This is a genomic window from Pseudomonas sp. FBCC-B35, from assembly GCF_059133755.1.
On record NZ_CP101439.1, the window covers coordinates 173,015 to 228,977 of the forward strand.

Consider the following 55,963-nt stretch of genomic DNA (forward strand, 5'->3'; position numbering starts at 1 on the left):
TGAGGTCGCGCTCCACGGTGCGCTTGCTGACGGTAAAGCCCAGGTCTCGTAGCCGACAAGCCAGTTCGGAACTGGTGAGCCCTGGAGAACGGCCCGGTAGCTGGCGCAGCAGCGCCCACTGACGGCTGAGGGTGGCGCGAGTGGTGGCGAACGGCAAAAGGTAACGTCCTTGTCTAGGCTTGCCGCTCTAGGATGGCGGCACGCGAGGGGCATGGCAATTGGCCACGGACCGCTCAGATCAAGTAAGTGACGGTTGGTTGCCTGCCACCGAATCGTTCGCGACAGGTTTTGACGTCCTGTTGCGCAGAATCACGCCTCATCACAGCCGAAGGTTGAGGTTGTGCATCGTTCAATGAGGATGAACATGTCTGCTGTCGGCAATATCCATTCGCTGCTCGCCCGCCTGCTTCCGGCACAGGTGATCGTTCCTCCCGCCGTTGCCCGACGCCAGCGGCTGTTTGCAGGTGTCGGCATGCCCAGTCAACGGACGATGCTGGTCAGCCGTCTGGACGAAGCCAGTGACCTGCAAGCGGTCTACCAGGATCTGCGCCTGCAAGCCCTGCAAGGGAACGTCGCGGCGCTGAACGACCTTGGTTGGATCTGGCTCAATGGCAAGTACTGGCGTGCTGATACCGTGCTGGCCGGGCACCTGCTGCGCATGGCGGCGTTGCAGGGCAATGCCGTGGCCTGGTTCAACCTGGGGCAGCAGCACTACTTCGGCAAAGGTGTCGACCGTTCCTACACCCAGGCCGCCGAATGCTACCGCCAGGCGTTCGAGCGGGGCATGTCGCATGCGGCCGCTGCGCTGGGAGACTTGTACGAAGAAGAAGTGTGTGATGCCCGGATTCAATGGCAAGTCGATCCACAGCTTGCCTACCGATGGTTCCTGCAAGGTGCCGAGCAGGGTGAGGCACGCTGTCGCTTTGAGGTTGGCTACCGGCTGATTCACGGTCTGCATGTGCAACCGGAGCTCAAGCCGGCGTTGTACTGGCTCGAACTGGCGGCCGCTGCGGGTGTGGTGCAGGCAGCGGAAGAACTGGCCGTGCACTTCAGTCGACGCGATCAGGAGCGGTATCAGCAATGGCGCGACCGCGCCGTGCAGATGGGCAGTACCTTGGCCCTGACCATGAAGCTGGAAGACCAGGTTCAGCCCTGAAGCGTTGGCAGTTAGCTGCGAGCTTTGCACTGTAAACAAGATTTCATGCAGGCGCTTCGTCGCCCCCTGTTGACGGAAGGGGGAGCACCCGGCGTATATTGATAGTTAGCAAACTATGAATATATGTGGTTTTCATGTCCCTTGATCTTCTGCGTCTACAGGTCAGCAGCGGCCTGGTCGTTGCCGCTCGCCACTGGCGCCGCATCTGTCACGTGGCGCTGACCGGCTACGGCATCTCCGAAGCCTGTGCCGCGCCACTGCTGATGATCGTGCGCCTGGGCGATGGCGTGCACCAGGTGGCCGTCGCCCAGGCGGCTGGGCTGGAAAGCCCGTCCCTGGTGCGCTTGCTCGACCAGCTGTGCAAGGCCGGGTTGGTGTTGCGTAGCGAGGATCCACTGGACAGGCGCGCCAAGGCCCTGAGCCTCACAGTTGAAGGGCGCGCGCTGGCCGAGGCCATCGAGGCGGAGCTGGTAAGGGTGCGGGGTGATGTGCTGAGTCGTCTCGATCCAGAGGACCTGCAGGCCACCCTGCGTGTACTGCGCGCATTCGAAGCAGCCGGGCTGGGCAGCACGGGCGGGGTCGCATGAACGGCTTCTTCAGCTCGGTACCTCCGGCTCGCGATTGGTTCTACGGCGTGCGCACCTTCGCCGCCTCGATGATCGCGCTGTATATCGCCCTGCTCATGCAGTTGCCGCGTCCGTACTGGGCCATGGCGACCGTCTACATCGTTTCCAGCCCCTTCCTGGGGCCTACCAGCTCCAAAGCGTTGTACCGCGCCCTGGGTACCTTGCTGGGTGCCGCTGGGGCAGTGCTGTTGGTGCCGCCCCTGGTGCAGTCGCCGCTGCTGCTGAGCATCGCCGTGGCCCTGTGGACGGGGACGTTGCTGTTCCTTTCTCTGAACGTGCGTACGGCCAACAACTACGTGTTCATGCTGGCCGGGTATACCTTGCCGATGATCGCCCTGGCAGTGGTCGACAACCCGTTGGCCGTGTTCGACGTGGCTTCCTCGCGGGCTCAGGAAATTTGCCTGGGGATCGTCTGCGCAGCCGTGGTCGGGGCCATTTTCTGGCCGCGGCGGCTGGCGCCCGTGGTAGTGGGGGCAACCGGTAACTGGTTCAACGAGGCCATTCGCTATAGCGACAGCTATCTGGTCCGGCAGCAGAGCACGGTCGATGTCGGAGGTATGCGCGGGGCGATGGTGGCGACCTTCAACTCACTGGAGTTGATGATCGGCCAGCTCGGCCATGAAGGGACCGGCCCTCATACCTTGAAAAACGCCCGTGAGCTGCGTGGGCGCATGATTCACCTACTGCCGGTCATTGATGCGCTGGACGACGCATTGACGGCCTTGCAAGGGCGCGCTGCGCAGCAATTCGAACAGATCCTGCCTGTGCTCGATGCAGCCCGTGAATGGCTCAAGGGCACGGCAGAAAGCCCTTCTGTCCAGCAGTGGGCAGCCTTGCACCAAAGGATCGACGAGCTGCGGCCGGATGCGGCTGCACTGGACCAGCGTGCCGAGCTGTTGCTGTCCAACGCGCTCTACCGGCTCACCGAATGGGTAGATCTGTGGCAGGACTGCTGTACCTTGCAGCATGCCCTGCGCACCGATGACGCCACACCCTGGCGCGCCGTTTACCGCCACTGGCGCCTGGCGCGCTTGCGGCCATTCTTCGACCGGGGCCTGATGCTCTACTCGGTCACCTCCACCGTCCTGGCCATCATCGTTGCCTGCGGCCTGTGGATCGGCCTGGGCTGGAATGACGGCGCCAGTGCGGTGATCCTGGCGGCTGTGTCGTGCAGCTTCTTCGCCGCGATGGACGACCCGGCCCCACAGATCTACCGCTTCTTCTTCTGGACCCTGCTGTCGGTCATTTTCTCGAGCCTGTACCTGTTCCTCGTGCTGCCCAACCTGCATGACTTCCCGATGCTGGTACTGGCCTTCGCCGTGCCTTTCATCTGCATCGGTACGTTGACGGTACAGCCGCGCTTCTACCTGGGGACATTGCTAACTATCGTCAACACCTCGACCTTCATCAGCATCCAGGGTGCTTACGACGCCGATTTCTTCACCTTCCTCAATTCCAACCTCGCCGGCCCGGTTGGCCTGCTCTTCGCGTTCATCTGGACCCTGGTGATGCGCCCCTTTGGTGTGGAGCTGGCTGCCAAACGCATGACCCGTTTCGCCTGGCGCGACATCGTCGAGGTGACCGAGTACGCGACCTTGGCCGAGCATCGCAAGGTGGGTGTAAAAATGCTCGATCGCTTGATGCAGCATTTGCCGCGTCTGTCGCAAACCGGCCAGGACAGCAGCGTGGCGCTACGGGACTTGCGTGTGGGGCTGAACCTGCTCGACTTGCTGGCGTACATGCCGCGCGCCGGTCAGGTTGCCCGTGAGCGACTGACCCTGGTGATCGCTGAAGTGGGTGCCCATTACGCGGCCTGCCTGCGCGCCGGTGAGCGGCTGCACGCGCCACCTGCACTCTTGCGCAACATGGAAAGGGCCCGACTGGCGCTCAGCCTCGATGAACCCTGCGAACGCCTCGACGCCCGCCCGCATTTGTTGCATGCACTGGCTGGTCTGCGCCTGGCACTGCTGCCGGGTGTCGAGGTCATGCTCGAGCCTGCGGAACAACTGCAACTGCCGTCTGGCCTGGATGGAGCGCCCCTGTGATCGGTGAACTGGATATCAGTGGGGTATTCCTGCCCACGCTGCTGGTAATGATGATTGGAACCTACCTGCTGTTTCTGGGTGTCCACGCCGTACTGGTGCGTGTGCACTTCTATCGCCTGGTCTGGCACCGGGCATTGTTCAACGTTGCCCTCTACGCCGTGCTGCTCGGTGCGGTGGACCATTTCTGTCGAAGCCTGATGCTGCCATGAAAAAACCTTTGCTGACCCTGGGCCGTGTGGTCCTTACCCTGTTGGTAGTGACATTTGCCGCCGTACTCGTCTGGCAGATGGTTGTGTACTACCTGTTCGCACCCTGGACGCGCGATGGCCACATTCGCGCCGATGTGATCCAGATCGCCCCGGACGTGTCCGGGTTGATCCAGAAGGTCGAGGTGCGCGACAACCAGACCGTCAAGCGCGGCGATGTGCTGTTCACCATCGACCAGGACCGTTTCAGCCTGGCGCTGCGTCAGGCCAAGGCCACGCTCGGCGAGCGCCAGGAAACCTTGGCCCAGGCCTCGCGGGAGGTGAACCGTAATCGCAAGTTGGGCAACCTGGTGGCGGCCGAACAGCTCGAAGAAAGCCAGTCGCGCCAAGCGCGCGCCCGCTCGGCGGTCAGCGAGGCGCAGGTGGCTGTCGACAGTGCCCAGTTGAACCTTGATCGCTCGGTGGTGCGCAGCCCCGTGGACGGTTACCTCAACGATCGCGCGCCGCGCAACCATGAGTTCGTAACCGCGGGGCGACCGGTGCTGTCGGTGGTCGACAGTGCCTCTTATCACGTCGATGGCTACTTCGAGGAAACCAAGCTGGGGGGCATTCACATCGGGGACGTGGTGGATATTCGTGTGATGGGCGACAACACCCGCCTGCGCGGGCATGTGGAAAGCTTTGCAGCCGGCATCGAGGACCGCGACCGCAGCAGCGGCACCAACCTGCTGCCCAACGTCAACCCTGCCTTCAGCTGGGTGCGGCTGGCCCAGCGGATTCCGGTGCGGATCGCCTTTGACGAAGTCCCGCAGGACTTCCGCATGATTGCCGGGCGAACCGCCACTGTCTCGATCGTCGAGGGCCAGCACCCATGAAACGGCTGATGCTCGCAGGGCTATGCCTGTCGCTTGGCGCGTGCATGACGGTCGGGCCAGACTACGAGCTGCCCAAAGAGGCGGCAATACAGCGCACTGACCTCAACGGCCCCCTGCGCCAGGATGCCGACAGCGTAGTGTCGGCACCGGTGCCGGAGGATTGGTGGCAGCTGTATCACGACCCGCGGTTGAACGCGCTGGTGCGCCAGGCCTTGAGTGCCAATACCGAACTGCGCGTTGCGGCAGCGAACATCGCCAAGGCCCGCGCGCAGGTCGACATCGCTGAGTCTCAAGGGGGCTTCGACGGTGGAGTGAAGCTAGGCGCCCAGCGCCTGCAGGAGTCTGGCGAGGCTTTCTTGCAGCCCGAAAAGGTGCCTGTGGCCAACATCGGCGAGGCGATCATCAGCGCGTCATACCAGTTCGACCTGTGGGGCACCTTCAAGCGCGGCACAGAGGCCGCCAAAGCCAGTGCCGATGCAGTCCAAGCCGCAGCGGACACGGCGCGGATCACGCTGGTGGCAGATGTGGTCAAGGCCTATACCCAGGTATGCTCGGCCAACGAGGAATACCACATTGCCCGTGAGTCGCTCGATTTACAGGCGCAAAGCGTCAAGCTCAGCCAGCGCCTGCGCGATGCGGGGCGTGGCGATGAAACCCAGGTGACGCGGTCGCAAACCCAGTTCAAGTCGTTGGGCGCCGAGCTGCCGCGATTCAAGGCCGAACGTGAGACAGGCCTGTATACCCTGGCCGCATTGCTGGCGGTCCCCGTGCAGAAGTTGCCAGCAGGCGTTGCCGATTGTGCCGAACTGCCGCAGCTGACTCAGCTAGTGCCAGTGGGCGATGGCGCCGCGTTGCTCAAACGTCGCCCCGATGTGCGTCAGGCAGAGCGACAACTGGCTGCTGCTACCGCCAATATCGGTGTGGCGACCGGCGCGCTTTATCCACAGATCAGCATCGGCGCGCAGGTCGGGACCATCGGCATCCTGGACAATTTGGGCGAGCCTTCGACCAACCGTTGGGGCTTCGGCCCGCAGGTCAGCTGGAGTATCCCCACCAATGGCACGCGGGCCCGCATTCGCATGGCCGAAGCGTCCACCCAGGCAGCCTTGGCGAATTTCGATGGCGTAGTGCTCAATGCCATACGCGAAACCCAGACGCGGCTGGCCCAATACAGCGCTTTGCTGGACCGCCGCGATGCACTGGCCGAGGCCGAGAAGTCAGCTCGGGAGGCGGCCGACCAGACGCACCGGTATTATCAGGCTGGGCGGGAGTCGTTCCTGGCGGACTTGCAGGCGACGCGGACCTATACCGACATGCGTGCGCAGTTGGCGGCTGCGAACAGCCAGGTTGCAATGGGGCAGGTTGGCGTGTTCCTGGCGCTTGGAGGCGGTTGGAAGCGACCCGTCGAGCACTGATGGGAAAATAGGGTCTGTGTAAAAAGTCTTGAGAACAGGGTCAGGTGAGGCGAGCGCAGCCCAGGTGGCGGGCTTATGGCTTGTAAATGAGCCTTCCAAGGCCACTGCAAGGCAGGGGCTGCAGCACAGCCCCACGCACTCACAAGGTCAGGCCGGCTGGGGCGCCCTCAGAATATTCTGCAGCAACTGAACACTTTCGACCGCATCGTGACCCAGGCTGGTCAGGTAGCCACCGTCGGGTTGATCGGTCAGGCCTTTTTCGTGCAGCCGCTGCGCGGCGGCGATGAGGGTCGGGGATGCGGTGTTGTGAATCTTGATGCCTTCCTGGCTGCTGTCGAGGTTGAACAGTGCGAGGACTTCCAGTTCAGCGATCAGTTCGGGTGAAAAGGACATGGCGACTCCTGACTTCCAGACGAGGATAGCGGCACCGCGGGGGGTGCCTGAATCTGGAGTGTAGCCGTGTTATTCGTCCTCGCCTTGATCCATCTCAGGAGGCAGTTCAGGCAGCGCGCGCAGGGCGTTTTCATACCACTGGCTATCGAAGGCTCGATCCTGCGCCAGCATGTTGTCGATCTCGAAGGCCAATACGTGGGCCATCAGGTTGAGGATATCCTCGCGCTCATACCCGACCAGTGTCAGCTTGTTGAACGTAGCCTTCGCCGCAGCCGGCTCGCCGCTTTCGATCTGGTTTTCGATGGCCTGCGTCAGCGTGGCTTCGGCAAACGCTTCATCGTCATTGTCGATATCGGTGGGCTCGCTCATGGGGTTACTCCTGTGGTGGGCGCTACAGTTTGCCACGTCCGTGGTGGCAATGCCTGGTCATCGACCGGGTGCATGACGCTGGTCAGCCGACGGCGAACGGGCTATAACAGCCCTGCCATCCCCATACGGCCCGGAGGCTGTCGAACCATGCTCAAGCTCCACGGATTCCCTGTCAGCAACTACTACAACATGGTCAAGTTGGCCTTGTTGGAAAAGGGCGTGCCTTTCGAAGAAGTCCTGTTCTTCAGCGGTCAGACGCCTCAGGTGCTGGAAGTCAGCCCACGTGGCAAGGTGCCGGTACTGCAGACCGAGCACGGCTTTCTCAGCGAAACCACGGTGATCCTCGACTACATCGAGCAGACCCAAGGCGGCAAGGCGCTGCTTCCCGCTGACCCGTACGCGCAGGCGAAAGTGCGTGAACTGGTCAAGGAGATCGAGCTGTACATCGAGCTTCCTGCTCGCACCTGCTATGCCGAAGCCTTCTTCGGTATGCCCGTGGAACCATTGGTCAAGGAAAAGGCACGCACCGAGCTTCTGGCAGGTTTCGCCACGCTCAAGCGCAACGGGCGTTTCGCGCCTTACGTGGCAGGCGAGCAATTGACCCTGGCCGACCTGATGTTCTGCTTCTCGGTCGACCTGGCATGCGCCGTAGGCAAGAAAGTGCTCAACATCGACTTCCTTGAAGATTTCCCTCAGGCCAAGGCACTGCTCGAGCAGATGGGGCAGAACCCCCACATGGCAAAAATCGTGGCAGACAAGGAAGCGGCAATGCCGTCATTCCTTGAAATGATGCGCAACAAGCGCTGAAACAGCGGGCGAGTCCGGCCAGATGGGGGCTTGTTTCAAAGCCCCCTTCAACCTCAGTATTTTGCCCATGCGACGAGGGAGGGTTAGCTCTCAACCCGTCACTCAGCGCCGTTAGCGCGCAGCCAGCAACGCCTTGCCGCGAGCCACCGCTGCGCGTACCTGTGCCGGTGCCGTACCACCGATGTGATCACGGGCATTTACCGAGCCTTCCAGCGTAAGAACGGCGAATACGTCCTGTTCGATCTGGTCACTGAACTGACGCAGCTCTTCCAGGCTCATCTCTGCCAGGTCCTTGCCGCTATCGACCCCGTACTTCACCGCGTGGCCCACGATTTCGTGGCAGTCACGGAACGGCAGGCCACGGCGCACCAGGTAGTCGGCCAGGTCCGTTGCGGTCGAGAACCCGCGCAAGGCGGCCTCGCGCATGATGGCATGCTTGGGTTTGATGGCCGGGATCATGTCGGCGAAGGCACGCAGCGAATCGCGCAGCGTGTCTGCGGCATCGAACAGCGGTTCCTTGTCTTCCTGGTTGTCCTTGTTGTAGGCCAGCGGCTGGCCTTTCATCAGGGTCAGCAGTCCGGTCAGCGCACCGAAGACGCGCCCGCTCTTGCCACGCACCAGCTCTGGCACGTCCGGGTTCTTTTTCTGCGGCATGATCGAGCTGCCGGTGCAGAATCGATCGGGCAGGTCGATGAACTGGAACTGGGCACTGGTCCACAGCACCAGTTCTTCGGAGAAGCGCGAGAGGTGCATCATCGCCACACTGGCGGCGGCGCAGAATTCGATGGCGAAGTCACGGTCCGACACGCCGTCCAGGGAGTTGCCTGCCACGGCTTCGAAGCCCAGCAGCTTGCAGGTCAGCTCACGGTCGATCGGGTAGGTGGTGCCGGCCAGCGCAGCGCTGCCCAATGGCATGCGGTTGGTGCGCTTGCGGCAGTCGACCAGGCGTTCATGATCGCGGCTGAGCATTTCGAACCAGGCCAGCAGGTGGTGGCCGAAGGTGACGGGCTGGGCCGTCTGCAGGTGTGTGAAGCCAGGCATGATGGTTTCGGCTTCGCGTTCGGCCTGTTCCAGCAGCCCTTTTTGCAGGCGGGTGATTTCGGCCAGAATCAGGTCGATTTCGTCGCGCAGCCACAGGCGAATGTCGGTTGCGACCTGGTCGTTGCGGCTACGGCCGGTGTGCAATTTCTTGCCGGTGATACCAATGCGGTCGGTCAGACGCGCTTCGATGTTCATGTGCACGTCTTCCAGGTCGACGCGCCAGTCGAAGGCACCAGCCTCGATTTCGCCCTGGATGGTCTTGAGCCCATCGATGATGGTGTCACGCTCGGCATCGCTGAGCACACCGACTTGCGCCAGCATGGTGGCATGAGCGATGGAGCCCATGATGTCGTGGCGGTACAGGCGCTTGTCGAAATCGACCGAGGCCGTGAAACGGGCGACGAAGGCGTCTACGGGTTCACTGAAGCGGCCGCCCCAGGACTGATTGGTCTTGTCAGTGCTCATGGTTTCACTCATTGCAGGCGTGAACGAAAAATTGCCGTGATGATAACAGGGTTGGGCCCAGTGCCGCAGGGCGCCTGCAGAGTGTGAGGGTGGAAAAGGCGTAGCGCGATGTAGGCCACGGAGATTTCACCGATTGAACGGCAGTGTTCCATGGACCGTCTACAGTTTGACAGAGGCGGGCAGCTAATCTGCCAGCCACAGTGAATCTTTGGCTATCGCACCGGTCTAGAGCGTGACACGCAGCGTCGCTTCACACAGCTGTCTACGCTTTTAACCGTGCGAGACTCACTCAGGAATCCAGCGCAATTATGAATGTCCTGATCGTTGATGACGAACCCCAAGGCCGCGAGCGCCTAAGCCGAATGTTCGGTGAACTCGAGGGTTATACCGTGCTGGAGCCAAGTGCCACCAATGGTGAAGAGGCCCTTGCGCTGATCGAAAGCTTGAAACCCGACATTGTCCTGTTGGATATCGGCATGCCTGGCCTCGATGGTCTGCAGGTCGCTGCCCGACTGTGCGAGCGTGAGGCGCCGCCTGCGCTCGTGTTCTGTACCGGTGATGACGAGTACGGGGAAGATGCCTTCAAGGAAACCCCCCTCAGCTATGTGACCAAGCCTGTGCACGGGCAGGCGCTTCGTGAGGCTCTGCGCAAGGCCGACCGGCCAAACCGCAGCCAGCTGGCCGCGCTCACTCGTCCAGGCCACGAGGGCGGTGGTCCCCGCAGCCACATCAGTGCCAGAACCCGCAAGGGCATCGAGCTGATCCCTATCGCTCAGATCATCTACTTCATCGCCGATCACAAGTACGTGACCCTGCGCCATGAAACGGGCGAAGTGCTGCTCGACGAGCCGCTCAAGGCACTCGAGGATGAATTTGGCGACCGTTTTGTGCGTATCCACCGCAATGCGCTGGTTGCGCGGGAGCGGATCGAACGCCTGCAACGTACACCTCTGGGGCATTTCCAACTGTACCTTCGAGGGCTCGACGGCGATGCCCTGACCGTGAGCCGGCGTCATGTAGCTGGCGTGCGCAAGATGATGCAGACCCTTTGAGCGCTTGACGCCGTGGACGTGCCAGCGCTCATGGCAGTCGCACAGGGGCGCACCGCCGGGCCTGTCATCGGCAGCTTTGGCCCAGGCTGTTGATCCGTATCTGCTAGTGCCGCCGATGATGCTGCTATCATCGGCGGCATTTCTCTGGTTCGGGGCGTTACATGTCCACTCGCGAAATCCGTATTGCCACTCGTAAAAGTGCCCTGGCCCTGTGGCAGGCCGAATACGTCAAGGCGCGCCTGGAACAGGCCCACCCTGGCCTGAAAGTTTCCCTGGTGCCCATGGTCAGCCGGGGCGACAAGCTGCTCGATGCGCCTTTGGCCAAGATCGGCGGCAAAGGGCTGTTCGTCAAGGAACTGGAAACCGCTCTGCTCGAGCACGAAGCCGACATCGCCGTGCACTCGATGAAAGACGTCCCCATGGACTTTCCCGAGGGCCTTGGCCTGTATTGCATCTGCGAGCGTGAAGACCCGCGCGATGCGTTCGTTTCCAACCGGTTCGACAGCCTTCAGTCGTTGCCTGCCGGCAGCATCGTCGGAACTTCCAGCCTGCGTCGACAGACCCAACTGCTGGCCCGCCGTCCCGACCTGCAAATCCGCTTTCTGCGCGGCAACGTCAATACACGCCTGGCCAAGCTCGACGCGGGTGACTACGACGCCATCATCCTGGCGGCAGCCGGGCTCATCCGGTTGGGCTTCGAAGCGCGAATCACCGACAGCATCAGCGTCGACGACAGCCTTCCTGCCGGGGGGCAAGGCGCCGTCGGCATCGAATGCCGCAGCGCCGATGCAGAGATCCACGCGCTCCTCGCGCCTTTGCATCATCTCGATACGGCCGATCGTGTGGTAGCCGAACGCGCCTTGAACAAACGCCTGAACGGCGGTTGTCAGGTGCCCATCGCCTGTTATGCAGTGCTTGAACAAGACCAGCTGTGGCTTCGGGGCCTGGTAGGGCATCCAGATGGCGGTACGCTGTTGGTCGCCCAGGCTCGGGCGCCTCGCCTGCAAGCTGAAGCACTCGGTGTGCAGGTGGCCGAAGATCTGCTCAATCAGGGTGCTGAGGCCATTCTCAAGGAAGTCTACGGCGAGGCAGGGCATTCGTGAGCCCTTGGCGCCTGCTGTTGACCCGACCCGCTGAGGAGTGTGCAGCGCTTGCCCACACACTGGGCCAAGCTGGCATAGCCAGCAGCTGCATGCCTTTGCTTGCGATCGAACCTGTCATGCTGCAGCCGCCGCAATTGGCGTTGCTCAAGGGACTGTCTACTTACCAAGGGTTCATCGTGGTCAGTAAACCGGCTGCCAGGTTATTGCTGGCGGCAGCGGCGCAGCGGCAACTGCCCGTACCGATGCAGGGTTGGTTCACGGTAGGCGCGGCTACGGCTGCGGTGCTGCAGGATGCACAGCTTGATGTCAGCTTCCCCGCATGCGGGGACGACAGTGAAGCCTTGCTCGAATTGCCTGCGCTCCAACAGGTTCTGGCGAACGCAGGGCCGCGCATCTTGATCGTGCGGGGTGTCGGAGGTCGCGAACTGTTGGCAGAGCGTCTTGCTCAGCGAGGTGCTACCGTCGATTATCTGGAACTGTATCGCCGCGACCTGCCGTCGTACCCTGCGGGCTACCTGTTGCATCGCATCGAAGCGGAACGCCTTAATGGCCTGGTGGTCAGCAGTGGACAGGGTTTCGAACACTTGCAGCAACAGGCTGGTAGCCAATGGCCGCAGCTGGCACGCTTGCCGGTGTTCGTACCAAGCCCGCGGGTCGCTGAACAGGCCCGGGCCGCAGGTGCCCAACACGTTGTGGATTGCCGTGGCGCCAGCGCTGCGGCCTTGCTGGCAGCCGTGCAGCGCAGCGCTGCACCTGCCGACCCAGGCGCCAAGCTCTAGGCGGCGCGCCCCCATGCAAAGGATGGATACGTGAGCGAGACTGTCTTGTCCAACAAGGATCAAACGTCGGCCCAGGCGCCGACGGAGCCTGTCACCCCAGTGCCCGCCAAGCGCTCCGGCAATGGCTTAGCCGCGCTGGCCCTGTTGTTGGGCGCTGCCGGCATCGCTGTAGGCGGCTGGGGCGCCTGGCAAGTGCACCAACTGCAAGGCAGCGAGTTCGACCAGGGCCAGCACCTGGAGGCGCTGAACCAGCGAGCCGAGGCGCTTCAGCAGCGTGAACAGAAAATCAGCGCACAGTTGGCCGGTCTGCCGGCAGCCAGTGAGCTTGAAGACCGTCGTCGTCTGGTCGCGCAGCTCCAAGGCGATCAGCAACGCCTGAGTCAGCGGCTTGAGACCGTACTGGGTGAAAGCCGCAAGGAATGGCGCCTGGCCGAAGCCGAGCACTTGTTGCGCCTGGCGACCTTGAGGCTGTCGGCCTTGCAGGACATCACCAGTGCCAAGGCGCTGGTCGAAGGGGCCGACGAGATTTTGCGCGAGCAAAGCGACCCTGGCGCCTTCGCCGCGCGCGAGCAACTGGCCCGCAGCCTCGCCACGCTCAACAATACCCAGCAGCCTGACCGCACCGGTCTGTTCCTGGAGTTGGCGGCCCAGCGTGAGCTCGTCCAGCAACTGAGCGCCCAGTCCCCGGAATTCGACAATGACGCCAATGCCATGGGTGCGCTGACCAGTGACGGCGATGGCGCCAGTCGCCTGTCCAAATGGTGGTCGGAAATATCCAAGTATTTCCAGATTGAATTCAATGCCGACGAGAACGTGAAACCGTTGCTCGCGGGTCAGCAGCTCAATCAGCTGCGCCTGGCGTTGAGTCTTACGCTGGAACAGGCGCAATGGGCAGCGCTCAACGGCGATGCGAAGGTCTATGCCCAGGCATTGGATGATGCACGCAGCGTACTGCTGGCCAACTTCAACGCCGACAATCCGCAGAGCAAAGCCATGCTCGACAGCCTGAACGCACTGGCCGAGCAACCCGTTTCGGTCGTAACCCCTGACCTCAGTGAAAGCCTTGCCTCCGTTCAGGCCTATATCCAGCGCCGGCATCTGCCTGGCGAGGACAAGGGAGACAAGCCATGAAGCGTGTCTACCTGTTGGCGGTACTGGCCATTGTGGTGGCGGCGGCCCTCGGCGTGGCCGTGGCCAAGCACAGCGGCTACGTGATGATTTCCTATGGCAGCTTCCGTTATCAGTCGGGGCTTTGGGCCGCGCTGTTGGGGCTGCTGGCCGTCATCCTGGTGCTGTTGGTGTTGCGTTTTCTGGTCGGCCTGCTCCTGGCGTCCGGCGGGGCGGTCAACCCTTGGTCCCGGCGCAACCGCAGCCGGCGCAACCGCGTTGCGATCGAACAGGGCCAACTGGATCTGGCAGAAGGGCGCTGGGCCAGCGCCCAGCGTCATTTGCACAGGGCTGCAGAAGCCGAACGCCAACCGCTGATGTATTACCTTGGCGCCGCCAAGGCCGCCAACGAGCAGGGCCGTGTCGAGGAAAGCGACGGTCTGTTGGAGCGTGCGCTGGAGCGGCAACCTCAGGCAGAGCTTGCGGTGGCCTTGACCCATGCCCAACTGCAAATGGACCGTGGCGACAACGACGGGGCGCTGGAGACGTTGCTGGCCATGCAGGAGCGCCATCCACAGAACACTCAGGTACTGCGTTTGTTGCAACGCTTGCAGCTTGAGCGCGGCGACTGGTCTGCACTCATTCGCCTGATGCCGGACCTGCGCAAGAACAAGGTATTGCCCGCCACCGAGCTCGCCACGCTCGAACGTCGTGCCTGGGGGCAAAACCTGAGCCTGGCACAGACCCGGGGTGAGGATGCGCAAACGGCCCGCCAAGCCCTGGAGCGTGCCTGGCAGCAATTGACCTCCGCCCAGCGTCAGGAGCCGCAGCTGGTCCTGGCCTATGCCGAGCAACTACGCCAGCTCGGCGCTCAGGGCGAGGCCGAGCAGGTATTGCGCACGGCGCTCAAGCGCAACTACGAAAGCCACCTTGCTCGGCTGTACGGCCTGGTGCGCGGTGAAGACCCTGCCCAGCAGCTGCAGACCGCCGAAGCTTGGCTCAAGGACCATCCTCAGGATGCCAGCCTGCTGCTGACGCTGGGTCGGCTCAGCTTGCAGAATCGGCTGTGGGGCAAGGCCCGTGACTATCTGGAAAGCAGCTTGCGCATGGAGCGCAACCCCGAGGCCTGCGCTGAGCTGGCACGTCTGCTCGCAGGCCTTGGCGAAACGGAGCGCAGCAACCAACTCTTCCAGGAAGGGCTTGGTTTGCTCGATGAGCGACTGCTGGCGCTGCCGTTGCCGGAGACGGTTCGCGCTTGACCTGACCTTGGCCCGCGCAAAGCCGCGGGCTTCAAGGGGAGGTAATCTTTCGGCTCGGGCCAGAGAAATCCTGACGTATTTTCTTAAGGCGCGTCTTACACAGCAGTTGGATATTTCTTAGGTAACGCTGGGAATTGTCTCGACTGTTGTGCCTTGAAACAAAGGATGTGATTCCTCTACCGTTTCAAGCCACGACTACCGATACCGGGACCCTCACTGCCCATGCTGCCGGCCCGCCTGCGTACTTTCTTCTTCCCAACCTGCCTAGTGGCATTCACTGCCCTGGTCACTGCATTCAAGCTGCAAGATGCGCTCGGGCTTTTGCCGTGCCTACTGTGTGTGACACAACGGGCGCTGCTGGCAGGGTATGTACTGGTGTGTCTAAGCGCAGTGCTGCATGGGCCGGCACTCGAAGGCCAACGCCGCTATGCCCAGCTAGCGCTTGGCTTTGCACTGGGTGGCGCTGCAGTAGCCGCAAGGCATGTCTGGCTGCAGGGGGTTGCGGCCGATGACCTGGTCTGCCCCGTCGCCATCGACCACAACGCTGGGCAGTACTGGAACGAGCTTGCCCGGCAACTATTTTCCGGTGCCCCTGATTGCAATGCGCTGACCTGGAGCTTCATGGACTTGACGTTACCCGAATGGAGCCTGATGGCCTTTGTGCTCCTGGCTGCGTTTGCGCTCGGTCATCTACTTGCAGGTCGCCTGCATGCCCTGCTCACCCATGACCTCAAACAACGCTGAGCCGCAGCACGACCAATGGCGGTAAGACGGCGTATTAAACACTTGTACGAAGTTATTACCCTGCGTACCTTGAAGGGCAGCTTGCGTGGGAATAATCTCCGAGCACGCCTACCGAAAATCCAAGGTTTGATGCTGTTCTGCTAATTCAATCTCGTGCCTTAGCAGCGCTACGCGAGGAGCAGCGGCATCTACCCACAGGGGAAGAGATCGCCATGCTCGATAGTTGTCAGAATGCACAGGAACGCTGGGGCGGGGTCAACGCGCTGATCGACCGTTGGCTGAGCGAGCGCGAGCAACTGGTTCATGCCTATCGTTCGTTGCGTGATGCCAAACCGGCCTTTGCAGACAAAGACACCAACGGCGACTTCTGTGCGCTGCTGGTGGACTATGTCTCGGCGTGGCATTTCGAAATCTGTGAACAACTGGTCAGCGAGGCCAAGGCATTTGGAGACACCCGAGCCCTTGATCTTGCAGGCGAGATCAGCCCACGCATTGATGACATTACCCAGATTGCACTGGCGTTCAACGATCACTGCGTCAAGGCTGAATGCAAGGACACCGAACGCTTCGCCGAGAAGCTTGGCAAGCTTGGCAGCTTGTTGCATGAGCGCTTCGAGCTTGAAGATTGCCTGATCGAAGTGCTGCACAACGCGCACAAGGAAGAAGGCCTGGCGCCCGTCTGAGGGTCATTCAGTCCTTGGTTTGCAGCAATTGGATTTCAAAAACCAGCGGCGTGTAGGGTGCAATCAGATCACCCGCGCCGTCGGCGCCGTAGGCCAGTGCAGACGGAATCACCAGTCGCCATTTTGCACCCGCATGCATTTGCGGCAGCGCCATCTGCCAGCCCTCGATAACCGAGTCGAGGCTGAACCACTGCGGCTCACGGCTTTGGTCGAACACTTCTCCACTGGGCAACCGTCCCACGTAATTGACCAGCACCTTGGCGCCCGCCTTGGGCTGCGGTCCATTGCCTGCTTGTAGCTCGCTGTACAGCACACCTTGCATCAACTCATGAACGCCAGCACGGGCCCGCTCATTGGCCATGAAACGTATCTCTGCGGCTTCAGGCGCCTGGGGCGCAGCGTCTTGCTGCGGTTGGTGCTGTTCGAGCAGCGCCTGCATGCGGGCCTGGCTCAACTTCAAGGGCTGTTCCTGGTAAGACTGGCGCAAGCCTTCGACGAGCGCATCGAGCTGTAGCCCTGGCATTTCCTGTCGCAGCCGTTCACCCAGACTGGCACCCAGGCTGTAGGCAAGGTCCTGATCATCGGTGTCGGCCACGGCCAACATCGGCAGTAGGCAAAAACCTAGAACAATGGATCGAAGCATGACCAATTCCTACGGCGGTGGGGGGCGAAGTATGCCAGTGTTCACGACGGTACGGGCTCGCGGCGTGCCGGACCACACGGTGCATTGATCAACGACAGGTCAGCGCTGGCGAAGCGTAGTTAATTGCCGTGCTTGCGGTGCGAGATGTGCTCAGACGTTGATATGCAACAGTGTATGGATATTGCGGTCAAGATGCCCTAGCGGCCTGCGCAGCGGAAGCATAGTATGAGTCGCACTCTCATCAGTCAGGAGGTAAGTCATGTCGGCCAAGAAAAAGCCAGTCAGCACGCCGTTACACCTGCTTCAGCAACTTTCGGGTAGCTTGCTTGAACATTTGGAAGAGGCCTGCTCGCAAGCGCTGGCTGATGCAGAGAAGCTGTTGGCCAAGTTGGAAAAGCAGCGCGGCAAGGCCCAGGAAAAACTGCATAACGGTCGCTTGAAGTTGCAAGACGCAGCAACGGCGGGCAAAGCCAAGTCGCAGAACAAGGCCAAAAAGGCCGTTGCCGAGCTCGAAGAGCTGCTCGACTCGCTCAAGGACCGCCAGACCCAGACCCGCGGCTACATCCAGCAATTAAAGCGCGATGCTCAGGACAGCCTGAAACTGGCCCAGGGCGTTGGCAAGGTGCGTGAAGCCGCCACCAAGGCCCTCGACCAACGTGCAGCCCAGGCTGCCGCCCCAGCTGCTACCAAGCCTGCTACCAAGACCACAGCCGCCAAATCGCCTACCCCAGCCACTGGCAAGGCCAAACCGGCTGCGCGCACCGCAGCTACCAAGCCTGCAGCCAAGGCCGCTGACGCACAATCCGTGGCAGCCAAACCTGCTGCCAGATCGGCCTCGAAGCCTACCGCAACCAAGGCTGCCACAAAGCCGGGCGCAGCCAAGTCCCCTGCGAAAGCGACAGCGGCCAAGGCTTCAGCGGCTGAATCTTCTGCATCCAGCACCCAGGCTGCCAAGGCGACGTCAGCCAAGCCTGCAGCCAAGGCAGCGAGTGCAAAAGCCGCAAGCAAGCCCGCACCTGCGAAACCCTCTACCCGTGGCACCGCCACCCGAACGGCCACTCGCACTGCCAGCAGCCGATCCACAAGTGCCAAGCCGGCGACGGCTGCCGACGACAAAGCCCCAGCGTCCGGCAACTCGGTGAACCCTGCCACACCTGTATCCGACGTAGGAGCTGCTCAGTCGTCGTCCACCGACGCCTGATGCGCCAGCGCCGCCGCGCGCAACTGCTCAAGTGCGCGGTGATCTCGCAGCTGGCTCGGTGCAAGCCAAGCCAGCCAGTCGCCAGTATGTCCCGGTCTGCCGGCGGGCCACTGTGCTGCACAGGCTTGCAAGCGTTCCAACAGCGCTTTTTCAGCTGAAAGCTCCAGTCTTTTGAGTTGCTCTCGCAGCTCAGCCAACGGTGGGTCGCCTTTCGCTGATTCTCGCCATTGTTCGCGCAGGCTTCGCAAGGGTGAGACCACATCCCGTTGCCAGGGCCCTGCACAGCCCTGCAAGGCCTCGACGCGCTGTTGCTGCACCTCGATTGACCTGGCCTGCAGCCAGGTGGCGCACAATAGCAGGCACACGTCGCCCCCTTGCCGTTGCAGGTCGAGGCAAGCCGCTTCCACACCGGGCCTGGCGTACAGGCTCAAGGCGTGATCCCACAAGTCGCATTGCATGGTTCCACTCGCGCTATGGGCCGAGGAAGCTGGTAGACTCCGCGACCATCATGATCAGACTATCCAACCTCACTTTACAGCGTGGTCCGCAGCGCTTGCTAGATGGCGCCGAGATGACCCTGCACACCGGTCACAAGGCCGGCCTCATCGGTGCCAACGGTGCCGGCAAATCCAGCTTGTTCGCTTTGCTGCGCGGTGAGTTGTCGCCCGATGGCGGTGATTGCCACCTGCCGGCAGACTGGCGGATCGCGCACATGCGCCAGGAGGTCGATACCCTCGACCGGGTGGCCGTGGACTATGTGCTCGACGGCGATGTGCGATTGCGCAGGGTGCAGGCTGCGTTGGCAGAGGCCGAGCAGGCCCATGACGGTACGGCACTGGCCCGGCTGCACAGTGAGTTGGACAGTGCGGACGGTTATACCGCCGATGCGCGAGCGCGCAAGCTGCTGGCGGGGCTAGGCTTTACCAACGAGCAGATGGACCGCCGCGTCGGCGACTTCTCCGGTGGATGGCGGATGCGCCTGAACCTGGCCCAGGCATTGATGTGCCCCTCCGATCTGTTATTGCTCGACGAACCGACCAACCACTTGGACCTGGACGCCATCCTCTGGCTGGAAGACTGGCTCAAGGGCTACCCGGGCACGCTGTTGCTGATCTCCCACGACAGGGATTTTCTCGATGCCGTGGTCGATCACGTGCTGCATGTCGAACAGCGCAAGCTGAACCTGTACAAGGGCGGCTACAGTGCATTCGAACGCACCCGTGCCGAACGCCTGGCACAACAGCAGCAAGCATACGAGAAGCAGCAGGCGCAGCGTGCGCACATGGAAAAATACATTGCGCGCTTCAAGGCCCAGGCCACCAAGGCGCGTCAGGCACAGAGCCGCATAAAGGCCCTGGAGCGCATGGAGGAGCTGTCGGCCGCTCACGTGGATTCGCCGTTCGATTTCGTGTTCCGCGAGTCGCAGAAAATCTCCAGCCCCTTGTTGAGCCTGTCCGAAGGGCGGTTGGGTTACGGCGACAAGGCCATTCTCGAGAAGGTCAAGCTGCAGCTGGTGCCGGGTGCACGCATCGGCCTGCTAGGCCCCAACGGCGCCGGCAAGTCCACCTTGATCAAGAACCTTGCCGGTGAGCTTGAGCCATTGTCCGGGCGCCTGGTGCGGGGTGAAAACCTCGCCGTCGGCTATTTTGCCCAGCATCAGCTCGACTCGTTGGACGACAAGGCCAGCCCCTTGCTGCACCTGCAGCGCATTGCCCCAACCGAGCGCGAGCAGACGCTGCGCGACTTCCTCGGTGGTTTCGATTTTCATGGCGATCGCGTAGACGAGCCGGTCGTGAACTTCTCGGGTGGCGAAAAGGCACGGCTTGCGCTGTCGCTTATCGCCTGGGAGCGGCCAAACCTGCTGCTGCTCGACGAACCCACCAACCACCTGGACCTGGAAATGCGCCTGGCCCTGACCATGGCATTGCAGGAGTTTGCAGGTGCAGTGGTGGTGGTGTCCCACGACCGGCATCTGCTCAAAAGCACAACCGATGACTTCTTGCTGGTCGCCGACGGTAAGGTCGAGCCCTTCGACGGGGACCTCGATGACTATAGCCGCTGGCTCGTGGAATATCGCCAGCGCAACGCGCCGGTCAGTAGCGCGGTAACCAACCCCGACAAGACCGACAAGAAGGCCATGCGCCAGGCTGCGGCAGCATTGCGCCAACAACTGGCGCCGCACAAGAAGACCGCTGACAAGCTTGAAGCTGAACTCAACCAGGTGCATGCGCAGTTGGCCGAGATCGAGACTGCGTTGGGTGATGGTGGTCTTTACGAAGCCGCCCGCAAGGACGAGCTGCGTGAATTGCTGGCCCGGCAAACCGCGCTCAAGCAGCGTGAAGGCGACCTCGAAGACGCTTGGATGCAGGCACTGGAAACGCTCGAAACCATGCAGGCCGAACTCGAAGCGCTCAGCTGACGCGCTTTTTGCGAGCGCTGCTACCGACCCTTCGCAAGCAGCGCTGCAAAATCGCTCAAATTGCGCTGGTCATTTTTTCATCGGCACCTTAGCTTAATGCTTTGAAACATGTGCATGAGCGAGGTGTGGGATGTCGATGGAAGTGTGGTTGGGCTTTTTTGCCGCCTGCTGGGTTATCAGCCTGTCTCCGGGTGCGGGCGCTATCGCCTCGATGTCTAGTGGGCTGCAATATGGGTTCTGGCGCGGCTACTGGAATGCGCTGGGCTTGCAGATCGGCCTGGTGATGCAGATCGCCATCATTGCGGCAGGCGTCGGGGCCATCCTGGCTGCTTCGGCCACCGCATTCCATGTGATCAAATGGTTCGGCGTCGCCTACCTGGTGTACCTGGCCTATAAGCAATGGCGCGCCCTGCCCATGGACATGAGCGATGAATCCGGTATGCGACCCATCGGCAAACCGCTGAGCCTGGTGTTCCGGGGTTTTCTTGTGAACGTCAGCAACCCCAAGGCCCTGGTGTTCATGCTGGCGGTGCTGCCGCAGTTCATCAATCCTCATGCGCCTTTGTTACCACAGTACATCGCCATCGCCGCTACCATGGTTGCCGTCGATCTGCTGGTGATGGCGGGTTATACGGGGCTTGCAGCACGCGTGCTTAGGGTGCTGCGCACACCCAAGCAGCAAAAGCGCCTCAACCGTACCTTTGCCGGGCTGTTCATCGGTGCGGCCACGTTCCTGGCCACCTTGCGCCGCGCGCCGCTGTAAATCCAGGGCAGAGGTGGCTGCGCCTTCTGGCTCAGAGCTTTCTGCTCAAGGCATTACGGTGATTTATCGAGTCTTCTGCTGTGGCGCGCTGTCTATTCCCAGGCAGGATGATTGCGGTCGTCCTGCCTGGGGCGCTGATGCCCACCCTTGAGCGCAAGCTCTCAAACAGGACTGGCGCTTACACCAAAGCGCATGCCGGCACTGCGGAGGAATCATGGACAAACCGACTCACCACTTTTCCGAATTGTTCAAGCAGCTTGGACTGGACGACGACCCGGTCGAGATCGAGCGCTTCATCACCACCCATTCGCCACTCGATGATGATGTGAAATTGGTCGATGCACCGTTCTGGAGTGAGGGCCAGCGTGCCTTTCTCAAGGAAAGCTACGCCGCCGATGCCGACTGGGTTCCCATGGCCGATCAGTTGAACGAAGCGCTGCATCCGGCCAAGAAATAAGTTACCTGCAGCGTGAAGCGTGAGGGGCCGTGAGCCGTTCCGGTCAACGCGTCGATACTGCCATTCAAGGTATAGACAGTTCCGGAACCGGCTGACGGCCAGTCTTACCTGTAGCGCATGCAGGTGGCCGAGCCCTGAAATGCCTCACTCGCCGCGGATGTACTGCTCGAGCTGCAAGATCAACCCTGCCTGCTCCGCGATGGTCTCCTTGACCAGGTCGCCAATCGACAACAGCCCCAACAGCTCACCGTTGCTCACCACCGGCAGATGGCGCAAATGTCGATTGGTCATCAGGTTCATGCAGTATTCAAGGTTGTGCTTCGGCTCCACGGTAACCACCGGTGCGCTCATGATGTCGCGCACCGGCGTGGCGGCCGACGAGCGTCCCTTGAGCACCAGCTTGCGCGCATAATCGCGCTCACTGACGATACCTACCACCTCGTTGCCTTCAACGACAGGCAACGCGCCGATGTTCATCTCGGCCAACAGTCTGAGGGCGTCGAGCACTGAGTCGTCCGGACCGATGGTGTACACGGTCTGGTGTTCGGACTTGCTCTTGAGGATTTGTTCGACGTTTTTCATGGTGGCCTCTGCAGGTGGAGGAAAACACTGGCGACGGTCCTGCAAGCATCGACCACCCGGCGCCGTCCGGCAATGCAGGAAACGGCATCGAGGTGATTGAAAAACGTCATGAGCATGCAGGGGCGTTTGCCTCAACCCCCTCGGGTGATCAGTCGTCGGTGACAATCCTCCGGGCTCAACTGCTGGCCTGTACGGGATCGAACGGTGATCGTCTCAAGGGGCTGGTCTGTCATGTTGTCCAGCATGATCGAGTGGCATTCACCTGAACCGTACAAAAAACGCTCTCCCCACTGGCGCATGCTGATGACGATGGGGAAGGCGGCCCGGCCCATTTCGGTCAGCACATACTCCTTGTAAGCACTCCCATCGGAAGCAGGCCGGACCTCGAACACGCCCAATTCGACCATTGCCTTGAGCTTTACGGTGAGGATGTTCTTGGCGACACCAAGGCGCTTCTGAAAATCACTGAACCGCCGTACGTCGTCGAACGCTTCGCGGATGATCATCAATACCCATCGGTCCCCAATCGCTTCTAGGGTGCGCGCCACTGGGCATTCACTGCGCGCTAACTGTTCCTGTTTGGCCATGTTTGTCCATGAGCAGATGATGAAAAGCGCTAACCATATGAGAAAACGTTCATGGTCAGTAGTTGCATTTAAAAACCTGATTTGTTAAAAATCGCTACAAGTGGTTTCCTTTTGAAACCTATTCCAAGGATGGAAGTGCATGCCGTACAGGCCAGATAGCCCGGTCAAGCGGGCGGCGACAGCCGAAGCGTCTGCCAACCGTGACGACACGGCGCGCTGCGACACACCGCGTAGTACCACACTCAGCCCTTCCCAAACCTTCCTCTTTGCCATTACCTGCGCAATGGCCGTGGCGAATGTGTACTTCGCCCAGCCGCTGCTCGAGTCCATGGCCAGCAGTTTGGCGGTGCCTGCCAGCACCATCGGGATCGTCGTCACGGCCACCCAGGCAGGTTATGCGGTCGGTTTGCTGTTCATTGTGCCGCTGGGCGACTTGGTCAACCGGAAGAAGCTCATTCTCTGCCAAATGCTCCTCAGCGCCTTGGCCCTCTGCGCCGTAGGGCTGGCGCAGGCCTGGGTCGTGCTGCTCGGTGCCATGGTCCTGGTGGGGTTGATGGCCGTACTGGTGCAGGTGGTGGTGGCCTACGCTGCGGCACTGGCAAGCCCCGAGCAACGTGGCCAGACCGTGGGGACTGTGACCAGCGGCGTGGTCCTGGGGATTCTGCTTGCACGTTTCGTGTCTGGCGCGATGGCCGATCTGGCCGGGTGGCGCAGCGTGTATTTCGTGTCGGCCGCGCTGATGGCGGGGATGGCCTTCGTGTTGTGGCGCACGCTGCCCGCCTCTCCCCGCGCTGCGGTCAGCGGCGGCTACTTTGCCCTGCTGCGTTCGGTGCTGCAGCTGTTTCTGCGCGAACGTACCCTGCGCGTGCGCGGAGTCTTTGCGTTGCTTATCTTCGCTGCCTTCAGCGTGCTCTGGACATCCATGGTCCTGCCGCTCAGTGAACCAGATCTTGCGCTTTCGCATACCCAAATCGGGCTCTTTGGCCTTGCCGGGGTAGCAGGGGCTCTCGCAGCGGCGAGGGCCGGGCGACTGGCAGACCGTGGCCTGGCCAATCGCACCACAGGCATTGCGCTGGTCTTGCTGACCCTTTCCTGGCTTCCGACGGCGTTCGTCCATAGCTCGCTGCTGGCAATGGTCCTGGGCGTGGTGATGCTCGACTTCGCCGTGCAGGCCGTGCACGTCACCAACCAAAGCCTGATCTTCGCTGCACGACCGGATGCGCAAAGCAGGCTCGTTGGCGCCTACATGTGCTTCTACTCGCTGGGCAGCGGGCTCGGCGCCATCGCGGCGACCTACACCTATGCCCAGGCGGGTTGGGTAGCCGTGTGCATGCTGGGCGCATCGATCAGTGCCGTCGCCTTGATCTACTGGCTGTGGTTGAACTTCAACGACCGATAAGTACTTGCGATTCAACAGCTGCGCTCATTGTTTCGACACAGCAACGTGATGCCGTGCGCGCGACACAGCAACTTCAACTTAGGCGAGGCACGTATGGCGCTGCACAAACTGACCGTTTCTTCCCACGGCGTCGACTTTGAACTGCCCTCCAACTCACCCCTTACAGACATCGAATGGGAGGCCGGTGGCAAGAATGTCATCCCGCTCGGCTGCCGCGTCGGGGCGTGCGGGGCGTGCCTGATCAAAGTCAAGCAAGGGCTGGACGCGTTGAATCCACGCAACGATGAGGAAACAGCATTCATAGAACTGTTGGGCTATAGCGGGGCGGACTACCGTCTGGCCTGCCAGTGCCTGATCAGAGGTGAATTGGCCATTGAAGTCATTGGCTAGGCAGTGCGTTGTTCACGTCGACTCATGATGAGTGGCGTCTTGTATCAGAACCCAAGAAGAGGCTCGAATATGCTGAACCGTGTAAAGAATGTGGGCTATGGCGATCGCACTCCGTTCCTCAATGCTGCTGCATCGGTCAACCTGCGTGGGGAAATCGACAGCATCATCGATGAACAGGTCGATCAGTGGTACAAGACGGTGCCGCAAGCCGCGCACCTGGAAGGCAAGGATGTCAACAGCGCCTACTACAAGCGTCACCTGATCGAGACGGCGTGGCGTATCCGCCTGCTGCGCGTTGCCGAGGCCAAGGCCTTGGTCGAGGTGGCGAAAGTCAGCCCGGAAGCTGCGCAGATCTGGGCCCACTACGAACAGGAAGAAATGCTGCATGACGACTTGTTCATCCAGGATCTCCAGCGTGTAGGCGTCAGCCGCGAAGAGTTCCTTGCCACCGAACCCTACCTGTCCACCAAGCTGCTGGCAGGCTTCTTCTCCTACCTGCTCGACCATGAAGGCCCCCTGGGCGTCATCGCCTACTCGTACCTGGTCGAATACGTCAACGTCAAGCTCGAGCCGCGCAAGCTCGAAGCGCTCAAGGGTTCGGTCGGCGAATCCAAGATCGTGGGTCAGATCTCCCACTCCCACACCGACATCAACGATGACCATCCAGGCGAGGTATGGGCGGCATTGCGCTTCTTGATCAAAGGTGAGCAGGACATCGCTGCGCTCAAGCGCTACCTGGCCGAGCATCAGAAAGTGTTGGCCATGTACTTCAACGAGTTGTACCTGGACACGCTGGCCAGCCCGCAAGCCAAGGTAGCCTAAGCCATGGTGCAGGCAATGAAGACGACGCGACCTGGTGTGCTGATCCTGAGCCATTGCGGCTTTTCATTTCTGGAAGACTTGAAGTTAGAGCTGCATCGTCGACAGCTTCGCTGCTTCGTGCTTTCTTCATTGCCGCTTCCTGAACATGTACCGGCTCGTTTGCAGCAAATCGAGTCTTGGGCAGACCGGCTCTATGTCGGCGACGCTCACCAATTACGCAGCGATGAGGTTACCCAAACCCTCCAGCGTCTGCATGAAGCAGGCGAACAGGTCACCTGCTGCATCAGCGTGTGGGAGGGGTACCGGCACCTGATGGCGCAGGCCAACCTGTCGCTTGGCACCTACGACATTGGCCCTGAGCAAGCGCTTGCCCTGCGCAACAAGCTCGGGGTGCGTAACCAACTGGCGGCAGCCGGGCTTTCACAGGTCCAGGCGCATGCTCTGTCGGCATCGGTCCTGCAGGCATTGCAGATGGATGGCCGGCCTTACTTCATCAAGCCGATCCATGGCATCGCTTCCTATGCCGCCTTCCCAATGCGTCCGGACACCCGTTGGGCCACGTTGGAAGCCTTGAGAGAGGCTTCAGCAAGCGACACCGTGTATGCCTCGGCCTTCAATGAGGGGCTTGAGTTCATGGCCGAGGATTACATCCCCGGTAAAGAATTCAGCTTCGAGACCCTACTGCTCGATGGCCAGGTCCACGTGGTGGCCATTCATGAAAAATACGAAGTCACCGAGACAGCCGAAACGGTGCTGGAAGACAGCTGCACCACACCGCCAGCCAGCCTCGATAAAGCGCAGATCGCAGCCGGCCTGGCATGGCTGAGTGAAGTGCTTGGCTGCCTGGCGCTGAAATGGGGTTGCTACCACATCGAAGCCAGGTTCACCGGCGAGCACTGGGACCTGATCGAAGTCAATCCACGGGTGGGCGGCAGCCTGATTTCCCATAGCGTTGAGGCGGTCGCTGACGGGCACAGCATGCTCTCGCTGTGGCTGGACCTGCTGTTCGCAAGCCAGGACGATGCGCCTCTGCGCGAGGCCTTCGCACAGCGTCTGGACAGGCTTGGCTGGCACGCCGAGGGCACCACCGAGCAGACGACGGCCACGTTCTTTCGCGTCTATTTCGCCAAACCCGGCACCCTGCGTAGCGTCGAGCTGGCTGAGACCCCACTGGCGCCCAGCGTGACGCACATCCTGCTCAAGGCAGGCGATGTGATTCCTGCCCATGCCCGTGAAGTGTTCCTCGGCCAGTTGCTGTGGACATTCCCGCACACCGAACACCCCGCTGAACTCAAGCGCCTGTCTCGTAGCAGCGCAGACGCGCTCGATATCCAGTACGAGACCGAAGGCTTCTGACGTCCGCCAGGCACCGGAGACAATTGACATGTGCTTGCAAAGACCCGTTTTGCTGGTTGTGGATTACAACTTGAGCCGTATCGGCGACCTTCAACACATGCGCAACCATGCCCGTGAGCGCTGGAATGCCGAAACCTGGTTGGTGCGCAGCGCTCCCCAGGCGCACGATCTGCGCATCAGCGATCGGCTTATCGACGCAGACCCGTTGGCGCCGGACTTCATCCAGCGCGTGCTTGAGCAATTAGGCGACGAGGCCGCGCGTGTCAGTGCTGGCATCGTGTTTTCCGACAATGCCGTGGCCAGTGGCGCTGCGCTGCTTGAGCGCCTTGGTTTGCCCGTTGACGACGCCCGCCTGGCACTGGGGGCGTTCGACAAGCTGGCCTATCGGATAAGCGAGCAGCGCATCGGGCCGCTGCTTACACAGCTCGGCGTGATGGTGCCGGATTTCGAACGCATCAGGTGCCTTGAAGACGTACAGAACTTCGCCCGGCGTCAGGCTCACGGCTTCGTCATCAAACCCACGACCGAGGGCAATAACCGGGGCGTAGTCCTGGTCGCCCCGGGTACAGACTGCGACCAGGCGTTTGCCGAAGTAGAGCCGTACCTGGCGAGCGGCGTGCTAGCCGAAGCCTTGATACCCTTTGACCGTGAATACTCCTACGACGGGCTGGGCGAGTTGTGGTTCATCACCGAGAAAGTGAGTGCCACCGGGCGCTACCCGGTAGAAGTGGCGCAGATCCTGCCGGCCCGGCTCGATCATCAGGAACGCATGGCCATCCGTGTGGTGGGCGAGCAGGTCAACCGATTGGTCGGCCAGCGCATCGGGCCGTTCCACAACGAGATCAAGCTCAGCGAGAAAGACTGCAACACGGCCGTGGTCGAACCCAATCGGCGCCCTGCAGGCATGAAAATCTGGACGCTGGCTCAAGCTGTCCACGGGCTTGACTTGTATGCAGCCTGGATCGACTCGGTATTTTCGGCAGCCATACCCAAGGAGCTGCCAGAGCCTAGCTGTAGCGCGGCCACCCTCATGTTCGGCGTGCCTCAGGACATGACCGTCGATGTGGCCCGACTAGGCGACGTTCATGCCCTGGTGGTGGAAACCATTGCCTGCGCAGCACAGCGGCTGGGCATTGCACAGGACGCTGTCGTCTTGCTCGAATGCGCTTGGGTGACCAGTGCGCGCCGTCTCGTCCATGCCACGCCCCGGGATAATGGCGATTTCGTGGCGCAGGCCTGCGTGACGCTGCACGATGCCCAGGCCGATATCCGTGATCTGGTCAGCGCGCTGCGCGAACAGTGGCTGGAGGTCATGGCGCGCAGCCTGGCTGCCGAACCCCTGCTCAAAGCCGCTTGCTGAGCGACGCCATCCACGCTTCGAGAACAATAATATGAAGATTCTGATCCTCCACCGTGTGCCTTACCCCCGAATCGAATACCACCGTGGCATCGATCATGCGCTGCACGAAGTCACCTATTTCGGCAAGCAAGCTGCAATCGACACGCTGCCTGCCGATTTGCAGTGCAAGCGGGTGGTACGAGCGGGTACCGCCAGCGCTAGTGAGGAAGCATTGGCATGGCTGTCTGGTAGCCCCCAGCGCTTTGATCGCATTATTTCAATGTCCGAATACGAACTGCTCGATGCTGCACGCTTGAGAGAAGCATTGGGCGTTGAAGGGGCTTCATTACAGACCGTGACCCTGGCGCGCAACAAGCTGCTGATGAAGCAAGCGGTGCAGGCCAACGGCTTGCGCATACCGCAGTTCATGTCGCTGGCCTGTTACCTGGACGCGCAAGGCCAGGTGCCTTGGGCAGGCAAAACGGTCTTGAAACCCCACAGCGGCGCTTCGAGCGCGGACGTCAGCGTACATTTACCGTCTCAGGCCCACGCCGAAATCCGGCGCAAAATCCATGAACAGTCGTTGCTCATCGATGATTTTCAGGTCGAGGAGTACGTTGCAGGCCCCATCCGCCATTTCGACGGTTTGGTGCTCGACGGTCGAATCGTCACGATGCAGGCCAGTGAATACGTAGGCACCTGCCTGGACTACATGGAGCGGGGTGCGCCGCTGGGTTCCTGGCATGTGGACAGCTGCGCATCCATGCGGGAGTGGGTGGGGCAGGCGCTGAACGCGGTGCGGATCACCCACGGCGCCTTCCACCTGGAAGCCATCATGGACGCCGACGGGCCGGTCTTCCTCGAAGTGGGTAACCGGGTCGGCGGGGCTGACGTGGTGGCGACGTATGAGATGGCCACGGGGATTCATTTGCCTTCGCTGGAACTGCGCATCTATGTCGACGGCGAACTGGACCTTTCGACGCTGAGCGGCCGGCAGGCGGACCTGGGCTACGGATGGTTCGTGTTCCCTGGGCACACTCACCCGCAGCGCACGTTCCTTGGGCTCGAGGGCGCAGGTGAACTGCGCGGCAGCCCTTGTATCGTGCAGTGGAACGAGCTCGAACCGGGTGCACCATTGCCTGGGCACGTGACCTACTCGGCATTCGAAGCGCCGCTGGCGGGCATCGTCAAGACCGCCGAGCCCGAGCGTACCCGCGACTGGATGGTTGATCTGTTCTCGCGGGTATCACTGGCCCGGCACCTGACATCCGTTGCTTAACTTCTTCTTCAAGGCAGCCTGCCAATGAAACCACAGCATGTAGTGCTGGCCGTTCTGATCACGGCCATCTGGGGCATCAATTTCTCTGTCATCAAACTGGGGCTGGCCACTGTCGACCCACTGATCCTCGCCGGGATTCGTTTCAGCCTGTGTGCGCTGCCGGCGATTTTCTTCATCCGCAAACCCGATGTGGCCTGGCGCTACATCATTGGCTACGGCCTGGTGTTCGGCATCGGCTTATGGGGTGTGGTCAACCTCGGGATCAAGGCTGGGCTGTCTGCCGGCATTGCCTCGCTGGTGCTGCAGTTCAGTGCATTCTTCACCATCCTGCTGGGCGGGTTGGTCTTCAAAGAAGCACTGACGCGCTTTCAGGTGCTGGGCATGCTGGTGGCCTTGGCGGGGCTGCTGTGCATCATCACGATCAGCGACGGCTCGGTGACATTGCCTGGTGTGTTGCTGGTACTCCTGGGCGCTGGCGCATGGAGCGTGGCCAACGTCATCAACAAGAAGGCAAAGACCAAGGACGTGTTCGCGTTCCTGGTGTGGTCCAGCGCTTTTGCACCGATCCCGTTGTTCGTGCTCGACTACGCGGTCAATGGCAGTGCCGGCTACACCGCGCTGGTCCATCAGGTGGACAGCACGGCGATTCTGTCGATTCTGTTCCAGGTTTATCCGAACACCTTGTTTGCCTATTGGATCTGGAATTCGCTGCTCAAGACGTACCCGGTATCGACCGTCGCACCGCTTTCGCTGCTGGTGCCGATTTTCGGCATGCTCGGCTCGGTACTGGTGTTCAACGAGAGCGTGCCCACCAGCAAGGTACTGGCCGTTGTCCTGATCGTGCTGGGTCTGGCTGTCGGCCTGTATGGGCAGCGCATCTTCAATGCTTTGTCCGCGCGCACTGCGCGGACCTCACTGTGAATCGATAGGAAGTCGAAATGAGTTTGGGAAGACGTGGATTCATGGGGGGCGCTGTGGGCGCCACCCTGGTTGGCGGCGGCATGATCGCCAGCCTGTCCAGCGCAGGCGCCGTTGCGGCGCCCGAGCCAGAAACCCCGGCATTCGATCCTGCCGACTGGGCATCGGTACGGGCGCAGTTTCAGCTGTCGCCACGGTATGTGCATATCTCCAACTTCTTCCTGGCATCCAACCCCAAGCCGGTGCGCGATGCCATGGCGCGGCACCGGGAGGCCTTCGACCAGAACCCCTATACCTACCTCGAAGACCACATGTTCGCCAAACCCGAAGACATGGTCTGGCGCAAGGTCTGCGAAACCGCGGCCGCCTATACGGGCGGGCGCGCAGAGGACATTGCCCTGACCACCAGCACGACCCAGGGCCTGGCAATGATCTACAACGGCATCAAGCTCAATCCCGATCAGGAAATTCTCACCACCCACCATGAGTGGTACACCCATGACGAAGCGATGCGCCTGGCTGTGGTCAAGTGGGGTGGCAGCATCAGGCGCATCGATCTCTACCAAGGTCCGCAGGACGTCAGCGTCGATGCCATCGTGACGCGTATCGAAGCCGCCATTCGCCCTTCGACCCGCATTCTGGCAATGACTTGGGTCCATTCAGGCACCGGCGTACGGTTGCCGGTCAAGGAGATCGGCGACCTGGTGGCCCGGCTCAACAAAGGCCGTGACGAGGCGCAGAGAATCCTGTACGTGATTGACGGGGTGCATGGTTTCGGCTGCTCCGAGGCGCAGGTCGCCAGCCTGGGATGCGATTTCTTCAGTGCCGGTACGCACAAGTGGATCCTCGGCCCGCACGGAACCGGTCTGGTGTGGGGGCGCCAAGGGCAATGGCGCCACGTCATGCCGACCATTCCCACCATCATGGCGGCCGAGCCTGCCAATGCCTGGCGCCAGGAACGTGCGCCGCAGGGCGATACGCAAGCGGCATGGGTAAGCCCCGGAGGGTTCCTGGCGTTCGAGAATCAGTGGGCGATGATCGAGGCGTTCCGATTCATCGAGCAAATTGGCCGCAAGCGCATTGCCGAGCGCGTTGCCGAACTCAATGGCCAACTCAAGGAAGGGCTGGCCAAACTGCCCAATGTTTCATTACTCACGCCCCAAGACGCGCAGTTTTCGGCGGGTATCGTATGCTGCGACGTTAAGGGTCAGGCGCCCAAGGACGTGGTGGCGAAGTTGAAAGCGCAGAACATCATTGCCAGCGCAACACCTTACCGCCATACCTCGGTTCGCTTCTCTGCCGGGATCACCAACACGCCCCAGGACATTGAAAAGACCCTGCAGGTGATGCACAGCCTGACATGATTCAGGGCTGTGCAGGGATCACCGGGCGCGCTAGCCCGGCCTGCCAGGCCGGGTAGCGATGCCAAAGGCAGAGGCGGATCTCAGAGCTTCGGCATCTGCCCGATCCGCGCCACCATTTCGCTGACCACCTGCAGGTCCAGCATGAACTGGTCCACGGTCTTGAACTCGTTGTCGTTATGCCCGGTGTACTTCACACCGGGCATGGCCAGACCAAACTGCACGCCGTTGGGCAGGTCATGCACTGAGGTGGCTCCGGCGGACGTACCGAACGCGTGCTTCATGCCCAGGTTTTCGCTGGCCACAGCCAGCAGGGCCTTGACCCACTCGCCTTCTGGGTTGCGGTACATCGGCTCGTCCAGGCTGTAGTCGTAGGCGGGCGTGATATGGCTTTGCTGCGACCACTTACCGAGCTTGTCGGCGATTTCATCCTTGATCGTCGCGACCGCCTTGCCCTTGGGGATGCGCAGGTTGATCGCCAGCTTCAAGCCTTTGTCATCCACACCGACGAAGGTTGGCGAGGCGGTAAGCGGCCCCATGAATGCATCGTCATAGGCGATGCCCAGCTTCTTGCCCAGGTAGTCCAGGCCCCAGTTGTCCGCCGCATAGTGGGCAGCATCGGTGAACTGGTTCCGCTTCAACGGCACCGTCTTGCCCACGCCATTGATGAAGTCCAGCATGCGCGCGACAGGGTTCACGCCCGATTCGGGCTCCGAGGAGTGAGCTGACACACCGGTCACGGTGAGCACCACTTGCTTGCCGTCGGGTTTGGCGGCAATGCTGAAGTCGCCACCGTTTTGCTTCACGTACTCGGCACCGGCCGTGTTCAACCGCTGCGCCAGTGCGCTGGCGTCGTCGGTGAGCAAGGTCGCTACCGAGGTGGACGGGATCTGATTGGTAGCAAGCCCACCGGTAAGGTTGACGATTTCGGCACCCTGGCCGCTGGCCGCACGCTTGGCAAAATTCGCCATCACGGTGCCGTAGCCTTTTTCCGCGATGACCACCGGATAGCCGCCATCCAGGGCTAGGTTGTAGTCAGGCGTAGGGTTGCGCTCGAAGTAGTACGGGATGGCATCGCCGCTGGTTTCTTCGGTGGTGTCGATCAGCAGTTTGAATTGCCGCGCCAGGGGCAGGTTTTCATCCTTGGCGACCTTCAGGGCATACAGCGCTACGACGATGCCATTCTTGTCGTCCTCGGTACCACGGCCGTACATGCGATCACCGACCAGGGTGACCTTGAACGGGTCCAGGCGCGTGCCGTCGGCCAGCTTCCAGTTTTCCGGTGTGACAGGGACCACGTCGGCATGGGCATGGATACCGACCACTTCCTTGCCGCTTCCCAGGGAGATTTCGTAGACACGGTTGTCGACGTTGCGAAAAGCCAGGCCAAACCCGTCGGCCAGTGCCTTGATCTTGTCGGCGATCTTCAGGAACTCGGGGTTTTCATGCTGAGGCGTGCCCTCGACGGTGACCGTGGGAATGGCCACCAGTTCGCGCAGGGTCTGGGTGGCAGCCTTGCCGTACTTGATGCGGGTGTAGAGCCCGAGCAGGCGATTGATCTCGTTCTGCTGCTCGGCGCCCAGCGGCTTACCGGCCAGGTAGGTGTCCAAGGTGGTGCCCAGGTCATCGGCCTGGGCCAGTTCGCTGCCTTTGAGCTTGCCGAGAAACTGCTTGAAGTCATGCGGATCGCTGCCGTCGAACGCCTTGACGATCGCCGCAGACTGCTGCTGGGTGAGGTTGGCCTGGGCAGGCAACGCGAACAAGCCGATGCTGGCTGCCAGCAGGGAAACAGAGGTGAGCTTTTTCAGATGCATGAGTGTACGCATTCCTTCGCCAATCATTGATGAGGCCCCGTCGTGCGGGAAGGCCCTCACGCTAACACCAATGACCTGTGGTACGGCAGTACCAGGCGTGTGACATGGCGCACAAACGAAAAAGCCCCAGGCGTTGGCCTGGGGCTTTTCATGTATGGCGCACTCGGCGGGATTCGAACCCACGACCCCTGCCTTCGGAGGGCAGTACTCTATCCAGCTGAGCTACGAGTGCAACGCGCACGCATGATACCTATCTCGTTCGTCTGCGTCCATCGCCTTGATCTGTAGCCCTTTTTACCAGTTGCCATGTTCGCCTCCATGGCGGTTCTGCCTGGGGCTACTCTTTCGGTTCGTGCTCGCCTTGGGTAGCCAGGGCCCATCACGCCCTACCAGCGAGCCGATTTCAGATAAGGTGTTCAACCGCTCGTTCTTTTTTTCGAACAGCCTATTGTCCAACACCCCAGCAGACGCTTAGCATTCGTTTGAGATTTCAAACGCTCGGAGCCCTGCGCTGGGCGCTTTCAACAATCAACAATTCGGGAAGCCGACATGCAGCTCAAAGACGCTCAGTTGTTCCGCCAGCAAGCCTTCATCAACGGTGAATGGCTGGATGCGGACAGCGGCCAGACTATCAATGTGACCAACCCTGCCACGGGCGAAGTCATTGGTACCGTGCCGAAGATGGGTACTGCGGAAACCCGCCGCGCCATCGAGGCAGCCGACAAGGCCCTGCCGGCCTGGCGTGCCCTGACCGCCAAGGAGCGCTCGACCAAGCTGCGTCGCTGGTTCGAACTGATGATCGAAAACCAGGACGACCTCGCTCGCCTGATGACCACCGAACAAGGCAAGCCGCTGGCCGAAGCCAAGGGCGAAATCGCCTATGCCGCCTCCTTCATCGAGTGGTTCGCCGAAGAAGCCAAGCGCGTCTATGGCGACACCATCCCAGGCCACCAGCCTGACAAGCGTCTGATCGTCATCAAGCAGCCGATTGGCGTCACCGCGGCCATCACCCCGTGGAACTTCCCGGCTGCCATGATCACCCGTAAAGCCGGCCCGGCCCTGGCCGCTGGCTGCACCATGGTGCTCAAGCCTGCCTCGCAAACCCCGTACTCCGCCCTGGCGCTGGTCGAACTGGCCAACCGTGCCGGTATTCCGGCAGGCGTGCTGAGCGTGGTTACCGGCAGCGCAGGCGAAGTCGGCGGCGAACTGACCGGCAACGCCCTGGTGCGCAAACTCTCCTTCACCGGCTCTACCGAAATCGGTCGCCAGCTGATGCAGGAATGCGCCAAGGACATCAAGAAAGTATCCCTGGAGCTGGGTGGTAACGCCCCGTTCATCGTGTTCGACGACGCCGACCTGGACAAGGCAGTCGAAGGCGCGATCATCTCCAAGTACCGTAACAACGGCCAGACCTGCGTCTGCGCCAACCGCATCTACGTGCAAGCTGGCGTCTATGACGCGTTCGCGCAGAAGCTGGCCGCCGCTGTGGCCAAGCTCAAGATCGGTAACGGCCTCGAAGACGGCACCACCACTGGCCCGCTGATCGACGGCAAGGCCGTGGCCAAGGTGCAGGAGCACATCGAAGACGCGGTGAGCAAAGGCGCCAAGGTCCTGTCCGGCGGCAAGCTGATCGAAGGCAACTTCTTCGAGCCGACCATTCTGGTCGACGTGCCCAAGACCGCTGCCGTTGCCAAGGAAGAAACCTTTGGCCCGTTGGCGCCGCTGTTCCGCTTCAAAGACGAAGCCGAAGTCATCGCCATGTCCAACGACACCGAGTTCGGCCTGGCGTCCTACTTCTACGCCCGCGACATGAGCCGTGTGTTCCGTGTCGCCGAAGCGCTGGAATACGGCATGGTAGGCATCAACACCGGCCTGATCTCCAACGAAGTGGCGCCATTTGGCGGTATCAAGGCTTCTGGCCTGGGCCGCGAAGGCTCCAAGTACGGTATCGAGGATTACCTCGAAATCAAATACCTGTGCATCAGCGTCTGATCGCACGGTAAAGGCTTTACCTCTGCCAGCGGGGCGCGAGAGCGACGTCCCGCTGGCCTTTTTTACATTGCAGCACCTGGTGGCCAGGGCGTTCGCGGCAGTCGATCAACGAATACTGACTGCGGGCAACCCCAGCTACCCCCGAATAAAAGCGCCATGTTCAACGGCGCAATGAGGGCATTATGAGCAAGACCAACGAATCCTTGATGCAACGCCGTGTCGCCGCTGTCCCACGTGGCGTCGGCCAGATCCACCCGATTTTCGTTGAATCGGCCAAGAACTCCACCGTCATTGACGTCGAAGGCCGCGAACTGATCGACTTCGCTGGTGGTATCGCCGTGCTGAACACCGGCCACCTGCACCCAAAAGTGGTTGCAGCGGTGCAAGAGCAGCTCACCAAGGTCAGCCACACCTGCTTCCAGGTACTGGCGTATGAGCCCTACGTAGAGCTGTGCGAAAAGATCAACAAGCTGGTGCCAGGTGACTTCGACAAGAAGACCCTGCTGGTATCCACTGGCTCCGAAGCGGTCGAGAACGCCGTCAAGATCGCCCGTGCTGCAACCGGCCGCGCCGGCGTGATCGCCTTCACCGGCGGCTACCACGGCCGTACCATGATGACCCTGGGCCTGACTGGTAAAGTCGTGCCGTACTCTGCAGGCATGGGCCTGATGCCAGGTGGTGTCTTCCGTGCACTGTTCCCGAGCGAGCTGCACGGTGTCAGCGTCGACGATGCCATCGCTTCGGTCGAGCGCATCTTCAAGAACGACGCCGAGCCACGTGACATCGCCGCCATCATCCTCGAGCCCGTACAAGGCGAAGGCGGCTTCCTGCCAGCGCCTAAAGAGCTGATGAAGCGTCTGCGTGCCCTGTGTGACCAGCACGGTATCCTGCTGATCGCCGACGAAGTGCAGACCGGTGCAGGCCGTACTGGCACCTTCTTCGCCATGGAGCAGATGGGCGTTGCGCCTGACCTGACGACCTTTGCCAAGTCCATCGCCGGCGGCTTCCCGCTGGCCGGTGTGTGCGGCAAGGCCGAATACATGGATGCCATTGCACCGGGCGGTCTGGGCGGCACCTATGCCGGTTCGCCAATCGCCTGTGCTGCGGCCCTGGCCGTCATCGATGTATTCGAAGAAGAGAACCTGCTGGACCGCAGCAAGGCCGTGGGCGAGCGCCTGACCGCCGGTCTGCGTGAGATCCAGCAGAAGCACCCGATCATCGGTGACGTGCGTGGCCTGGGTTCGATGATTGCCGTCGAAGTTTTCGAGAAAGGCACTCATACCCCTAACGCTGCAGCTGTCGCCCAAGTCGTTGCCAAGGCGCGCGACAAGGGTCTGATCCTGCTGTCCTGCGGTACCTACGGCAACGTCCTGCGTATTCTGGTGCCGCTGACCGCCGAAGACGCTCTGTTGGACAAGGGCCTGGCCATCATCGAAGAGTGCTTCGCTGAACTCGCTTGATGTAGCTGGCTTTAAAAAAACCCGCTTCGGCGGGTTTTTTCATGTCAGCAATTTACCGACGGTGGGCGCCGATGCTCATCCCTGAACGATCTGATTCTTGCCTTGGCGCTTCGCTTGATACATGGCTGCGTCGGCACGGGCATACAAGCTGTTCAGGGTGTCGTCGTCCTCCATCAAACCCGTCAGGCCCTGGCTCACCGTCACGCTGTAGGTCTGGCCCTCCTGGCCGAAACTCAGCCGCTGCACCTCCCGCTGCAACCGTTCGGCGATCTGTTCAGCCACTTTGGCCGTGCAGCCTGGGAATACTGCGGCAAATTCTTCGCCCCCGATGCGGCCGAACAGATCACCTCGACGCAGTACCGTCCTGCCGCTGTGGGCAATGCGCTGCAGCACTTGGTCACCTTCCTGGTGGCCGTAGCTGTCATTGATGTTCTTGAAATCGTCGATGTCCAGAAGCAGGAACGTCAGCGGTGTACCGTCGTCCCGTGCCTTGTCGAAGGCCTGCTTGGCACATTCGAAGAAGTGGCGGCGGTTACTGCTCTGGGTCAGGACATCGGTGGTGGCCAGACGCTGAAGCTCGCCTTCGAGGCGTTTCTTGTCGGTGATGTCTTCGGCGATGCCGACGATGGTCACCCGATCGCTACCTGGCTGCTGGCTGACGTAGCACTTGTCGCTCAGCCAGCGCAGCTCGCCATCGCCGTTGAGGATGCGGTATTCGCGGTGTTCCACGGAGCCTGTGGACAGTACCTGGGCCAGGCTCTGTTCGGCAAATTCAAGATCATCCGGATAGATGCTGTCGCGCCATACGTTGAAATCGGCCATGACCCGGCTGACAGGGCGACCAAAGATGCGCTCGAACGCAGGGCTTACGTACAGCACTTGCCGCGTTTCCCAATCGAAGGCCCACAGTACGGCGTTGACACTTTCAAGCAACGAACTGAATAGCTGCTCACGTTCGCTGAGTCGGGCGACTTCGCCTTGGGCATGCATCAGTGCCAGCAGGGTTTGGGCAGCGTCGGGGGGAGGAGTACCGGTCAGAATCTTGGGATTGTTCTTGGCCATGTGCACAGCGCGCGCTCGACGGGTAAAGGTGCGGCCACCTTCCGGCCGATGTGGGCAGTTCGAGTCGAAACAGAGGGTTGAAGTTCCTGAGCTTACGCCCCAGAACGGGGCGTATCGATCAACGGAGGTCAGGCAGCGGTCGGGCGCAGGGAATAGGTTTTCAACTGCGAAGCGAAGTCGCGCAGGGCGTGGATGCCACTGGTCTCGGCCTCGTGTACCCAATCCTTCATGGCGGCAAGCATGTCGTGGCCATTGGCGCTGGTCCGCGCCCAGATCTGCTGCAGGGCCAGGCGCTTCTCGTAAATGGTCTTCAATGCCTGGCTGTGCGCCAGCATGGACTCGATACGGACATGGTGGCGATCCTCCAGCAAGCTGGTTTCACGGGACAGCAGGCGTTTGGCGCGGCGGAAGTGGTGGCTGACCGAGGTATCGACGCGGTCCAGCTCCTGTTTGACCAGCGGGCCGATCACAAGCTTGCGGTACTGGGCCATGATCTGGAAGCGGTTGTTCAGGATGGCCATGGCGGTGTCCATGTCCAGGCTGGCCTTGCCGGCAACGCGGTGGGCGATGGGGGCCACGCGCTGGACCTTGGCCAGGCGCAGCAGGCAGAACAGGCGAATCCACGCCCAGCCCATGTCGAATTCCCAGCGCCTGACCGAAAGCTTGGCCGAGTTGGGGTAGGTGTGATGATTGTTGTGCAGCTCTTCGCCCCCAATGACGATGCCCCAAGGCACCAGGTTGGTCGCCGCGTCGCGGCATTCGAAATTGCGATAGCCCACGGCGTGGCCCAGGCCATTGACCACCCCGGCTGCCCAAAAGGGAATCCACATCATCTGCACGGCCCAGATCGTGATGCCGGCGGTGCCGAACAGCAGCAGGTCGATAAGCGCCATCAGCACGATACCGCCCAGCTTGTAGCGGGAGTAGAGGTTGCGTTCGACCCAGTCGTCCGGGCAGTTCTTGCCGTAGATGCGCAAGGTCTCGGGGTTGCGCGCCTCTTCGCGATAGAGCTCGGCCCCTTTGCGCAGCACCGTACTCAAGCCCTTGTAGACTGGGCTGTGCGGGTCCTCCGGGGTTTCGCACTTGGCGTGGTGCTTGCGATGGACAGCGGTCCATTCACGGGTGTTCTGCGCCGTGGTGAGCCACAGCCAGAAGCGGAAGAAATGCTTGAGCCCGGTGTTGAGCTCCAGCGCACGATGCGCGGAATAGCGATGCAGGTAGACCGTGACGCTGACAATGGTCACATGGGTCATCAACAAAGTGATGCCGACCAGTTGCCAGGCCGACAAGTCGAGCAGGCCGTTGTACCACATAGGTAGAGATACCCTCGAGATTCAGGGGAAAGGTGCGATTATCCCTGGGTCGGGAAATAAAACCAGTCAAAGCTGACCACGCCATGTTTCAGCCGGGCGTCGGTGCCCGGCATACCTTGACGCGCGGCCTTTGCGAAGCGCTAACCGCACGTCGGGCAGCAGAAGCTTTATAATCCCCCAACATTTTTCATGGGCAATTGCACCCGACATGTCTGTTTCCGTTCGCGACGCTTTGCGCATGGCAGCGCTTTATGTGGTGCTCTCGATCCTCTGGCTGGTGCTGGCCGAGGTGGTGCTGCAGAGCATGACTGATGACTCCCTGGCCCTGACCGTGGGGCGTCAGATCAACATCGTGGTCTGGGTGTTGCTCAGTGCCTTGCTGATCTATGTGTCGCGCGTGCGGCTGTTGAACTTCATCGGCGCCGGTGCGCGCCTGCGCGGGGAGGACCGTGAGCGCCTGCGCATGGCCGCTGCGGTGTTCGACTGCACCCTGGAAGGCGTCCTTGTGACCGACCGGCAGGGGGTGATCGTGCACGTCAACCGCGCGTTCATGCGCATCACCGGCTATCAGCAGGATGAGGTCATTGGCCAGCGCCCCAGCAAATTCAAGTCGGGGCGTCATGGCGCCGCGTTCTACCAGCAAATCTACGCGGCCCTGACCGAGACGGGGGAGTGGAGCGGCGAGATCTGGAACCGCCGTAAAAGCGGTGAAATCTATCCTCAATGGCAAACCATCCGCGCCATTTGCGATGACGAAGGCGAACTGAGCCATTACGTGGCGGTATTCAGTGACATCAGTGCCATCAAGCATTCGGAGCAGGAGCTGGCCTATCTGGCCCACCATGATCCCCTGACCGACCTGCCCAATCGCCTGTTGTTCACCGACCGGGTCCAGCAGGCGTTGGCAGCGGCCCAGGCCAAGAAGCGCGGTTGTGCGCTGCTGCTTCTGGACCTCGATCATTTCCAAAGCATCAACGACGGGCTCGGCCATACGATTGGCGATCAGCTGCTCAAGCTGGTGGGCGTGCGCCTGGGTGAAGTCGTGAGCAGCGGGGTTACCCTGGCGCGCCTGGGCGGCGACGAGTTCGGCGTCCTGGCCGAGCACTGCCAGGCTCTGGGGCAGGCGGCAAAACTGGCCCAGCGCATCATCGAACGCATGCGCGAGCCCTTCCTCTTCGAGGGTCATCGCCTGTTCATCAGTGTCAGCGCAGGCATCAGCCTGTTCCCAAGCGACGCCCTGAGTGCCGAGCAGTTGCTACGCAATGCCGATTCGGCGCTGTACAAGGCCAAGACCAACGGCCGCGCCTGTTATGCCCTGTACACCGAAGAGCTGACCGCGCACGCCCAGTTGCGTGTGGAAACGGCGGGAGAACTGCGCCGCGCCCTCGAGCAGGACGAGCTGCGCGTGTTCTACCAGCCCGTGCATGACCTGGCCTCGGGCAGTCAGGTGGGGGTCGAGGCATTGGTCCGCTGGCAGCATCCCCAGCGGGGCCTGGTGCCCCCCGGTGAGTTCATCCCGATTGCCGAACGCACCGGGCTGATTGCCGAAATCGATGCCTGGGTGCTACGCCAGGCGTGCCTGCAGATGGTGCGCTGGCAGCGAGAAGGCCGCCCCCTGGCATTCGTGGCCGTGAACATCTCGAGCCGGCTGTTTGGCCAGCATGAGCTGTACCGGCAGGTGGCCGATGTGCTGCACGAAACAGGCCTGGCGCCAGCGCTGCTTGAACTGGAGGTGACGGAAAGTGCGGTGATGGAAGACCCGGAAGTGGCCCTGGAGCAGCTTCACCGTCTGCGCGAGCTGGGTGTGACCTTGGCCATCGATGATTTCGGCACCGGCTATTCCTCGCTGCTACGCCTCAAGCGCATGCCCGTGCAAAAGCTCAAGATCGACCAGGGCTTCGTGGCCGGGCTGCCGTGCGATGAAGATGATGTCGCGATCGTGCGGGTAATCATCGCCCTGGCCCGCAGCATGGGCATGCAAGTGCATGCCGAAGGCATCGAGCAGCAGGAGCAGGCCAGCTTCCTGCTGCAGGAGCAGTGCCAGCTGGGGCAGGGCTATTGGTTCGGCCGGCCGGTCGCCGCAGAACACCTGCGCTGGGAATAAGGCCAGGGGCTGGCTTGGCGCCAGCCCGCACCCTGCGCTCATCGCTTGTTCAACCCTCGGGCCAGCCGGTCGCCACCCAGCTGGATCAGTGCCACCAGGGCCACCAGCATGGCGATCACCGTTAGCATGATCTGGCTGTCGAAGCGCTGGTACCCATAGCGGTAGGCGATGTCACCCAACCCTCCGGCACCGATGGCGCCTGCCATGGCGGATGAATTGATCAGCGTCACCAAGGTGATGGTGAAGCCGCCGACGATGCCCGGCAGGGCTTCTGGCAGCAGCACGTGCCAGACGATGTGCCAGCGTCGGCATCCCATGGCTTGGGCTGCCTCCACCAGGCCATGGTCGACCTCACGCAGGCTGACTTCGGCGATGCGAGCGAAAAAGGGCGTAGCTGCGATGGTAAGGGGCACGATGGCCGCCCAGACCCCATAGGTAGTGCCGACCACCCACCGCGTGAAGGGGATCAGGGCAACCATCAGGATCAGAAATGGCACCGAGCGGAACAGGTTGACGAAGGCGGCCAGCACCCGGTTGAGCAGCGGTGCCGCATAGATGCCGCCCCTGTCGCTGGTCACCAGCATGACGGCCATCGGTACGCCCACCAGCAAGGCGATCAGCGAAGAAACGCCGACCATCAACAGCGTGTCGAGCAAACCCTCCAGTAGACGATCAACCCACATGGCCCAGCACCTCCACGTCTTCGGCCCAGCGCCGAGTGCGCTCCAGGAGGCGGCTGGCGTCATGGGGCGAGTGCTGCACCGAAACGATCAGTTGCGCCAGTGTACGCGCGCCGATGGACTGCACACCCCCTTGCAGCAGCCGCACACATCCGCCCAACTCGGCGAACAACGCCGTCAGATCGGGCTCGCCGAACGCTGTCAGCTTCAGCACGATAGCGCTGTCGGGGCTCGATGGGGCAGCCTTGATGTCCGCGGTCAGGGCTTCTGGCAACGTGGGTTGCAGCGGCGCCAGCAACGTGCGCGTAGTAGCGTGCCGCGCCGCGCCGAACACCTGCCAGACCTCTCCCTGCTCGACCAATTGGCCACGCTCCAGTACCGCAACCCGGTGGCAGGTGTCGCGCACCACGGCCATTTCATGGGTGATCAGCACGATGGTCAGGCCCAGGCGTTGGTTGATGTCGCGTAGCAGCGCCAGAATCGAGGCGGTCGTCTCGGGGTCCAGCGCCGAGGTCGCTTCGTCGCACAGCAGGATGCATGGGTCGTGCACCAGGGCGCGGGCAATGCCCACGCGCTGCTTCTGGCCGCCGGACAGCTGCGCAGGATAGACGTGGTGCTTGTCCTCGAGGCCAACCAGTTGCAGCAGCTCGCGTACCTTGCGCTGGCGCTGCGCCTTGGCAACGCCGGCCACTTTCAGGGGCAGTTCGACGTTCTGCCACACGGTCTTGGCTGACATCAGGTTGAAGTGCTGGAAAATCATGCCGATGTTTCGGCGCAACGCCACCAGTGCCTCCTCGTCGTAGCGGGCAATGTCCGCCTGGTCGATCAGCACCCGGCCCTGCGTAGGCTGCTCCAACCGGTTGATGACGCGCAACAGCGAGGACTTACCCGCCCCGCTGCGGCCGATGATGCCGAAGATTTCACCGCGCCGGATGTTCAGGTCGATGCCTTGCAACGCCGGCTGGCTCTGGCCTGGATACGTCTTGCCCAACCCGATGAACCGCACATGGGCTTGGCTGACGTCGGGGCGCAGGTCCACGTGTTCAGCCTGACGCGGTGGGGCAGGGGATTCGAGTGCTCGTGCAGTGGACTGGCTCATCGCTGTCACTCCCAACCGGCCTGGTAGAGCGTGCCATGAGCCTTGTCCAAGGCCGCGCGCACGGCGGGCGAGTGCTGGTAGATGTCGACGAACTTGGCCAGGCGAAGGTCATCCCTGCTCTGTGGGCGAATGACGAACTGAATCACGTATTCCTTGTTCTCCAGACCATCGAAAAGCAGGGCCGAGGTGGCGTCAAAACTGTTGGCCAGCCGAATGTAGGCGGGGTAGCCCTGCACCAGGTCCGCGTCGTCATACGCCCGTACCAACTGGACCGCTTCGACCTGAATGATCTTGAGCTTCTTCGGGTTGGCCGTGATGTCCTGTTCTGTGGCCTTGTAGCCCACGCCAGGTTTTAGCGTGATCAAGCCGGCCTTGGCCAGCAGTTGCAGGCCTCGCCCGCTGTTGATCGGGTCGTTGGCGATTGCGACGCTCGCCCCTTCGGGCAGGTCGGCGAAGCTTTTGTAGCGCTTGGAATACAGGCCCACGTTGTTGATGATGCCTGGGGCGTAGGGCACCAGATCGAAACCGGCAGCAGCCTTGGCGTTTTCCAGAAAGGGAATGTGCTGGAAATAGTTCACGTCGATGTCGCCACTGTTGAGGCTGACATTGGGCGCTATCCAGTCGCTGAATTCGATGAGCTTCACCTCGAGCCCCTGCTTGTGCGCCTCTTCGACGGCGGCTTCCAGCGGGATGGCGAAGGCTGACGTGGTGCCGATCTTCAGCGGCTGATTGGCCAGGGCTGCGCTCGAGAAGCCCAAGGCAATAACGACGGCCGCAACGGGACGAATTAGTTTTTCAAGCATGGTGCAGGGCTCCGGTGAAAGCGGGGGCAGGCGCAAAGCGGTAGGCCGAGCCAGGATGGTCGGCTGGCAGGTAGGGATGGTCGGTTGCGAACAGCTTTTCGCGCAGCGTGCCGCCGGCGTAGGCGGTCTTGTAGCGGCCGCGCGCCTGTAGCTGCGGAATCACCAGGTCGATGAAGTCCTCGAAGCTTTCCGGTGTAACGGTGCGGGTCAGGTTGAAACCGTCCAGGCCGGTTTCGTCAGCCCACGCGATCAGCTCATCAGCCACTTGCGCGGGGTCGCCGATCAAGGTGACGTAGCGGCCACCCAAGGCGTGTTGTTGCAGCAGGCGGCGTCGGGTCCAGGCATTGTCCTGAAGTTGGCGGGTGGCCGACTGGATGGCGTTGCCTTGGCTAAAGGCAATCGGCTCGTCCAGATCGAAGGCCGCAAAGTCGATGCCAGTGGAGGCAGCGAAATGCGCGACGCCGGCTTCGGGGCTGGCATGGCGCAGGTATTCAGCGTGCTTGGCCAGGGCTTGTTGCTCGGTGGGCGCCACGATCACCGTGATGCCCATGAAGACCTTGACTGCCATTGGGTCGCGACCCGCAGCTCTGGCAGCGGCGCGCACCTTGTCCACCTGGGCGCGGGTTGAAGCCTTGTCCTGGCCGCTGATGAACACACACTCGGCATGGTTGCCCGCAAACGTCAGCCCGCGCGGCGAGCTGCCAGCCTGAAACAGCACCGGTGTCCGTTGTGGCGACGGTTCGCACAGGTGGTAGCCCTCGACATGGTAGAACTCCCCGTGGTGGCGAACCTTGCGCACTTTGTCGGGGCGCGCGTAGATGCGCTGGCCGCGGTCAGCCAGCACGGCATCGTCGGCCCAACTGCCCTCAAGCAGCTGGTACAGCACCTTGAGGTATTCATCGGCCTGGTCGTAGCGACGGTCATGCTCGGGCTGCTGGGTCAGGCCCATGGCGCGCGCAGCGCTGTCCAGATAACCGGTGACGATGTTCCAGCCGACTCGCCCATTGCTCAGGTGATCCAGGGTCGAGAGGCGGCGAGCGAAGAGATAAGGCGCTTCATACGTGAGGTTGGCCGTGAGGCCGAAACCGAGGTTGCGGGTAACGGCGGCCATGGCGGACACCAGCAGCAGAGGGTCGTTGACCGGCAACTGGATGGATTCCTTCAACGGCACCTCTAGCGACTGGCCGTAGACATCGTAGGTGCCGACGATGTCGGCAATGAACAATCCGTCGAACAGGCCCCGCTCCAGCAGGCGCGCCAGGTCGGTCCAGTATTCGAGGGTCTTGTACTGGGTCGAAGTATCGCGCGGGTGCGTCCACAGGCCATGGTTGATATGCCCCACGCAGTTCATGTTGAAGGCATTGAGCAGGATCTGCCGGGCCATCAGAGGGTCCCCCGGCGCGGTGGGTTTTGCTCGTTGAGGTAGTAGTTGCCGATGGCGTGGTACTTCCAGCGCACTGGGTCGTGCAATGTGTGCACCCGGGCATTGCGCCAGTGGCGGTCGAGGTTGTGTTCGGCCAGCGTGGCTTGACTGCCACCGAGCTCAAACAGCGTGGTGCCGGCGGACAGGGCGATTTCGGTGCTGATGGCCCGTGCCTCTGCCACGGCAATGGACGCTGCGGCTACGGTTTCGGCCGTGCTGTCGTCACGCGCGCTGTCTAGGTAATGGCCTGCGCGTTCGAGCAAGGCTTCGGCAGCGTGCAGGCGGATGGCGAGTTGGCCGAAGTGCTTGACGGTCAGCGGATCGTCGCTCGCCTGCTCGACGCCTGAATCCACCCATGGCCGGCTGCGGGTCCGCACGAAATGCAAGGCGTCCTCATAGGCTGCACGGGCGATGCCGGTATCGATGGCCGCATGAAGAATTTGCGCCAGCGGGCCTACCGGGGTAGGGCGCTCGAACACGCTCTGAAACGGTACGACGTCCTGTGCGCTGACAGGCACGTTATCGAACACCACCGAGCCGCTGCCGGTGGTGCGCTGGCCGAAGCCACTCCAGTCGTCGATCACTTGCAGGCCGGGGCTGTCGGCAGGCACGAATGCCAGGTGCTGGACGCCTTGGTCATCGACCACCGAGGTGGGTATGCGCTGGGCGTATAGCGCACCCGTGGCGTAGAACTTGCGGCCATTGATGCGAAAGCCTTCGCCTTCGCGGCTCAGCCGTGTGGTGCGGTCATTGGCTGTTTTGGTGCCCAGTTCTGCCAGGGCATTGCCAAACCGCCGACCTGCCAGCACCTCGGCGTACAGACGCTGCTGCTGCTCGGGCGTACCGTTTACTCGTAGCACTTCCAAGGCATAGAAATGGTTTTGCGGAATCTGCCCGAGCGAGCCGTCGGCCTGCGCGATGAGGGCGATGACCTTGGCCAGGGTGACGTTGGATACGCCCGCCCCGCCGTAGGCCTTGGGGACGCTGATACCCCACAGGCCCGAGCGTGTGAACAGCGCCAGCTCAGGGTGTGGCAGACGCCGTTCACGGTCGCGCGCCGCGCTGTCGGGGCGTAGCTGTCGGGCGATGTCCAAGGCAACGGCCAGGGCTTCGCCGTCGCTGGTAATGATGCGTGTGGTCATGGTGTGTCTCCGGTGCCCCGGGCCGCGCAGCGGCCCAGGAGGCTACCAATCAGATCCAGGAATGCCGCGCGGGCAGGGTGCCGTTGAGGTGGTACGCGCCAACCGCGTGGTATTTCCAGCGCACCGGGTCGTGCAGCGTGTGCACGCGTGCGTTGCGCCAGTGGCGGTCGAGGTTGAACTCGGCCAGGGTGGCGCGGCTGCCGGCGAGTTCGAACAGTTTCTCGCTGGCCTGCAGGGCAATCTCGGTGGTCAGTACCTTGGCCTCGGCCACCGCAATCGACGCGCGGGCGGCCGACTCGGCATCCACCGTGCCGGCGTTGACCTCGTCCAGCACCTGCCCGGCCCGGCGCAGCAGCGCCTCGGCGGCATGCAGTTCAAGCTTCAGGCGGCCGATGTCTGCAATGACATAGAGGTCGTCGCTGGCGCGGTCTACCTGGGCTTCGATCCAAGGGCGCGACTTTGTGCGCACGAAAGCAATGGCGTCATCGATGGCGGCCTCGGCAATGCCTGCGTCAATGGCCGCCTGGATGAGCTGCGAGGCGGCGCCCTGGGTATTGGGTACCTCCCGCTGGCGCCAGTTGTCGATGACCAGATCTGCTTCTACCGGAACGTCATCGAGCAGTACCGTGCCGCTGGCCGTGGTGCGCTGACCGAAACCCGACCAATCGTCGACGATGCGTAGCCCGGGTGTGCCGCGGCGCACGAAAGCCAGGCGCTGGCGACCTTCCTCATCCAGCGCCTTGACCGCCACCCAGTGGGCGAACAACGCCCCGGTGGAATAGAACTTCTCACCACTGATGCGATAGCCGTCACCTGCGCGGTCGATGCGTGCCTTGAGGGTAAGGGTGTCCTTGGTTCCGCGCTCCGGGCCCGCATTGCCGATGCGCCAGCCGTCCAACACGCTGCGAAACAGCACCGCCTGTTGCGCCGGCGTGGCTGTCAGACGCAGCAGTTGCAGCATGCCGAACTGGTTCTGCGGGATCTGCCCCAGTGCGGGGTCGGCAGCGCTGATCAGGCGGAACACTTCGGCCACGGTTTCAAACGATACCTCGGGGCCGCCGTAGGCCTTGGGAACGCTGATGCTTCCCAGGCCACTGCGGGTGAACAGTTCGATCTCGGCCCAGGGCAGTTCGCGTTGCTGATCCCGACGGGCAGCGTGTTCGCGCGCGACAGCGGCGACTTCACGCGCAGCCTGCAGCGCTTGGGCATCGCTGCGCAGGACCTTGGCTGGCAGCACGGGCGGTGCGCTGTCGAGCACGCTGCGGGGGGGAATAAGGGCTTGGCTGGACATCAGTGCCGCTCCTTGGCTGCACGCAATGCCCTGGCGTTATGCACTGGGGTGATGGTGATCCTGACCATTGCTGACCTCACATGTGGGTTATGCCGCTACAGCTGATCGCGACAGACGTATGCTGGTCCGGTGGTCCGGTATATATACCGTAAAGGTTTATAAAATATTTATGAACTAACGGTTTGGAATATATATAGAAGCGTGTCGCCTGCCACCAGGCGACATGGATTCAGGCCTGAGCTCAGTGACGGCTGTGCTTTTACAATGCGGGCTGGCTTTGCCGGCTTACTCAGAAGCAGCCGTGCCCAGAAACTTGCGCAGAAACTGCCGCGTGCGCTCCTGTTGCGGCGCCGCGAACAAGGCTTTGGCCTCACCTTGCTCCACGATCACACCCTTGTCGAAGAAGATGACCCGGTTGGCCACGTCGCGAGCGAAGCTCATTTCATGGGTAACGATGATCATGGTGCGTTTTTCTTCCGCCAGGCTGCGAATGGTCGCCAGTACCTCGCCTACCAGCTCTGGGTCCAGGGCCGAGGTGGGTTCATCGAACAGAATCACCTCCGGCTCCATGGCCAAGGCACGGGCAATGGCCACCCGCTGCTGCTGGCCCCCGGACAGGCGACGCGGGTAGGCGTCTTCCTTGCCTGCCAGGCCCACCTTGGCCAATAGACGCCGGCCAAGGTCCACCGCTTGGTCGCGCGGTGTTTTCTTGACGATCACCGGCCCTTCGATGACGTTCTCCAAGGCCGTGCGGTGGGGAAACAGGTTGAAGTTCTGGAACACGAAGCCTGCCTGTTGGCGCAGGCGACGTATCGCGCTGTGTTGCGGGCCGAGGGGCCGGTCGGCATCGATGCTGATGGCGCCGATCTTGATCTGCCCGGCATCGGGCGTTTCCAGCAGGTTCAAGCACCGCAGGAAGGTGGTCTTGCCCGACCCGCTGGGGCCGATGATCGCCACCACTTCACCCGGCTGCACCGTCACATCGATGCCATCGAGCACGGTCAGGCCCTTGAAGCGTTTGGTCAGGCCTTTGACTTCAATCATGCTCAGTGCTCCTGATCATGTTGGTTGACCCGCGCTTCCATGCGGTTCTGGAAGTAGGCCAGGATACTGCACAGCACCCAGTAGACCACGGCCACTGCCACGTACATGGTGAACACCTCGAAGGTACGTGCCGTGATCAACTGGGCCTGACGGAACAGCTCAGGCACCTGGATGGTGGCGGCCAGCGCAGTGTCCTTGACCAGCGAGATGAAGCTGTTGCCCAACGGCGGCAACGCCGTGCGCAGCGCCTGGGGCAGGATCGCCCGGCGCATGGCCTGCACGCGGGTCATGCCGATGCTGGCTGCTGCTTCCCACTGCCCACGGTCGATGGAAGAGATCGCGGCGCGCAGGATCTCGCAGATGTAGGCGGCCATGTTCAATGACAGCCCGATCAGCGAGGCGGGGATCGGGTCGAGCTCGATACCGATCTGGGGCATGCCGAAGTAGATGACGAACAGCTGCACCAGCAGGGGCGTGCCACGGAAGAACGATACGTATATCCGTGCCAGCCAGTTGAGCGGCAGCACTTTGGACAAACGCATCAACGCCAGGGCAAAGCCCAGCACCAATCCGAAGAACATGCCCCCTACGCTGAGCAGCACGGTGTAACCCGCACCCTTGAGCAGAAAGGGTGCGGAGTCGGCGACCAGTTGCAGGCTTTCAGCGATCATCGGGTGACGTCAGCACCGAAGTACTTTTCGGACAGCTTGGTCAGCGTCCCGTCCGCCTTGAGCGTGTCGATGGCCTTGTTGATGGCGTCCAGCAGTTCAGGTTCGCCCTTGCGCATGGCAACCCCGCTCTCCAGTCGCGAGAACGCATCGCCCGCCAGTTGCGTGTCCTTGGCTTTCTGCGCGTATTCAAGTGCAGCCAGGCGATCGATCAGGATGGCATCGATGCGGCCGTTGCGCAGGTCGGCAAACTTGCTGGGGTCGTCTTCATAGGTACGCACTTCGGCCTTGGGCACATCCTGTTTGACCCATTGCTCGTAGTTGGTACCCAGGCCTACACCGACTTTCTTGCCTGCCAGGTCCTGAGCGCCCTTGATGCCGAGCTGGTCAGCCTTCTTCTTCAGCACCAGCGCCTGGATACCCGAGACGGTATAGGGTTCGGAGAAATCGTATTTCTTCTTGCGCTCCTCGGAAATCGTGACCTGGTTGACGACGATGTCCAGCCGCTTGGATTCCAGCGCAGCCAGGATACCGTCCCATTTGGTCGGCTGGATCTTGGCCTTTACGCCGAGCTCCTTGGCCAGCAATTCGGACAGCTCCACTTCGAAGCCGGTCAGCTTGCCGTTTTCATCCTGGAAGCTGAAGGGTGGGTATGTGCCTTCAAGGCCGACGTTGATCACGCCTTTTTCCTGGATGGTCTTCAACTCTTCGCCGGCAAAGGCCTGGCCAAGCAGGCCTGTGCCCAGCAGCAGGGCCAGGCTGGCATTGAGTAGCGGTTTGGCGAACTTCGACATGTCTGAGCCCCGAGCGTGTTGTGAATGAAGTGATGGCGACTATAGGGTTGGATGCGCAGCGCAGGAAATAGTCAAAAATTATCGCACTTTGCCTATTTATGCGTTTGGAAATTGTCCATTGATCTTGAGGGTAGGCGAGGCTGGCATGGCTGTCATTGCTCTGGCGGTCCAATCCAGTGTCAGGAAAGAGGGTGAGGCCTGTTCCAGGGCGCTTGCCCGCAAAATGACGGCATCGACAATAGAACAGATAGCCTAGAAGGCAGGAGAACACACCGTGAGCGAACAACCCGCCTCCGGGCACTGGCAACTGCAGGGGATCGTGGCCGGCTTGCGCGGTGCCCGTGAGCAATGGCGCACCCGCAATGGCCGCAGCAGCGGCGAACAAGGTGGCCGGGAGCTGCCGTCGCGCGAAGCGGTGCGACAGATCCTTGAACAGCTCTGCGGCGCGCTGTTTCCCATGCGCCTCGGGCCAGTGGACCTGCGCGAGGAGAGCGAGGATTTTTATGTCGGCCATACCCTGGACGCCGCGCTCAATGCGTTGTTGGTGCAGGCGCGCCTGGAACTGCGCTACGCCGCCCGGCAAGGCAAGGAGGACCTGGCGGGTGTCGACGCCCATGCCCTGAAGCTGATCCAGGGCTTTGCCGCAGCGCTGCCGGGCATGCGTGTACTGCTCGATACCGACGTGCTGGCGGCCTACCACGGCGACCCGGCGGCACGCAGTGTCGATGAAGTGCTGCTGTGCTATCCCGGCATCCTGGCGATCATCCATCACCGTCTGGCCCATCACCTGTACACGGCCGGGCTGCCACTGTTGGCACGAATCAGTTCGGAGCTGGCCCACTCGGCAACGGGTATCGATATCCATCCTGGAGCCCAGATCGGCCCAAGCTTCTTCATCGACCACGGTACCGGCGTGGTGATCGGCGAAACCGCGATCATCGGCGAGCGCGTGCGGATTTATCAGGCGGTGACCCTTGGCGCCAAGCGCTTCCCGAGCGATGAGTCCGGCACGTTGCACAAGGGCTTGGCCCGTCACCCGATCGTCGAAGATGACGTGGTGATCTATGCCGGCGCTACCGTACTGGGGCGTATCACCATCGGGCAGGGTTCCACCATCGGTGGCAACGTCTGGTTGACGCGCAGTGTGCCGCCGCACAGCAACATTACCCAGGCCAACCTGCAGCTCGATTGTCAGGACAAACAGTGATCGTGGACGGTGCCTTGAGTCGGCACCCGCCCGGTGCATGCCCCTTTGCGGCCAGGGGTCGACAGGGCATGTCAGGCTGGCCAAGAGGTGTTTCCAGGGCATTACCAATCGGCGCTTCAATTCGCAATGAGGCTCAAACCATGTTTAACTTGAACGCTTGTTCAATTAAAAAAACGCTGGTCCGCTGCCGGTGTTCATCAGGAGGATTCCTTTGCTGAACCCGTTAATTATGCGTCTTTCGTCCTTTGACGAGGTGCACACGCCATGAGTGCACCGACCCCTTCGCTTGCCCCTGGCAAGATCCGCATGAACCCCCCGGTGTTCTATTTTGCGGCAAGTTTCATCCTCATCTTTGGCCTTGTGGTCATCATCAACCCGGAGAGTGCAGGCCAGTGGTTGCTGGCGGCGCAGAACTGGGCTGCCAACACGGTAGGCTGGTACTACATGCTGGCGATGACCCTGTATCTGGTCTTCGTGGTGGTCACCGCCGTATCCGGCTACGGCAAGATCAAGCTCGGTGCCGACCACGACGAGCCCGAATTCAGCTACCTGTCATGGGCGGGCATGCTGTTCGCTGCGGGGATCAGCATCACGCTGTTCTTCTTCTGCGTCTCGGAACCGCTTACCCACATGCTGCAGCCGCCCCAGGGTGAGGGGGGTACGGCTGAGGCGGGGCGGCAGGCGATGCAGATCCTGTTCCTGCATTGGGGCCTGCACGGTTGGGGCGTCTTTGCCTTCGTCGGCATGGCGCTGGCTTATTTCGCCTACCGGCACAACCTGCCGCTGGCCTTGCGCTCTGCGCTCTACCCGCTAATCGGCAAGCGCATCAACGGGCCTATCGGCTATGCGGTCGACGGCTTCGGCATCATCGCCACGGTATTCGGCCTGGGGGCCGACATGGGCTTTGGCGTGCTGCACCTCAACGCCGGCCTGGATTACCTGTTCGGCATCAGCCACAGCCAGTGGGTGCAGGTGGTGCTGATCACGCTGATGATGGGCGCGGCGGTAGCCGTGGCAGTAGCCGGTGTGGAAAAAGGCGTACGGGTGATGAGCGACATCAACCTGTTCCTGGCCTGTTCGCTTTTGCTCTTCGTGTTGTTCGCAGGCCCCACCCAGCACCTGTTCAATACCCTTATCCAGAACCTGGGTGACTATTTGGGTGCCTTGCCGCGCAAGAGCTTCGATGTCTATGCCTATGGCGATAACCGTGAGTGGCTGGGTGGCTGGACGGTGTTCTACTGGGCCTGGTGGATCGCGTGGGCGCCGTTCGTGGGCTTGTTCATCGCGCGCATCTCCCGTGGGCGGACCATTCGCGAGTTCGTCTTCGGTGTGCTGCTGATTCCGCTTGGCTTCACCCTGGCGTGGATGTCGATCTTCGGCAACAGCGCACTGGACCAGGTCATCAATCACGGCATGACCGCGCTGGGCCAGGCCGCGTTGGACAACCCGTCCATGAGCCTGTACCTGCTGCTGGAGACCTACCCGTGGAGCAAGGCGGTGATTGCCATGACGGTGTTCGTCAGCTTCGTGTTCTTCGTGACGTCGGCAGACTCCGGTACCGTGGTGCTGTCCACGCTGTCGGCGACCGGCGGCGATGCAGACGAGGACGGCCCGAACTGGCTGCGCATCTTCTGGGGCGCCATGACGGCACTGGTGACCAGTGCCTTGCTGTTCGCCGGCAGCATCGACTCGCTGAAGTCAGCGGTGGTGCTCACCTCGTTGCCCTTCTCGCTGATCCTGTTGTGCATGATGTGGGGGCTGCACAAGGCCTTCTACCTGGAGTCGCAGCGCCAGATCGCGCAGATGCATTCGCTGGCTCCCTTCGCCCAGTCACGCCGAGGCCGTGGGGGTTGGCGCCAGCGCTTGAGCCAGGCGGTGCATTTCCCTTCGCGGGACGAGGTGTACCGGTTCATGGACGATGTGGTGCGCCCGGCCATTGCCGATGTGCGTGAGGTGTTCGAGCAGAAAGGGCTGGTGCTGATCACCCAGGACGACCCGAGCCATGACAACGTCAGCTTGAAAGTCGGCCATGGCGATGAACAGCCGTTCATCTACCAGGTGCAGATGCGCGGTTACTTCACGCCCTCGTTCGCCCGTGGTGGCCTGGGTGCCCATGAGTTGAAGAACCGTCGCTATTACCGGGCGGAGGTCTACCTCAGCGAAGGCAGCCAGAATTACGACCTGGTGGGCTACAGCAAGGAACAGATCATCAACGACATCCTCGACCAGTACGAACGGCACATGCAGTTCCTGCATTTGGTGCGCTGATCGACCCGTCCTGGAAGGGCGAGCCTCATGGCTCGGCCTTCCAGGATCGCCCCGCCTCTCTCCGACTAAGCGCCTTCCGGCTAATAGGGCGCATCGCCCAGAATGGTTGCCCTGTGCATCACCCGCCGGTTCGGCCGGTAGTCGTCCACTGCGTAATGCTGGGTGACGCGGTTGTCCCAGAACGCTACGTCGTTTTCCTGCCAGCGCCAGCGGATCGTGAACTCTGGCCGGGTGGCATGAGCGAAAAGAAGCTTCAGCAGTGCCTCACTTTCCGATTCGCTCAATTCATTGATGCGCGTGGTGAACCCCTCATTGACGAACAGTGCCTGGCGCCCGCTGGCTGGATGCGTGCGTACCACCGGATGAGATAAGGGTGGGTTTTCACGCCGGGTCTGCTCCCAGCGCGCCAGATCCTGCGGAGTTGTGCCAAAGCGCTCCAACGGGAATGACTTGGTGAAGTCGTGGGTCGCCGTCAGCCCGACCAGCATCGCCTGCAGCGGCGCTGACAATCCCTCGAAGGCTGCAATGCCACTGGCCCACAGGGTATCGCCGCCATAGGCCGGCAAGTGCTTGGCACTGAGCACTGCGCCCAGGGCCGGTGTCGGCAGAAAGGTCACGTCGGTGTGCCAAACGGCGTTGTCACGGACGTCAGTGACCGCAGTATCGAGCACCAGCACCTGGGGCGTATCGGGTACGTTGGGGTAGATGGGGTGGATGTGCAGGTCGCCAAAGCGGGCCGCAAAACGCGCCTGCTGGGCGGGGGCGATGGGCTGGTCGCGGAAGAACAGCACCTGGTGGCGAAGCAACGCGTGTTCTATGGCGTCGCGCACCTCGTCGCTGATGTCGCGGGCAAGGTCCACGCCGCCGATCTGTGCGCCCAGCGCCGGGCTGAGTGGGGTAATGGTCAGGCTCATGTCGGTCTCTTCAGGCAGGCGCCCTTGCGGGCGCACGAGCGGTAGGGTTCAGTGGCTTTGCCCGTGCCAGGGCACCAGTCGGCGTTGCAGCGCGCGTAGGCTCATCTCCAGCGCGAACGCGATCAGCGCGATCAGCAGGATGCCCAGCACCACCACATCGGTGACCAGAAATTGCGCGGCCGACTGCACCATGAAGCCAAGGCCGCTGGTGGCGGCGATCAGTTCGGCCGCTACCAGCGTCGACCAACCGACGCCCAGGCCAATCCGAATGCCTGTCAGAATGTCGGGCAGCGCACTGGGCAGGATCACGTGACGAATCAGCTGGGCCCTGGTCGCACCCAGCGATTGCGCGGCTCGCAGCTTGGCCGGGTCGGTGGTGCGCACGCCCGTGGCAGTGGCGATGGCGATGGGCGCGAAGATCGCCAGGTAGATCAGCAGCACCTTCGACAGCTCGCCGATCCCGCACCAGATGACAATCAGCGGCAAGTAGGCGAGCGGGGGGATAGGCCGGTAGAACTCGATCAACGGGTCGAAGATGCCCCGTGCCACGCGGCTATAACCAATGGCGATACCTATCGGGATGGCCGTGAACACCGCGGCCAGCAATGCCGTGCCGATACGCCCGAGACTGGCGCCAAGGTGCTGCCACAGGCTGGCATCCATGTAGCCCTGGGTGAGCAAGACCCAGGCTTTGGCCGTGATGTCAGCAGGCGAGGGCAGAAACAGGGGCTCGACCCACCCGGCAGCCGTGACCAACCACCAGGTCAGCACTAGGCTGGCCAGGGTCAATGCGCTGATCCAACGGGTGGGCAGCAAGCGAGCCCCGCTGGCGGCAGGTGCTGATTGAACAGTGGGCTCACTGGCCGCTGGTATATCAATGCTGCTCATGCGCGCTCCTGGGATTGACGGTGCGAAAAGACCCGGGCCAGCACATGCTCGCGCGCTTCGATGAAGCGCGGGTCGGACTTGATCGCCCGCGCCGGCTCGCCGTTGGCGTAACGCTGGCCGAAGTCCAATTGAAGCCGCTCGACGATGCGCCCTGGGCTGGGTGCGAGCAGCACCAACTCAGTGGCGAGAAACACGGCCTCCTCTATGTCATGGGTGATCAGGAACACAGGTTTGTCGGCGCGCTGCCAGATATCCAGCAGCAGCGTCTGCATGTGCTCGCGGGTGAACGCATCCAGGGCACCGAACGGTTCATCCATCAGCAGTACGCCAGGGTCGGCGGCCAATGCACGGGCCAG

54 protein-coding genes and 1 tRNA gene (2 of these 55 cut by a window edge) are annotated in these 55,963 nt (G+C 61.8%); 31 read left to right on the forward strand and 24 right to left on the reverse strand.

Annotation, left to right across the window (positions count from 1 at the left end; all coding sequences use genetic code 11):
• Positions 1-157 carry the 5' portion of a WYL domain-containing transcriptional regulator gene (locus NMB38_RS00675; RefSeq protein WP_027914179.1) on the reverse strand. 404 nt of this gene lie to the left of the window's left edge, so the window shows 157 of its 561 coding nt (coding positions 1-157); its start codon is at positions 155-157; its stop codon lies beyond the left edge, outside the window.
• 207 nt (positions 158-364) lie between these two features.
• On the opposite strand from NMB38_RS00675, the gene NMB38_RS00680 reads away from it, so the two are divergent.
• The 6 genes from NMB38_RS00680 (at position 365) to NMB38_RS00705 (ending at position 6,323) form a co-directional block, all read left to right on the forward strand.
• Positions 365-1,156 carry a tetratricopeptide repeat protein gene (locus NMB38_RS00680; RefSeq protein ID WP_059183477.1) on the forward strand — a complete coding sequence of 264 codons (792 nt, stop codon included), beginning with the start codon at positions 365-367 and terminating at the stop codon, positions 1,154-1,156.
• A 134-nt stretch (positions 1,157-1,290) separates the two neighbouring features.
• Positions 1,291-1,743 (forward strand): MarR family winged helix-turn-helix transcriptional regulator, encoded by a 453-nt coding sequence (locus NMB38_RS00685; protein WP_027914177.1) that lies wholly within the window; start codon positions 1,291-1,293, stop codon positions 1,741-1,743.
• Positions 1,740-3,827 (forward strand): FUSC family protein, encoded by a 2,088-nt coding sequence (locus NMB38_RS00690; protein ID WP_027914176.1) that lies wholly within the window; start codon positions 1,740-1,742, stop codon positions 3,825-3,827. The genes NMB38_RS00685 and NMB38_RS00690 overlap by 4 nt, the downstream gene beginning before the upstream one ends.
• The gene (locus NMB38_RS00695; protein WP_023535833.1) at positions 3,824-4,036 is read left to right on the forward strand and encodes a DUF1656 domain-containing protein; all 213 of its coding nucleotides are present in this window, start codon (positions 3,824-3,826) and stop codon (positions 4,034-4,036) included. Before NMB38_RS00690 ends, NMB38_RS00695 begins: the two co-directional genes overlap by 4 nt.
• A complete protein-coding gene (locus NMB38_RS00700) occupies positions 4,033-4,908 on the forward strand; it encodes an efflux RND transporter periplasmic adaptor subunit (protein ID WP_027914175.1) in 876 nt (291 codons plus the stop codon). Before NMB38_RS00695 ends, NMB38_RS00700 begins: the two co-directional genes overlap by 4 nt.
• Positions 4,905-6,323, forward strand: a complete 1,419-nt coding sequence (locus NMB38_RS00705; protein WP_059183475.1) for an efflux transporter outer membrane subunit — start codon at positions 4,905-4,907, stop codon at positions 6,321-6,323. Before NMB38_RS00700 ends, NMB38_RS00705 begins: the two co-directional genes overlap by 4 nt.
• A gap of 147 nt (positions 6,324-6,470) precedes the next feature.
• On the opposite strand, the gene NMB38_RS00710 is transcribed toward NMB38_RS00705, so the two are convergent.
• Positions 6,471-6,716, reverse strand: a complete 246-nt coding sequence (locus NMB38_RS00710) for a TIGR02647 family protein (RefSeq protein ID WP_023535777.1) — start codon at positions 6,714-6,716, stop codon at positions 6,471-6,473.
• Positions 6,717-6,785: 69 nt separating this feature from the next.
• Complete coding sequence (locus tag NMB38_RS00715; protein ID WP_023535746.1) at positions 6,786-7,085, reverse strand: hypothetical protein; 300 nt, start codon at positions 7,083-7,085, stop codon at positions 6,786-6,788.
• 147 nt (positions 7,086-7,232) lie between these two features.
• Between NMB38_RS00715 and NMB38_RS00720 the strand changes: the two genes are divergently transcribed.
• Positions 7,233-7,892: a glutathione S-transferase gene (locus NMB38_RS00720; RefSeq protein WP_027914173.1), complete on the forward strand. Its 660-nt coding sequence runs from the start codon at positions 7,233-7,235 to the stop codon at positions 7,890-7,892.
• A 111-nt stretch (positions 7,893-8,003) separates the two neighbouring features.
• Here NMB38_RS00720 and argH read toward each other — a convergent pair whose 3' ends face one another.
• The gene (gene argH / locus NMB38_RS00725) at positions 8,004-9,398 is read right to left on the reverse strand and encodes an argininosuccinate lyase (protein WP_027914172.1); all 1,395 of its coding nucleotides are present in this window, start codon (positions 9,396-9,398) and stop codon (positions 8,004-8,006) included.
• Positions 9,399-9,706: 308 nt separating this feature from the next.
• On the opposite strand from argH, the gene NMB38_RS00730 reads away from it, so the two are divergent.
• The 7 genes from NMB38_RS00730 (at position 9,707) to NMB38_RS00760 (ending at position 16,125) form a co-directional block, all read left to right on the forward strand.
• Positions 9,707-10,450, forward strand: a complete 744-nt coding sequence (locus tag NMB38_RS00730; protein ID WP_027914171.1) for a LytR/AlgR family response regulator transcription factor — start codon at positions 9,707-9,709, stop codon at positions 10,448-10,450.
• Between the two features lie 161 nt (positions 10,451-10,611).
• The gene (gene hemC / locus NMB38_RS00735; RefSeq protein WP_125922448.1) at positions 10,612-11,553 is read left to right on the forward strand and encodes a hydroxymethylbilane synthase; all 942 of its coding nucleotides are present in this window, start codon (positions 10,612-10,614) and stop codon (positions 11,551-11,553) included.
• Entirely contained in the window at positions 11,550-12,332 is a 783-nt protein-coding gene (locus tag NMB38_RS00740; RefSeq protein ID WP_027914169.1) for a uroporphyrinogen-III synthase, read from the forward strand. The genes hemC and NMB38_RS00740 overlap by 4 nt, the downstream gene beginning before the upstream one ends.
• Positions 12,333-12,362: 30 nt before the next feature.
• Positions 12,363-13,463 carry a uroporphyrinogen-III C-methyltransferase gene (locus tag NMB38_RS00745; RefSeq protein ID WP_088523689.1) on the forward strand — a complete coding sequence of 367 codons (1,101 nt, stop codon included), beginning with the start codon at positions 12,363-12,365 and terminating at the stop codon, positions 13,461-13,463.
• The gene (locus tag NMB38_RS00750; protein ID WP_059183470.1) at positions 13,460-14,698 is read left to right on the forward strand and encodes a heme biosynthesis HemY N-terminal domain-containing protein; all 1,239 of its coding nucleotides are present in this window, start codon (positions 13,460-13,462) and stop codon (positions 14,696-14,698) included. Before NMB38_RS00745 ends, NMB38_RS00750 begins: the two co-directional genes overlap by 4 nt.
• A gap of 222 nt (positions 14,699-14,920) precedes the next feature.
• On the forward strand, positions 14,921-15,442 hold the full coding sequence (locus tag NMB38_RS00755) for a disulfide bond formation protein B (RefSeq protein WP_028688203.1): 522 nt from the start codon (positions 14,921-14,923) through the stop codon (positions 15,440-15,442).
• Between the two features lie 212 nt (positions 15,443-15,654).
• A complete protein-coding gene (locus NMB38_RS00760) occupies positions 15,655-16,125 on the forward strand; it encodes an Rsd/AlgQ family anti-sigma factor (protein WP_028688202.1) in 471 nt (156 codons plus the stop codon).
• Positions 16,126-16,132: 7 nt separating this feature from the next.
• On the opposite strand, the gene NMB38_RS00765 is transcribed toward NMB38_RS00760, so the two are convergent.
• Positions 16,133-16,768, reverse strand: coding sequence for an FKBP-type peptidyl-prolyl cis-trans isomerase (locus NMB38_RS00765; protein ID WP_027914165.1), 636 nt, complete (start codon positions 16,766-16,768; stop codon positions 16,133-16,135).
• A 259-nt stretch (positions 16,769-17,027) separates the two neighbouring features.
• Here NMB38_RS00765 and NMB38_RS00770 point away from each other — a divergent pair, with 259 nt between their 5' ends.
• Entirely contained in the window at positions 17,028-17,969 is a 942-nt protein-coding gene (locus tag NMB38_RS00770; protein WP_028688201.1) for an AlgP family protein, read from the forward strand.
• Here NMB38_RS00770 and NMB38_RS00775 read toward each other — a convergent pair.
• Complete coding sequence (locus tag NMB38_RS00775; RefSeq protein ID WP_027914163.1) at positions 17,945-18,427, reverse strand: TIGR02444 family protein; 483 nt, start codon at positions 18,425-18,427, stop codon at positions 17,945-17,947. The two genes, NMB38_RS00770 and NMB38_RS00775, sit on opposite strands and share 25 nt — an antisense overlap.
• 50 nt (positions 18,428-18,477) lie before the next feature.
• Between NMB38_RS00775 and NMB38_RS00780 the strand changes: the two genes are divergently transcribed.
• From NMB38_RS00780 to NMB38_RS00790, 3 genes are all read left to right on the forward strand, one after another.
• A complete protein-coding gene (locus NMB38_RS00780; RefSeq protein ID WP_028688200.1) occupies positions 18,478-20,388 on the forward strand; it encodes an ATP-binding cassette domain-containing protein in 1,911 nt (636 codons plus the stop codon).
• 130 nt (positions 20,389-20,518) lie between these two features.
• The gene (locus NMB38_RS00785) at positions 20,519-21,151 is read left to right on the forward strand and encodes a LysE family transporter (protein WP_345956486.1); all 633 of its coding nucleotides are present in this window, start codon (positions 20,519-20,521) and stop codon (positions 21,149-21,151) included.
• Between the two features lie 214 nt (positions 21,152-21,365).
• Positions 21,366-21,608 carry a DUF2789 domain-containing protein gene (locus tag NMB38_RS00790; protein ID WP_027914160.1) on the forward strand — a complete coding sequence of 81 codons (243 nt, stop codon included), beginning with the start codon at positions 21,366-21,368 and terminating at the stop codon, positions 21,606-21,608.
• Between the two features lie 144 nt (positions 21,609-21,752).
• Here NMB38_RS00790 and NMB38_RS00795 read toward each other — a convergent pair whose 3' ends face one another.
• The gene (locus tag NMB38_RS00795; RefSeq protein WP_023535729.1) at positions 21,753-22,190 is read right to left on the reverse strand and encodes a CBS domain-containing protein; all 438 of its coding nucleotides are present in this window, start codon (positions 22,188-22,190) and stop codon (positions 21,753-21,755) included.
• Positions 22,191-22,321: 131 nt separating this feature from the next.
• Entirely contained in the window at positions 22,322-22,777 is a 456-nt protein-coding gene (locus NMB38_RS00800; RefSeq protein WP_027914158.1) for a winged helix-turn-helix transcriptional regulator, read from the reverse strand.
• A 139-nt stretch (positions 22,778-22,916) separates the two neighbouring features.
• Between NMB38_RS00800 and NMB38_RS00805 the strand changes: the two genes are divergently transcribed.
• The 8 genes from NMB38_RS00805 (at position 22,917) to NMB38_RS00840 (ending at position 31,644) form a co-directional block, all read left to right on the forward strand.
• Complete coding sequence (locus NMB38_RS00805) at positions 22,917-24,176, forward strand: MFS transporter (protein WP_028688199.1); 1,260 nt, start codon at positions 22,917-22,919, stop codon at positions 24,174-24,176.
• Between the two features lie 93 nt (positions 24,177-24,269).
• Entirely contained in the window at positions 24,270-24,566 is a 297-nt protein-coding gene (locus tag NMB38_RS00810; RefSeq protein WP_028688198.1) for a 2Fe-2S iron-sulfur cluster-binding protein, read from the forward strand.
• Positions 24,567-24,635: 69 nt separating this feature from the next.
• Positions 24,636-25,388: a hypothetical protein gene (locus tag NMB38_RS00815; RefSeq protein WP_023535779.1), complete on the forward strand. Its 753-nt coding sequence runs from the start codon at positions 24,636-24,638 to the stop codon at positions 25,386-25,388.
• A 15-nt stretch (positions 25,389-25,403) separates the two neighbouring features.
• A complete protein-coding gene (locus tag NMB38_RS00820) occupies positions 25,404-26,744 on the forward strand; it encodes an ATP-grasp domain-containing protein (RefSeq protein ID WP_028688197.1) in 1,341 nt (446 codons plus the stop codon).
• 70 nt (positions 26,745-26,814) lie between these two features.
• Positions 26,815-28,104, forward strand: coding sequence for an ATP-grasp domain-containing protein (locus NMB38_RS00825; protein ID WP_494354870.1), 1,290 nt, complete (start codon positions 26,815-26,817; stop codon positions 28,102-28,104).
• A 31-nt stretch (positions 28,105-28,135) separates the two neighbouring features.
• Positions 28,136-29,362 (forward strand): ATP-grasp domain-containing protein, encoded by a 1,227-nt coding sequence (locus tag NMB38_RS00830; RefSeq protein WP_028688195.1) that lies wholly within the window; start codon positions 28,136-28,138, stop codon positions 29,360-29,362.
• Between the two features lie 24 nt (positions 29,363-29,386).
• Positions 29,387-30,283 carry an EamA family transporter gene (locus tag NMB38_RS00835; RefSeq protein ID WP_027914153.1) on the forward strand — a complete coding sequence of 299 codons (897 nt, stop codon included), beginning with the start codon at positions 29,387-29,389 and terminating at the stop codon, positions 30,281-30,283.
• 17 nt (positions 30,284-30,300) lie between these two features.
• Positions 30,301-31,644 (forward strand): aminotransferase class V-fold PLP-dependent enzyme, encoded by a 1,344-nt coding sequence (locus NMB38_RS00840; RefSeq protein ID WP_230395997.1) that lies wholly within the window; start codon positions 30,301-30,303, stop codon positions 31,642-31,644.
• An 80-nt stretch (positions 31,645-31,724) separates the two neighbouring features.
• Here NMB38_RS00840 and NMB38_RS00845 read toward each other — a convergent pair whose 3' ends face one another.
• Both NMB38_RS00845 and NMB38_RS00850 read right to left on the reverse strand, forming a co-directional pair.
• On the reverse strand, positions 31,725-33,455 hold the full coding sequence (locus NMB38_RS00845) for a dipeptidase (protein ID WP_027914151.1): 1,731 nt from the start codon (positions 33,453-33,455) through the stop codon (positions 31,725-31,727).
• Positions 33,456-33,610: 155 nt separating this feature from the next.
• Positions 33,611-33,687, reverse strand: a tRNA-Arg gene (locus tag NMB38_RS00850).
• Positions 33,688-34,004: 317 nt separating this feature from the next.
• On the opposite strand from NMB38_RS00850, the gene gabD reads away from it, so the two are divergent.
• Together gabD and gabT are read left to right on the forward strand one after the other, a co-directional pair.
• On the forward strand, positions 34,005-35,447 hold the full coding sequence (gabD, locus tag NMB38_RS00855) for an NADP-dependent succinate-semialdehyde dehydrogenase (RefSeq protein ID WP_028688193.1): 1,443 nt from the start codon (positions 34,005-34,007) through the stop codon (positions 35,445-35,447).
• Between the two features lie 182 nt (positions 35,448-35,629).
• Positions 35,630-36,907 carry a 4-aminobutyrate--2-oxoglutarate transaminase gene (gabT, locus tag NMB38_RS00860; protein ID WP_023535755.1) on the forward strand — a complete coding sequence of 426 codons (1,278 nt, stop codon included), beginning with the start codon at positions 35,630-35,632 and terminating at the stop codon, positions 36,905-36,907.
• A gap of 75 nt (positions 36,908-36,982) precedes the next feature.
• On the opposite strand, the gene NMB38_RS00865 is transcribed toward gabT, so the two are convergent.
• Both NMB38_RS00865 and desA read right to left on the reverse strand, forming a co-directional pair.
• The gene (locus tag NMB38_RS00865) at positions 36,983-37,969 is read right to left on the reverse strand and encodes a GGDEF domain-containing protein (protein ID WP_088523694.1); all 987 of its coding nucleotides are present in this window, start codon (positions 37,967-37,969) and stop codon (positions 36,983-36,985) included.
• A gap of 128 nt (positions 37,970-38,097) precedes the next feature.
• Complete coding sequence (gene desA, locus NMB38_RS00870) at positions 38,098-39,282, reverse strand: delta-9 fatty acid desaturase DesA (protein WP_027914148.1); 1,185 nt, start codon at positions 39,280-39,282, stop codon at positions 38,098-38,100.
• A gap of 208 nt (positions 39,283-39,490) precedes the next feature.
• Here desA and dibA point away from each other — a divergent pair, with 208 nt between their 5' ends.
• The gene (dibA, locus tag NMB38_RS00875) at positions 39,491-41,386 is read left to right on the forward strand and encodes a phosphodiesterase DibA (protein ID WP_494354871.1); all 1,896 of its coding nucleotides are present in this window, start codon (positions 39,491-39,493) and stop codon (positions 41,384-41,386) included.
• A 38-nt stretch (positions 41,387-41,424) separates the two neighbouring features.
• Here the strand turns inward: dibA and NMB38_RS00880 are convergent, their stop codons facing one another.
• The 9 genes from NMB38_RS00880 to tcyJ all read right to left on the reverse strand — a co-directional run bounded on the left by NMB38_RS00880 (position 41,425) and on the right by tcyJ (position 50,330).
• A complete protein-coding gene (locus NMB38_RS00880; RefSeq protein ID WP_027914146.1) occupies positions 41,425-42,069 on the reverse strand; it encodes a methionine ABC transporter permease in 645 nt (214 codons plus the stop codon).
• Positions 42,059-43,165, reverse strand: a complete 1,107-nt coding sequence (locus NMB38_RS00885; protein WP_028688191.1) for a methionine ABC transporter ATP-binding protein — start codon at positions 43,163-43,165, stop codon at positions 42,059-42,061. Before NMB38_RS00885 ends, NMB38_RS00880 begins: the two co-directional genes overlap by 11 nt.
• Positions 43,166-43,170: 5 nt before the next feature.
• Complete coding sequence (locus tag NMB38_RS00890; RefSeq protein ID WP_028688190.1) at positions 43,171-43,968, reverse strand: MetQ/NlpA family ABC transporter substrate-binding protein; 798 nt, start codon at positions 43,966-43,968, stop codon at positions 43,171-43,173.
• Positions 43,961-45,352 carry an LLM class flavin-dependent oxidoreductase gene (locus NMB38_RS00895; protein WP_049696781.1) on the reverse strand — a complete coding sequence of 464 codons (1,392 nt, stop codon included), beginning with the start codon at positions 45,350-45,352 and terminating at the stop codon, positions 43,961-43,963. The genes NMB38_RS00890 and NMB38_RS00895 overlap by 8 nt, the downstream gene beginning before the upstream one ends.
• On the reverse strand, positions 45,352-46,533 hold the full coding sequence (locus tag NMB38_RS00900) for an SfnB family sulfur acquisition oxidoreductase (protein ID WP_049696780.1): 1,182 nt from the start codon (positions 46,531-46,533) through the stop codon (positions 45,352-45,354). Before NMB38_RS00900 ends, NMB38_RS00895 begins: the two co-directional genes overlap by 1 nt.
• Positions 46,534-46,582: 49 nt before the next feature.
• Positions 46,583-47,824 (reverse strand): SfnB family sulfur acquisition oxidoreductase, encoded by a 1,242-nt coding sequence (locus NMB38_RS00905; RefSeq protein ID WP_027914141.1) that lies wholly within the window; start codon positions 47,822-47,824, stop codon positions 46,583-46,585.
• 285 nt (positions 47,825-48,109) lie between these two features.
• Complete coding sequence (tcyN, locus tag NMB38_RS00910) at positions 48,110-48,868, reverse strand: L-cystine ABC transporter ATP-binding protein TcyN (protein WP_027914140.1); 759 nt, start codon at positions 48,866-48,868, stop codon at positions 48,110-48,112.
• A 2-nt stretch (positions 48,869-48,870) separates the two neighbouring features.
• Positions 48,871-49,539: a cystine ABC transporter permease gene (tcyL, locus tag NMB38_RS00915; protein ID WP_023535780.1), complete on the reverse strand. Its 669-nt coding sequence runs from the start codon at positions 49,537-49,539 to the stop codon at positions 48,871-48,873.
• Positions 49,536-50,330: a cystine ABC transporter substrate-binding protein gene (gene tcyJ / locus NMB38_RS00920; RefSeq protein WP_027914138.1), complete on the reverse strand. Its 795-nt coding sequence runs from the start codon at positions 50,328-50,330 to the stop codon at positions 49,536-49,538. Before tcyJ ends, tcyL begins: the two co-directional genes overlap by 4 nt.
• Positions 50,331-50,604: 274 nt before the next feature.
• On the opposite strand from tcyJ, the gene epsC reads away from it, so the two are divergent.
• Together epsC and betT are read left to right on the forward strand one after the other, a co-directional pair.
• Complete coding sequence (epsC, locus tag NMB38_RS00925) at positions 50,605-51,537, forward strand: serine O-acetyltransferase EpsC (RefSeq protein ID WP_027914137.1); 933 nt, start codon at positions 50,605-50,607, stop codon at positions 51,535-51,537.
• Between the two features lie 306 nt (positions 51,538-51,843).
• Positions 51,844-53,805, forward strand: coding sequence for a choline transporter BetT (gene betT, locus NMB38_RS00930; protein ID WP_165919275.1), 1,962 nt, complete (start codon positions 51,844-51,846; stop codon positions 53,803-53,805).
• A gap of 80 nt (positions 53,806-53,885) precedes the next feature.
• Here betT and tauD read toward each other — a convergent pair whose 3' ends face one another.
• The 3 genes in view from tauD to tauB are tightly spaced (at most 48 nt apart) and all read right to left on the reverse strand, a layout consistent with a single transcriptional unit that may run on beyond the window.
• Positions 53,886-54,719 carry a taurine dioxygenase gene (gene tauD, locus NMB38_RS00935; protein ID WP_027914135.1) on the reverse strand — a complete coding sequence of 278 codons (834 nt, stop codon included), beginning with the start codon at positions 54,717-54,719 and terminating at the stop codon, positions 53,886-53,888.
• A 48-nt stretch (positions 54,720-54,767) separates the two neighbouring features.
• The gene (gene tauC, locus NMB38_RS00940; RefSeq protein WP_028688185.1) at positions 54,768-55,607 is read right to left on the reverse strand and encodes a taurine ABC transporter permease TauC; all 840 of its coding nucleotides are present in this window, start codon (positions 55,605-55,607) and stop codon (positions 54,768-54,770) included.
• Positions 55,604-55,963 carry the final stretch of a taurine ABC transporter ATP-binding subunit gene (gene tauB, locus NMB38_RS00945; RefSeq protein WP_028688184.1) on the reverse strand. The gene runs 426 nt beyond the window's last position, so only the last 360 of its 786 coding nucleotides appear in the window; its start codon lies off the right edge, out of view; the stop codon is at positions 55,604-55,606. The genes tauC and tauB overlap by 4 nt, the downstream gene beginning before the upstream one ends.

Bases quoted from the DNA above. Each gene is read 5' to 3' on its own strand.
- NMB38_RS00720 (WP_027914173.1), top strand. From the start codon at position 7,233: ATGCTCAAGCTCCACGGATTCCCTGTCAGCAACTACTACAACATGGTC.
- NMB38_RS00730 (WP_027914171.1), top strand. From the start codon at position 9,707: ATGAATGTCCTGATCGTTGATGACGAACCCCAAGGCCGCGAGCGCCTA.
- NMB38_RS00715 (WP_023535746.1), bottom strand. From the start codon at position 7,085: ATGAGCGAGCCCACCGATATCGACAATGACGATGAAGCGTTTGCCGAA.
- NMB38_RS00885 (WP_028688191.1), bottom strand. From the start codon at position 43,165: ATGAGCCAGTCCACTGCACGAGCACTCGAATCCCCTGCCCCACCGCGT.
- NMB38_RS00775 (WP_027914163.1), bottom strand. From the start codon at position 18,427: ATGCAATGCGACTTGTGGGATCACGCCTTGAGCCTGTACGCCAGGCCC.
- NMB38_RS00795 (WP_023535729.1), bottom strand. From the start codon at position 22,190: ATGAAAAACGTCGAACAAATCCTCAAGAGCAAGTCCGAACACCAGACC.
- NMB38_RS00895 (WP_049696781.1), bottom strand. From the start codon at position 45,352: ATGGCCCGGCAGATCCTGCTCAATGCCTTCAACATGAACTGCGTGGGG.
- dibA (WP_494354871.1), top strand. From the start codon at position 39,491: ATGTCTGTTTCCGTTCGCGACGCTTTGCGCATGGCAGCGCTTTATGTG.
- NMB38_RS00810 (WP_028688198.1), top strand. From the start codon at position 24,270: ATGGCGCTGCACAAACTGACCGTTTCTTCCCACGGCGTCGACTTTGAA.
- NMB38_RS00770 (WP_028688201.1), top strand. From the start codon at position 17,028: ATGTCGGCCAAGAAAAAGCCAGTCAGCACGCCGTTACACCTGCTTCAG.
- NMB38_RS00820 (WP_028688197.1), top strand. From the start codon at position 25,404: ATGAAGACGACGCGACCTGGTGTGCTGATCCTGAGCCATTGCGGCTTT.
- tcyJ (WP_027914138.1), bottom strand. From the start codon at position 50,330: ATGTCGAAGTTCGCCAAACCGCTACTCAATGCCAGCCTGGCCCTGCTG.
- NMB38_RS00785 (WP_345956486.1), top strand. From the start codon at position 20,519: ATGTCGATGGAAGTGTGGTTGGGCTTTTTTGCCGCCTGCTGGGTTATC.
- betT (WP_165919275.1), top strand. From the start codon at position 51,844: ATGAACCCCCCGGTGTTCTATTTTGCGGCAAGTTTCATCCTCATCTTT.
- NMB38_RS00905 (WP_027914141.1), bottom strand. From the start codon at position 47,824: ATGTCCAGCCAAGCCCTTATTCCCCCCCGCAGCGTGCTCGACAGCGCA.
- NMB38_RS00765 (WP_027914165.1), bottom strand. From the start codon at position 16,768: ATGCTTCGATCCATTGTTCTAGGTTTTTGCCTACTGCCGATGTTGGCC.
- NMB38_RS00835 (WP_027914153.1), top strand. From the start codon at position 29,387: ATGAAACCACAGCATGTAGTGCTGGCCGTTCTGATCACGGCCATCTGG.
- NMB38_RS00690 (WP_027914176.1), top strand. From the start codon at position 1,740: ATGAACGGCTTCTTCAGCTCGGTACCTCCGGCTCGCGATTGGTTCTAC.
- NMB38_RS00900 (WP_049696780.1), bottom strand. From the start codon at position 46,533: ATGACCACACGCATCATTACCAGCGACGGCGAAGCCCTGGCCGTTGCC.
- NMB38_RS00800 (WP_027914158.1), bottom strand. From the start codon at position 22,777: ATGGCCAAACAGGAACAGTTAGCGCGCAGTGAATGCCCAGTGGCGCGC.
- NMB38_RS00680 (WP_059183477.1), top strand. From the start codon at position 365: ATGTCTGCTGTCGGCAATATCCATTCGCTGCTCGCCCGCCTGCTTCCG.
- desA (WP_027914148.1), bottom strand. From the start codon at position 39,282: ATGTGGTACAACGGCCTGCTCGACTTGTCGGCCTGGCAACTGGTCGGC.
- NMB38_RS00865 (WP_088523694.1), bottom strand. From the start codon at position 37,969: ATGGCCAAGAACAATCCCAAGATTCTGACCGGTACTCCTCCCCCCGAC.
- gabT (WP_023535755.1), top strand. From the start codon at position 35,630: ATGAGCAAGACCAACGAATCCTTGATGCAACGCCGTGTCGCCGCTGTC.
- NMB38_RS00760 (WP_028688202.1), top strand. From the start codon at position 15,655: ATGCTCGATAGTTGTCAGAATGCACAGGAACGCTGGGGCGGGGTCAAC.
- NMB38_RS00845 (WP_027914151.1), bottom strand. From the start codon at position 33,455: ATGCATCTGAAAAAGCTCACCTCTGTTTCCCTGCTGGCAGCCAGCATC.
- NMB38_RS00890 (WP_028688190.1), bottom strand. From the start codon at position 43,968: ATGCTTGAAAAACTAATTCGTCCCGTTGCGGCCGTCGTTATTGCCTTG.
- NMB38_RS00780 (WP_028688200.1), top strand. From the start codon at position 18,478: ATGATCAGACTATCCAACCTCACTTTACAGCGTGGTCCGCAGCGCTTG.
- tcyN (WP_027914140.1), bottom strand. From the start codon at position 48,868: ATGATTGAAGTCAAAGGCCTGACCAAACGCTTCAAGGGCCTGACCGTG.
- NMB38_RS00840 (WP_230395997.1), top strand. From the start codon at position 30,301: ATGAGTTTGGGAAGACGTGGATTCATGGGGGGCGCTGTGGGCGCCACC.
- NMB38_RS00805 (WP_028688199.1), top strand. From the start codon at position 22,917: ATGCCGTACAGGCCAGATAGCCCGGTCAAGCGGGCGGCGACAGCCGAA.
- NMB38_RS00705 (WP_059183475.1), top strand. From the start codon at position 4,905: ATGAAACGGCTGATGCTCGCAGGGCTATGCCTGTCGCTTGGCGCGTGC.
- tauD (WP_027914135.1), bottom strand. From the start codon at position 54,719: ATGAGCCTGACCATTACCCCACTCAGCCCGGCGCTGGGCGCACAGATC.
- NMB38_RS00750 (WP_059183470.1), top strand. From the start codon at position 13,460: ATGAAGCGTGTCTACCTGTTGGCGGTACTGGCCATTGTGGTGGCGGCG.
- argH (WP_027914172.1), bottom strand. From the start codon at position 9,398: ATGAGCACTGACAAGACCAATCAGTCCTGGGGCGGCCGCTTCAGTGAA.
- NMB38_RS00700 (WP_027914175.1), top strand. From the start codon at position 4,033: ATGAAAAAACCTTTGCTGACCCTGGGCCGTGTGGTCCTTACCCTGTTG.
- NMB38_RS00755 (WP_028688203.1), top strand. From the start codon at position 14,921: ATGCTGCCGGCCCGCCTGCGTACTTTCTTCTTCCCAACCTGCCTAGTG.
- hemC (WP_125922448.1), top strand. From the start codon at position 10,612: ATGTCCACTCGCGAAATCCGTATTGCCACTCGTAAAAGTGCCCTGGCC.
- NMB38_RS00815 (WP_023535779.1), top strand. From the start codon at position 24,636: ATGCTGAACCGTGTAAAGAATGTGGGCTATGGCGATCGCACTCCGTTC.
- NMB38_RS00880 (WP_027914146.1), bottom strand. From the start codon at position 42,069: ATGTGGGTTGATCGTCTACTGGAGGGTTTGCTCGACACGCTGTTGATG.
- tauC (WP_028688185.1), bottom strand. From the start codon at position 55,607: ATGAGCAGCATTGATATACCAGCGGCCAGTGAGCCCACTGTTCAATCA.
- gabD (WP_028688193.1), top strand. From the start codon at position 34,005: ATGCAGCTCAAAGACGCTCAGTTGTTCCGCCAGCAAGCCTTCATCAAC.
- NMB38_RS00685 (WP_027914177.1), top strand. From the start codon at position 1,291: ATGTCCCTTGATCTTCTGCGTCTACAGGTCAGCAGCGGCCTGGTCGTT.
- NMB38_RS00710 (WP_023535777.1), bottom strand. From the start codon at position 6,716: ATGTCCTTTTCACCCGAACTGATCGCTGAACTGGAAGTCCTCGCACTG.
- NMB38_RS00790 (WP_027914160.1), top strand. From the start codon at position 21,366: ATGGACAAACCGACTCACCACTTTTCCGAATTGTTCAAGCAGCTTGGA.
- NMB38_RS00830 (WP_028688195.1), top strand. From the start codon at position 28,136: ATGAAGATTCTGATCCTCCACCGTGTGCCTTACCCCCGAATCGAATAC.
- tcyL (WP_023535780.1), bottom strand. From the start codon at position 49,539: ATGATCGCTGAAAGCCTGCAACTGGTCGCCGACTCCGCACCCTTTCTG.